A 57,671-nucleotide genomic window follows, 5' to 3' on the forward strand; every position below is an offset into this window, starting at 1 on the left:
CTTGAAGCAGCAGTTCAGTTGGTTAACTTTTTATTGAGAAGCTGAGCGGCCTGTCATGGCTATTATTTGATGGGAAATGGATGCGCTGATGCTTTGGTTGTAATGTTAGCTATGGCAAGTTCCGCCCACTCCACATTTTTAGAAAGAAACCTGAATCGAAAGATTCAGGTTTTTTTTCGTCTATAGGGAATTACTTTAATTCATAGAGACCGGTGTGAAAAATTTGACGTTGCTGTTGGTCACTAATATCTCGGCGACGTGACCGATAGCGTGAAACAAAATAAGTAATACCGACAGAGAAAAGGGCGTAGGCGACCAGAAAGGTAATCGGAGAATGAATAATATTGGCTGAAAATACCCAAATAACACCCGTGACAGTAATTGCCAATTTAGTCAGTACTGCGACCACCAAAAAACTCATTGTATATTGTGGTCGGAGGATGGATTGGTAGGCAATTAAATAGCTACAACTTACAGCGACAATAGCCAATGTAAGTCCAACTGAGAATGAATGAAAATGTTCACTAAATAAAATTGCGATTAAAATCATAGTGATAGCAATGATAGCTTTTTTCATAACAACCCCTTATTACATTATGTAGAAAGTTTTGTTCAACGATATAAGCATGGACCTAAAGCGGGAAGTTGTATGTGAGGTCATCCGTTTTTTAGTGGTTTAGTAGTGAAAAAAGAAGGTTTTGTGAGCAAGCGTTGATTATTATTAATAATGTTAATTACGATTATTAAAATAAAGAAAAGGGTAATCAAATGATTACCCAGTGGCAAAGATCATAATAACTGATCTGCACAATGTAACAGCTATAATGCGTGTTACTAGGACTTAGCAATGAAAATAACTAACTACTTATACGGCAAGAAATTGTTTAAATTGTAGTAAAATAGCTTCTGCTTGCGTTTGATCTTCCATTTCTACAAATAAACGCAGTAATGGCTCTGTGCCAGAGAAACGTGCAATCGCCCAGCCACCATTTTTAAAGTAAACTTTAGCGCCATCGGCATAGCTGACTTTTTCGATTTCGTAATCAAATTCAGGCAGTGATTTTTCGATATAAATTTTATTATAAAGACGATCACGCTCTGCAGCTTTAAAGGTGCAATCACCTTCTGCCGTATAGGCATAGCCAAAGCGAGTATAGATTTCATCTAATAGCTCAGATAACTTTTTACCGGTTGAGCTGATCATTTCAACTAATAAGCTTGATGCAAAAATGCCATCTTTACCCTTGATGTGACCACGAATTGTTAGACCACCAGAGCTTTCACCGCCAAGTAATGAGTCATCGGCCTCCATTTGTGAACTGATGTGCTTAAAGCCAACCGGTACTTCAAATGATTTTTCGCCATAAGCTGCTGCGACTTTATCAAGTAGATGAGTGGTAGCAATATTACGTACCACTGAACCTTTCCAGCCTTTGTATTCTAGTAAGTAGTAATACAGCAGCAATAACACTTCATTAGGATGAATAAAGTTACCTTTTTCATCGATGATACCTAAGCGATCAGCATCACCATCAGTACCAATACCAATGTCATAACCTTCTTGTGCCACTAAGTGTTTAAGGCGATAAAGGGTTGCTGCACTTGGTGATGGCATTAAGCCACCAAAGCCTGGGTTTTCACCATCGTTAATGACATCAACATCACAACGACCGGTAATTAAGACTGTTTGGAGGGCATTTTTTGCAACACCAAACATTGGGTCAATAAGAACGCGTAGGTTAGCTTGTTTAATCGCTTCTAAATCAAGCAAAGCAATAACAGAGTCAACGAACTCGTTCATTGGGTTGATGATTTCAATTAACTTATCATGTTGCGCTTGTTCAAAATCAACATGTTTAACATCGGCTGCGGTTAGTACAGCAACCTGCTGCTCAATCTTTTGGGTAATGATTTCATCAGCATCACGACCACCTTCGATAAAGACTTTAATGCCGTTATAATCCGCTGGGTTATGCGAGGCTGTAATACAAGCTGAGTAAATTGCACCGGTTTGTTTTGCTTTAAACATCACAATCGGTGTTGGCACGAAGCGATTGATAAAACTACATTTAATGTTATTTCCCGCTAAGACTTCAGCAAACCAAGCTGCGGCTTTATCTGATAAAAAGCGACGGTCATAACCGATAATAAATCCTTTATCGGTGACTGATTCTGTGATCATGATGTTAGCAATAGCTTGCGCTACTAAACGTACATTAGCTTGAGTAAACTCTTCACCAATAAAGGCACGCCAACCACCGGTTCCAAATTGAATCATGGAGGAACTCCTATTTCTCTCGCAAAATAAAATGGGGGAGTAAATCTACTCCCCGAAAAGTGATTAGCCCATTACAACAGTAACAGTATTCACAGAACCTTCAGCTTGAGGCACGATTGCACCATCTACTGTCTGACCATTGATCATGATAGATTTGATGCCTTTGCTGACATGATCTGGGTTGGTTACATTAATATTATATGTTGCCCCACGCCATTCACGTGTCACTTCAAATCCAGGCCATTCAGTTGGAATACATGGATTAATGGTTAAGCCATCAAAGCCAGTTTGAATACCTAGAATAAAGTTAGTAACCGCAAAGTAAGCCCAACCCGATGTACCTGTTAACCATGGGTGGTTAGCACGACCATGATCTTGGTGATCACGACCCATGATAAATTGCACGTAAGAATAGGGTTCAGCCATACGTGTTTCAATCATGTCGTTTTGGTTGTATGGGTTCAGTGCATCATAGAATTTCATTGCACGGTCGCCACGACCTAGTTTGGCTTCAGCTACCCATGCCCAAGGGTTTGGATGCGAGAAGATAGCGCCATTTTCTTTAACGCCTTGATATACACGGGTAACAAAACCAATGTCATCGTTAGGGGTTGAGAAAGAAGGAGCGTTAAGGTGCAAACCATAGTCTGAGTAAAGATTTTCATCAACAGCGTCCATTGCTTGCTCACCACGATCTTGTGATGCCATGCCTGATAACACTGCTAGCGTATTTGACTCTAAATGAATTCGACCTTCAGTTTGTTGTGCCGTACCAATCTTGTCGCCATTTTTGGTTAAACCACGAATGTACCAACCGCCTTCGTCATCCCATAAATGGGTTTCACAGGCTTCACGGACATTGGCTGCCATTTCAGTGTATTTTTCAATATCGGCGGTTTTACCCTGGTGTTTAGCCAACTGAATAAACTCTTGTAGCGCCCAGAAATGCAGGAATGAAACCATGGCAGATTCGCCACCGCCTAGGTTTAGACAGTCGTTCCAATCGGCACGTAGACCTTTACAAATACCCGTTTGGCCCACATATTCGGCAGAGAAATCTAGTGCTGCTTTCATGTGATCGTAAACTGTTGCATCGCCACCATCAGCATATGGGATCACTTCATCAAGGAAGCTTTCTTCGCCCGTTTCTGTCACATACTTACAGATAGTAGGGACTAACCATAAGTGATCATCTGAACAGGTGTCATCAATGCCGTGGATCTTATCTGCATCACTTGGGGTTGGCACGACTGTTGGTGATTTTGATGGCTCAACATCTGCCATTTCTGGATCGAACCAATCAGGATCAAACAGGTGCAAACCGTAACCTGCTTTAACTTGACCACGAAGCAGATCAACTAAGCGCTTACGTGTCATAACAGGGTTTGAATGTGGTACTGAGATAGCGTCTTGAGCGGTATCACGGTAGCCCAGACCTGTACGACCGCCAACTTCGATAAATGATGCAAAGCGTGACCATACAACACATGTTTCAGCTTGATACAGTGTCCAAGCGTTAATCATGGTGTCTAAGCCTTCGTTTGGCGAAGTAACCTTGAACTTGTTACAACGGCTTTCCCAATGGTGTTTAATTTCAGCAAATGCAGCATCAACAACAGCACTGTCTTGGTATTTTTGACGTAGACGTTGGCCTTCGTTTTTACCAATACCTAGGATGTAGTTAAAGCGAACTTCTTCACCCGGTTGAAGGGTAAATTGTTTGTGCAGCGAACCACAATGGTTGTAACAGGTTTGAACGTGGTTAGAACAACGTCCGTTTTCAACCGCGATTGGGTTTGACTCATCACGGTATGCACCAATGAAAGTATCACGTTGACCATCATAGCTATCAGGGTCGAAACTTGATGCTAAGTAGTAGTAACCTTCTTTAGTGTTAGTGTTGTAGTAAAGATCGTATTCAATCACACCGTTTTGGTAAGAAGTGCCTGCAGAGTAAAGGCTCATCTGATGGTTTTGGTTATCAGATTGGATATGACTGAAAGAGAATTCAACAAATGAGAACGCACTAATAGTACGCACTTCATCAGTGGTGTTTTTCAGGACCACATCCCAAATCTCAGCATCTTCACCAATCGGTACGAATAAGGTTTTCTGAGCCGAAATACCGTTGTATTCACACGCAAATTTTGAGTATGACAAGCCGTGACGAACTTCATATTTCGCTTCATCAAGACTTTTTGCTACTGGCTGCCATGAGATAGACCAGTAATCGCCTGTCGCATCATCACGTAAATAAACATAGTGTCCTGGGCGATCAAATGTCGCGTTGGGACGGAACTTAGTGACGCGATTATATTCTGGTGACTTATAAAAAGAGTAACCACCCGCATTTTGTGAAATCACCGTACAGAACTTTTCAGTGCCAAGGTAGTTCGTCCATGGTGCTGGGACATCAGGTCGAGTGATAACGTATTCTTTGTTGCCGTTGTCAAAATAACCGTATTTCATTATTTCTAATCCTTAAAATATTCACTTTACTGTGTGCGTGGTTATTCACAGTGGCGGTAATTAATGCCCGCCTTGTCTAGATAGTTAAGTTGACCTTTTAAGCGAGCTTTAAAGTCATCCCAGTTACGATGTTGTGGTTTGCTCCAGCAGATCTCCGATACCGCCAGTAAGCGCGGATAAATCATATATTCAAATCGACTTTGGTTATTTATTAATTCTGACCAAAGTGCGGTTTGAATGCCTAAAATGTGCTGTCGCTCAGAATTTTCATCAGCGATCATGCTAAGTGGGTGATAATTGTAAACTTTATCCAATGGTAATTTACCTGCCCAATCGACACCTGCTTCATCTGCCGAGTAACCTTGGGCAAGATCGAGATAGGTAGATTGCGCGGGTTGCATCACTACATCAAAGCCATTTTTCACACACTCAAGACCAGCTTCTTCACTAAGCCAAGAAAAAATCACGGTGTCTTTGCTGACTTTATTACCATGGGTTGCTTCTTCCCAACCCATCATCCGTTTGCCTTTATCGCGTAATACTTGCTCAGCAAAACGTAATAAATGCCCTTGTAGTTCCATTGGATCGTGGTAATTGTTGTCAGTCATTAACTGTTGGCAAGCAGAACTATCGGTCCATACACCTTTAGGTACTTCATCGGCACCGATATGAACAAACGGTGCTGGAAATAGCTCACACACTTCTTCAAGTACGGTTTTAATAAAGGTATAAGTACCTGCTAATGCCGGGGATAAAATATTGTCAGGGTAATTTTGAATACTGCGATATAGCGAGTGATCATTAGGATCTTTTAATAGCTCAGGCAGTGATAAAATTGCAGCACGACTATGACCTGGAATATCAATTTCAGGAATGATCGTAATCCCACGATCGCTAGCATAAGCAATCACATCACGAATATCTTGCTTGGTATAGAACCCACCATAACGTTGATCAATATGACTAAATTGTGGTGCGATCACTTCATTAGGGCCACGCCATGCGCCAATTTCAGTTAATTGAGGATAGGCATCAATTTCAATTCGCCAACCTTCATCATCGGTTAAATGCCAATGGAAAGTATTAAATTTATAGCGTGCTAGATGATCTAATAGATGCTTAATACGATCGACCGGGTGAAAGTGACGTCCACAATCGAGCATCATGCCGCGGTAGCTATAATGTGGCTGATCGGTAATTTCTACCATTGGTAAACAATAAGCTGCTACTGCATGATGGCTTGGTTTATTGGGTAAGAGTTGTAATAAACTCGATGTTGCATGTACAAAACCGGTTGCTGAACTGGCTTGAATCCAAATGTTATCGCTTTCAATCAGTAACTGGTAACCGTGATCGATAACCTCATCACTCACCTGATAATGAATGTTTCCTTGACAACGAATAGGTATTGCTTCGTTAAAATACTTTTTAAACTCAGCACTTAGCCAGTTTATAGCCCCTTGCGCTAAAGCTGGAGGAGTATTGATCGCGGTGGTTTGATCAAAAACAAATTCACCTTGAAGGCGGATTAAATGGTTTGGTTGCGGAATCAATGCAATATCACAACCAATGCTAGGTAATGGGGTGCAGTAACGCTCGATTGGATCTTTATCCAAATTAATCGCCGTAGTGTGGACTTTTAATGGTTGAATCTGATCTTGATCGTTATCGAGAGCAATAAAAGCTTCATTGATGCCATCGTCATGAAGATTAAACGGCAGTGTTCTCATGGTAAATTCAGTGTAAAAGTGCCCATTCGCCTCTAACGGTGGTAATTGTGATAGGCAACTGTAGCTACCCATTTGGCTGATCGTACCCACAGAGACTGTTGCTGGATCAATGCAGCGGCTAATAAAGAAATACAGTGACCATCCATGGAGTGCTTGGTCGGTTAAATTATGTAAACTTAACGCATAACGGCAATAACCTTCTGCTTTTTCTATTATTGTAAAATCAAGACGATAAGTCATTTATACTTCCTTAACGTACAAATAAGTTATGATTGCCACGCGCCATTGCAATCGCACCATCCATTGCATCACCTTGTGGTGTCGCTAGACGATGTTGCATCGGTGGCGTTAACCACGCAGGAATACGCTCGCCAATACCACCCATTAGGCAAATACTGTTTGCGCCCCGTAATATTAATGCTTGCATCCACATTTCAATATCAGCGGCTGTTTGTTGTAGCAATGACACTGCGAGTGAATCATTGTGTTCAGCAAAGCTAAAAATAGCCGGTGAAAATTGACCATAATCACAAGGCCGAGCGGTTTTAGACCAACTAACAATGGCATCAATATCATGATCGAAATGGGTTAATACATGGTGAGCTAATTCTGTTGTTGGCACGATGCCATCAATACTGAGTAGCACTTGTTGGATCAGGCGTAACCCCATCACAGCACCACTGCCTTGATCTGAAATGGGAAACTCTCGGCCACCGACGACATGTTGTTTGCCTTCGAGTAATAAAATGCCGCAAGAGCCAGTCCCCGAAATTAAAATCGCACCATCTTTACCGCCCCAAGCTCCTAAACAAGCACCGTAAGCATCAGTATTTAATGTGATTGCGCCATAAGGGTGAGGTTGTTGCATGAATGCATGCCAAGCTTGCTGCTGTTCCGCACCTGCAAGTGCCAAACCGACTGACATGTTTGGATAATCAGCGGTGGTTAATTGTGCTTGTTGAGCTGCAAGGGCTATCGCTTGTTGAATCGATGCCATGGCAATGTCACTACCAAGCAAAATATTGGCGCTGCCAGTTTTAGCTTCACCCAAGATGTTACCCGCTAAATCACAGATGCGGGAACGACAAGAGGTGCCACCGCCATCAATACCAACCAGGTAATGAAAGGGGAAATCAGCCATGGTGACGCTCCTTAAATTGCAGCGTGGTCGCTAATAAGTACCAACCACCATGAGGGATCCATTGTTCACCCCAACGCCAGTTTTGCAGCATGTCATCTTTTTGTCCCGCAGGGTTAAAGGCAATATCTTGCTCATTATCAAAGCCCGAGGTAATACCATTACAAACACCACCTTTTGCATTACTAAAACCAAGTTGGGGGAGGTAATCGGGATTATTGTGACCATGACCATCTAACATGCACATATCAAAAGGATTTAAGCCTAAGATCCAATTCATAAGTTGCTGACCATAGTGCATTAGCTGTTGCTTTAATTCGTTATCAACGAGGTGATCTTGCGCCATAAATGCCATGCTTGCTAAAGAGGCAATTCGAGCGTTTTCACCTTGCCACCAGTAGCCTGATTCATTGTTATGGGCGACAAAGAAAGCGGTTTGTTTATCACCATTAACGGCTTTGGTGTACTGACGTGGATAGCCAAATGGATTATTGACTTCAGTAGTTAACGCTAACTCAAAATTAAGTGCATTCACTAGTATCGGCTGTAATTGTTGCTGCTGTTGAACTTCAGGTTCAGCGGCTAAATATTGCATTAATGCAATCGCAGGTAAGCCAGCTTCTGCTGCATGATAATAAGGGCGACTGCCATCAGCGGTTGCGGCCCAATAATTATTAATCTGCTTATCTGACATTTGACGTTGGCTTAAACGCTGCGCCCAATCACGCATTTCAGTTAAGTAACGATCTTGGTGCGTAGTACGGTAAAGCTCAACCGCGGCTAATAACGCACAGTACTCATCAATAATATTTTCAGTGCCATCATTGAGGTAATTGAGATTATGTTGTTTTAGGTGCCAATAGCCGCGTTCTGCTGCTTGTAGGTAGTGTTCACTTTGGTGATCATCACAATGAGGAATGCGAGTGCAAGAAGGTAACGTTGTTACACGTGCTACAGCCGCTAAAGCAGCAATGGCTACTCCTCCGCCTTGACGGAAGCCAGCTTGATAATCGTCGGTTTTAATACCGTCTTGGGTTGCATAAGAACAGATATCACGTTGTGCTGGCGATTTGCTCCATTTATCAAATACAGTGGTGTAGAAGAACCCATCAGCATGTTGCATACGCATTAAAAAGTCAGCGCCAAATAACGCTTCTTCTAATAAACGTACACGGGTGAAATCAGCCACATCAGTTTGGTCTTCTGCGACTTCATAAGCTTTGAGCATGTTCCATACAATCATCGGTGTTTGTTGAGGATTGAGAAAATTAGCGTAAGAAAGGTGGCTTAAATATTTACTGACATCACCTGATGCATCATACCAACCACCATGAACATCAACGCGGGTATCACTATTGAGTAATCGAGCTTGGCTGTCAGCGTGATCATAAATACCACTACAACGTTGTGATTTGAAATAATGTAAGACATCACTGAAAGTATGTTGCATGAGTAAGCCTTCAGCAATGCTGAAAACTGTTGATTCAATATTGGCGTAACGAATGCGATATTCGCCTGCATCTTGGCAAGCAGAAAAATCAATTTGGTAAATATTGCCTGTATGCCATTGTGCGGTGGTGCCACACGCAACTAATGGCAGCTGCATAATAGTTTGGTTAGTTTGATGGCACACTAATTCGGCTTGACCTGATAGTGTTTGAGAGGTTGTTTGTAATAAAGCCTGCTTTGTATTAAAGCGCTCATAACCAAGGTGATTAATTAACAGCTGCATAAGGTCTCCAATGTCGCTAATAAGTGATGGCTCCTTATGGGAACCATCACTGAATTGCTTGAGCGACAAATAACATGGATATAAGAGTAAAAGTGTTATTAGTGCTTAGTGTTTGTTGCCTAAGTTTTATTGCTTAGTTTTCGTATAAGTAACAACGGACAAAGTGGTTGTCTGCTAGCTGCGTTATTTCAGGTAACTTTTCACGACATTTCTCTGTTGCTTGCATGCAACGACCCGCAAATGGACAACCAAAACTGTCAGGCGTCCATAATGGAATTTCACCTTTATTGCCTTTAAGTTTGGTATGAATCGATTTACTTGGATCGGGTACTGCTGATACTAATAACTGAGTATATGGGTGTTGTGGATTATGGATGATTTGTTCAGTATCGCCCCATTCAACCATATGACCGACATACATAACTGCAAGATCTTCAGCAATGTAACGTGCTGTTGCGATATCATGAGTAATGTAAAGCAGCGCCATTTCACGCTCAAACTTCATCTCTTCCATCAGGTTAAGAACACCTGCACGAATAGAAACATCGAGCATTGAGGTTGGCTCATCTGCCAATACCACTTCAGCGCCAACTGCAATGTTACGGGCTAAGTTGACACGCTGGCGTTGGCCGCCTGAAAGCTGGTGCGGAAATTTTGCCGCGGTGGCTTTTGGTGGGATCAGACCCACTTGCTCAAGCAGGTTATAAACCGTTTCTTCAAGCTCTTTTTTATTGCCTGATGTCACTTTATTGTGGATCAATAATGGACGCGCAATATGGTGAAAAATAGTATGAGTAGGGTTTAATGATCCAAACGGATCTTGCCATACCATTTGTACCCCGCGACGGTATTCCATTAGGTCATCACGGCTAGTGATGGTTTGAATATCACGACCATAATAGTCAATTTGACCGCCACTTGGAGCGTACATTTTAGCGATCATTTTAGCGGTAGTTGATTTACCTGAGCCTGATTCGCCAACCACAGCTAAGCCACGGCTTTTGTACATTTTGAAAGATACATCGTTAATCGCACGCATCTTTGATTTTTTAAGTGAGTTACTGTTTACCGAAAAATCTTTAATTAGATTTTTACCTTCGATAATCGGTGTTCCGACAGGCTTGCTCATAGTGTCTCCTAAATACTGCCTATAAATGCGGTGTGTTGCTGCTAGTTACCCGTATTGGTAAATAGGTGGCAGTTTGATAAACGTCCTGGTTCAATCTGGCTTAACTGGGTTGGAGTGCTAAAACACGCTGGGTGGGTTTTACCGCAGCGAGATTGGAAGCGACAACCTTGTGGTATCTCAAGTAAATTTAATGGATTACCTGGGATACCTGTTAAGCGTGTTTTAGGTCCTGTCAGTGGTGGGAATGAACTTCCCAAACCTTCGGTGTACGGGTGGAACGGTGTTTCAAGAATTTGCTTTGATGGTGCAACTTCAATTAACTCACCTGAGTACATGATGCCGATACGATCTGAGAACTCGACCATCAGTGATAAATCATGAGTGATAAATAAAATTGAGAAGCCAAATTCTTCTTTTAGTGCATAAATCTTTTGTAGAATTTCACGTTGTACCACTACGTCCAATGCGGTTGTTGGCTCATCCATGATGATCATCTTTGGATTAAGCGCTAGTGCAATAGCGATAACTAAACGTTGACGCATACCGCCTGAGAACTGGTGTGGATAATCGCGTAAACGGCTTGGGTGAATATCAACAATTTCCAATAAACCTTCAGCACGACGAATCGCTTGTTTACGAGTCATGTTGGTGTGACGCATGATCACATCACAAAATTGATCTTCCATGGTTAAAACAGGATTTAAAGCGTTCATCGCACTTTGGAATACCATTGACATTTCACTCCAACGGAAGGCTGACATTGCCATCTCCGATTTCTTTAAAATGTCACCATGACCGTCAAAAATCACCTCACCACCAGTAATGAATGCTGGTGGCTTATGTAAGCGCATTAGCGAGAATGCAACGGTTGATTTACCACAGCCTGATTCACCAGCCAGACCAAAAATTTCACCTTTACCAATGTCAAAACTGACATTATTAACCGCACGGACATCGCCAGCGTCAGTAATGTAATCAACACATAAATTACGAATTGAGATTTGTGGATCGGTCATTATTTAGTCCCGCCTTCTAGTGCTGGTTGAGGAATAATATCAACCTGTTGTTCTTGTTTTGCTGTTTCTTTTGCAAGGTTTTTCCAGCGACGCATGCCTTTATGTGAGCGTAACTGTGGGTTGGCAATTTCATCAACCGCAAAGTTAAGCATAGCCAGACCAATTGCAATAAATATCAATGCGATACACGGTGCTAATACTTCCCACCATGCGCCAATTAACATTGACGATGAAGTTTGTACGTTGTACAGCATTACACCCCAGCTAATGCCATTTGGATCACCAAGGCCTAGGAATGAAAGGGTTGCTTCAACGTTAATCGCATACATCACTGAACCGATGAAGCTCGCACCTACAATAGAGATAAGGTTAGGTAGAATTTCAACGAAGATAATACGGCTTGATGATTCACCTAGTACTTCAGCCGCTTTTACAAACTCTTTCTCTCTAATCGATAAGGTTTGTGCACGGACAACACGTGCGCCCCATGCCCAGGAGGTGACCGCAATAACGATCGCAATGGTCAGTGGTCCGGCTTGGCCAACGAAGGCTGCGATAACAAAGAGAATCGGTAGTTGTGGCATTACCAGCATGATGTTCATACATGCTGTGAGAATTTCATCGACTTTACCGCCGAAGTAACCCGCTGAGATACCAATGATAGTTGCTAAGAAACACACTAATACACCAGCACCAAAGCCAACGGCTAGTGAAGTACGTGCGCCATAAACAAGTTGAGACCAGATATCACGTCCCATGCGCGACGTACCTAATACGTGATCGGCATCTTTTGACATCAATAACGTACGTTTGTTAGTCGCTAAGTTTTTAGCAATCCAACCATCGGGATTATCTTGTGCTGCTTTTACAACAAAAGCAGGGTATTCATGTGGATTACCGGTTCTTTTGCCTGGTTCATATTGAGTAATTAAAGGTGCAAATACAGCCGCTAGAATAAAGACAATAATAATTCCGAGACCAAACATTGCCTTAGGGTTGCTAGATAGCAATTTAAATAAGCCTTTCATGATTACTTGCCTCCTTTACGTAGACGAGGATCTAGCGCAACGATTAGGATGTCGGCCATAAAGTTAAAGAACAACATAAACATCGTCATAATCAGTAACTGACCTTGTAGTACTTGGTAATCACGCGAATGAATTGCGTTTAGCATTACCGTACCAAGACCTGGGTAGTTGAAAATCATTTCGATAATCAGCTGACCACCAATAGCCATACCTAGCGCCATTGATAATGCTGTTACACTAGGTAACATTGCGTTACGTGCTGCATAGTTGAATACCACTCGGTTTTCACTCAGGCCTTTGCCTTTTGCCATGGTGATGTAGTCTTCATTTAGCAGGTTAATCATATTGTTACGCATACCTATTAAGAAGCCGCCAATTTGAATAATAGTGGCGCAGAAAAGAGGTAGGGCGGCGTGATAGAGCACGTCTTTATAGAATGCTAAACTGCTCCAATCGGGAACCAGCCCAGCGGTATATGCGTTACCTGTTGGGAACCACTTTAAACCAATCGCAAAGGTAAACATCACCAGCATCGCGATTACAACCGGTGGAACAGCTTGAATAACTAACATGCCTGGAGAGATGAAGGTATCGTAACTACTGCCACGCTTCCACGCCGCAAAAATACCAAACACTGAACCAATACAGAATGAAAGAATTACAGCAGTACCGGCTAAAAATAGTGACCAGCCAATTGCACCTGCTAATAAATCATTTACTGATAATGGGTAAAATTTAATTGAAGTACCAAGGTTCCACGTAAATACGTTAGCTATATACGTGTAGTATTGCTCGTACCAAGGGCCATCAACAAAACCTAATAGTTTCTGCATAGCAGCGATACGCTCAGGGGTTACCTGTGCGGTTGCGTTTGCAAACATCATGGTAACTGGGTCACCAGGCATTGCTCGCGGAAGAATAAAGTTTAGCGTTGCCGCGAAAATTAGCGCGATAAAATAAAACGATAAACGACGTAAAAAGAATCCCATAACTCACACCTTACACATCCAGCTTGCCTTCCTGAGCTGAATTCAGGACGTAAAACCCCCTGACGCTAGCGTCATACCTTTGATTGCAAAAGGACAGAGGGAAGAGGCGGTGCACAAGGCGTGCACCGCAAATTTAAGCAGAAATTATGCTTTTGGTTTTAGGTCTAGTACTTGAAGTAGACGCTCTTGAACACCAGCCCATACCATTGGACGGCCTTTAGGGTTCTTCTCGTTCCACCAACCAGTGAAGCGACCTTCATTGTATTGGAAGTTGTTAGCACCAGAAATTAGAGGAATCGTGATTTGATTCTCAGCAATGATTTTCTGAATACCATGAGCAATCTTGATTTGCTCACCCTTATCAGCTGTTTTGTAGAAGCTGTCTAGTAACGTATCTAACTGTGCATTTTTAAAGTAGTGCATAGCGAAACGTGGCATACCATCACCGTTCTGTAGACGTGAGTTGTACGCACTGTCCCAGTATAGGTGTGGATCTGCACCGTGGAAGTAGTTAGTAAACGCTACATCGTAAGTGCCTTCTAGCATTGCTTGGTTGTAAACAGCGAAGTCAGGAGTACGTGCTTTTGCATTGATACCTGCTTCTTGAAGCTGCTCAACACCTAGCTGTACTGTGTTGTTGAAGTCAGTCCAACCGTTTGGTGATTGAACTTCAAGCTCGATTTTCTCACCTTTTGGTGATTCAACAAATCCGTCACCATCAAGGTCTTTAAAGCCTGCTTTAGTCAGTAGGTCTTTAGCGGCTTTGACGTTGTAAGTGTTGTAAGCTTTGTACTTATTATGTACTGCTTCATCAGACCATGCTTTAAAGCTATCACCTAGACCAGATGCGTAATCGTTCGGAGTACCCGCACCGTAGAACGCGATGTCGATGATTGTTTGACGGTCAATTGCCATTGAGAATGCACGACGGAAGTCAACATTGTTGATTGCTTCGTTGTTACCCGCTTTTGGCGACTTGTAGTTCAACATGAATGACATTGTACCAGCAGCAGGGTACCAGTATTTGTGGTTAGGATTTGCTGCAGCGTAAGTACTGTCAATATCAGGAATGAACGATGACGTCCAATCTAACTCAGAGCTGATGATCTTAGTCAGTAGTTGGTCGTTGTTTGCGATTTGAGGAACACGTAAACAATCAACTTCTAAGTTCGCGTTATCCCAGTAATTAGGGTTACGACATTGAACGTAAAGTTGAGGAGTAAAGGTATCGATCTCAGTAAATGGACCAGTACCTACAGGGTTCTCGTTAGTGAACGTTGTTGGGTTCTTCACTTTGCTCCAAATGTGCTTAGGAACAACGGGCACTTTAGAGATTTCAAACGGTACATTTGAGTTAGCAGCAGTAAGTTCGAAGATAACTTTGTTACCGTCTTGCTTAACTGATTTAACCCACTTGTTGATACCAATTTGGTCAAGCTCAGGCTTCTCTTTAACTAGGTTAAAAGAGTAAACAACATCTTCAGCTGTGAACGCTTTACCGTCTGACCATTTTACGCCATCACGAATATCAAATGTGACTTTCATTAGGTCGTCAGACATGTAGTAGTCTTTCGCCAAACGCATAACAGGCTCGTTACCATGCATTTGGTTAAAGATAACCAATGGCTCGTAAACGAATTCAGTAGTGGTACGAAGGTTTGTTGCTAAAAACGGGTTAAAGTTACGTACCATTGTAGGGTAAAAATCGGGTACGATTGTTAGCTGGCTTTTTTCTGATGCAGTCGCAACGGGTGCTGTAAAAGCGGTTGCTGCAGCAACAACTGCAAGTGCTAACTTAGTTTTGTTAATATTGGCAAGCATAGCTGTTCCTTACTCTTAGCTCTGTTTCACTAAATGGAAATAAAAATTAGCTCCGTCATTGGAGCGCCTCAAACCTACTTCATTGGAACTGAGTAACGCTGAACCACTGAATGGCCTTGTAGGTTGTCAGTGGCTTCAATATTGGCTGGATTGGCCTAATCGTCAACATGGCCGCCCGTCAAAAACGTCAAAAAGACTATATTTACCGTCAAAAACGTTAATTTCGTTGTTTTACGTGATTGAGCAGTTAGTAAATAGCGTGGTTAGCATCACAAATGAAAACCGTTGTTACATTAGTTACGTTAGTGCTTACTACTGCTGTGTTTCTTTATTTATTGGTTGTTTTTTCTTTAAGATGATAGGTGTGATGTAACGCATAGGCTTTTTTATGGTTATTTTTATGCGGAAAATTTACGGGGTCGGTTTGTTGTGATTCGGTTCTCATAAACCAAAAGAATTTATTTCGACACTTTAAAATGGTGTTTTTTGATAGATATGATTTAATTTTAACCACTAATGATAGTGTGATATTGATCATTTATACGGATTTAACTGTGATTATTTGAAGGGTTAAAAAAGTAATTCTGGGTGGCTGTTATCACGGATTACTGATGGAACAGTACTTGAGTATGGTGTAAAGAGTGGTGATATTAGGTGGTGTGATAATGGTTGGTGAGGCGATATTATTGGTAATAAAAAAGGCCCTTAGAGGGCCTTTGTTGAAATGATGCTACGTTAGTCGTTTGGTTAGTTATGGCTAATAATATGATGTAATTTATCGCGCATAATGACCAGTTCTTGACGGGCACTATTGGATTGTTGGCAGCGTTCCAATACATAATCAATGGTATTTATCACCGTACGCCAACGGGGTGTCTTCGGCAGTGTTTCAAGCTGAAGGTATTTATCTAACGTGCGAGTTTGGAGCGTACTACGGTCTAGATAGACACGCCAGAGACCACTTTCTTCGGCTAATTCAAATTTGTTTTTATTGGATTCTGCCTCCCAAAATACCAATGTTGCTCTCATGGCATCGACTAATAATTGGCGAATGATTTCGGTTTTATTATGTTCGCCATCACCTAATTTATCTGCTAAACGGGTAAACTCTCCGCCTAATTCGCGTAATTGCTGGAGGTTGTTTTTATCGCCATTAAAAGCAAATTCAGACAAGACATCAATCGCATTTTCAAGCAGATTAATGCGATGATCGGCTGATGGTCCTTGGTTATCAAAAACAAACATTTGTTTAAGTCCAGATTCTGCGGGTAAATTGATTACATCAGTCATTAATTGTTGTTGCTGGTCAGCGATATAATAATTTAAATGGCCATTAAAATGGTGATTATCAGTGGTTGCTATTGGTAGCGGTGTTACTAAAATATCATCAATGTTATGGCGCTCTAGCAATTCAGGTGTTCGTTTAAACAGCTTACCAGCGGCACTGTTAGCATAGCGAATTCGACCTTCTTGTTGGACGCAGATAATTGCCTCACTGGTTGAATCTAATAACCCAAGCAAGCGACTTTGGGTTTCAATCAGTCCAATTTCAACTTGTTCACGGCGGTGGATCTCTTGCTCTAATGCGTGATTTTTCTGGCGTTCAATTTCGGTTTTACCTGCTTGAAGGTAAGCACGAATACGCGCAATTAACTCTTCTTTATTAAATGGTTTGGTTAAGTAGTCATTGGCGCCACACTCAAAACCTTTTAAGCGATCTTGTACTTGACCAAGGGCTGATAACATAATGATGGGTAAAGCTAGCATCGAGTGATCTTTGCGTAAGATAGTACATACTTCATAGCCACTCATTTCTGGCATCATAATATCAAGTAATACCAGATCAGGTTGTTGTGCGGTGATCAATGCTAATGCTTGCGGGCCACTTTCAGCGGTTTGTACACGATAACCACCAAGACGTAAGAAGTTGGTTAAGATTTGTAGATTTACCGGTTCATCGTCAACAATCAGTAATAATTCACCGTCTGGGTTCTCTGGTAAATCAGACGGATCGTAGTTAGTTGTATGTAGTAATGGTGCTTTAAAGTGATTGTTATTAGGGCTAGCCGCCATTGCTGCAATTTGGTTAGCATTGGCGAGGTTGAGAGTGAAGCTAAAGGTCGTACCGACCATTTGTTGGCTACTGACATATAACCGCCCTCCCATTAGTTCAATCAATTGGCGACTGATCGATAACCCAAGCCCTGCGCCTTGACGGTAATTTGCCGACCCAGTATTGGCTTGGATTAACGGCTCAAAAATATGTTCTAGTTGTTCACTTGGAATACCTTGTCCGGTATCAACCACTTGAATCCGTAATTGATGCTCTAATACCGTTGCCGATAAAATGATTTTACCTTCAGAGGTATATTTAATCGCATTACCGACTAAGTTATATAGCACTTGCTCTAAACGTTGCTCATCAGCATCAACTAGAGGCAGATCTGCTGGAATTTGGTTAATAATACGAATCGGTTTATTACCCAATAAATGACTAGATAACTCCAACACTAATCGAATCGCGACTGACATATCAACCGCTTGATGGTGAATATCAAGATCGCCATAACGCATTTTGTGGTAATCAAGCAGATCATCAACCAGTGTGGTTAAGCGTTGACCACTGCTGATGATCATTTCTAATTGACGTCGTTGTGATTGATGTAATGCACCGTTAGCGCCTGCTAATAAAGATTCAGCGATACCCACCATGCCATGGAGTGGGGTGCGTAATTCGTGCGATGTTGTTGCCAGAAACTCATCTTTCATTTTATCTGCGGTTTGAAGTTCATTGTTTTGCTGGCGAATGATGGTCAGGTTATGTTCTAACTCTTTATTTTGCTCGCGAATAAGTCCCATTTTTTCACGGATAGATCGTTGCATACGAGCAAAACTGATCGCTAAGCGGCCGATTTCATCTCGGCGTTCAGTACCATCAATTTTTTGTTCTAAATCACCACCAGAGGCTTTTTCTGCCGCCCACGTTAAGCGTAATAACGGTGCAGTGATCGAGTTAGAGAGCCAATGCGAAGTAATGATCACTAAAATAATTGCAGATACCATTGCGGCAACAAATATTTTCTCTAATTCAAATATACGTGAAAATGCCTCTTTTTCAGGAAATTCAACTACTAATGCCCAGTGATGACCTAAAATTTCCAAAGGAGAAAAAGCACCTAATACCGGAATATTATCGTAGTTGATAAAACTCCCGATCCCCGATTTCCCCGCTAACGCTTGATCAATACTTTGGCTTTGTAATTGTGGTGGTAATTGATGATTAGATTCAAACCGCAGTTGGTGATCACTACCGACTAAGAGTGTTTGAATATGCTTGGTATTATCTTGAATTAACTCCGCCACTTTTTTATTACTCAGTTCCATAAACACATAACTGTGTAGGTAACCTTGCTGAATAATCGGGGCGGCAAACCAAGCGGTAGTATCGGTATTATGATTGTTAGCGCTAAAGTCAGTAAACACTACCGGTACTTGTTCTTGGCTATTTTGGCTTTGTTCGGTTTTCGTCTTAATGGCTTTAAATGTTTGCTGTAATGCAAGGTGTGAGGTGTCGGTTAATAAATTAACCCCAAAAAGATCATGATTTTTCACTGAGTAGACGATATCCCCCGAGATATCGACCAACATAATATCTTTGAAATCAGAGCGTTTAAGGTACTCGTTATACACGGCGTTATAACGCTTAAACATTAATCGATACCGTTCGTGACCAATATATCCTCGGTCGGAATTTTGATTACTTTTGGTGGTTAAGGTTAAATTAAAATAGTTGGCGCGACCTTGTGCATCAAGTTGTGAATCAATATTACCGAGCTGGTGGAATGCTCCGACTAAACCATAAAAGCGGCCGCCACTATTATTGGATAATTCTGAGCGAGCAAAGCTCTTAACTTCTGATTCTTTGGCCGTAAAAAAGCTGTGGAGTTGCTTTTGTTTATTGTCACGTAATGAAGCCAGATGATTAATACTCTGCTCGGCTAAATCTTTGGTATGTGAATTAAGAAAATAGAGTGCTGACAATATCAATGGGGTGATACTGAGCACTAAAAATGCCAGCATAAGTGTGTGCTGAAGACGTTTGAAGCGTTTAGTATTCTGCATTCCGGTGCCCGAATAATATATTGGTATTTACGGTTTTAACGGCAACTGTCGTTACGTTAAAATAGGCATTAAGATATTAACGATTGTCCTAATTGTTAATATCTTAATGTGATGAATAGTAGTGTTTATACTGGATTTCTATTATGAATCAAGTTACTAAAAAGGGAATCGTGCCAAGAGACACAAAAGTAACAAATTTAACGGAATAAAAAAGGGCAATAGTGACTGCCCTTTTATAAAATCAGAATGGTAATGATAAGGTGTTGCTAATTATTTGTTAGCAGTATAAACATTGAATTTATTGGTATGAGAACTGATCTCACACTGACCAAGACTGGCTTCAATCAATGGTGGATATTGTAAGAAGCAGTTAGCCACAATCATTAATTGACCACCATGACGTAAATATTGAGGTGCTTGGTTAATGAAGCTTTCAGTCGCAGTATAAAAAGTCTTTAAGCCAGCATGAAATGGCGGGTTACTGATTAAATATTGGTAAGGACCATCAATGTTTTTATAGACATCAGTGGCGATAAAGTTAGCTGTTAGTTGATTAACCTTAAAGGTTTCTTTCGCTGACTCAATGGCTAGAGCGCTAATATCACACAGATCTAGCTCGATCTGTGGATATTTGGCCTTCATTACCGCGCCAATAACCCCCGCACCACAACCAAAGTCGAGTACGCGTCCATTAAGGGTTGGTAAATTATTTAGCAGTAACTCTGAGCCTTTATCAAACTCACCGTGGCTAAATACGCCAGGCAGTGAACGGACAGTCAGGTTTACCCCAGCAATACTGATTGGGTAACTACGGAACCATTTATTGATATCAAATGCAGCGGCAGGGGTATCGCAACGACCCCAATAAAAACTGCAACGTCGCGCTGAGTCATACTTGGTTAATGGGCCGTATTGAGTAAACATTTTTTCTGCGCTTCGAACACCACTGCGGTTTTCACCAACAATACAAATCTCTACGCCAGCCGCAAACTTACTCAATAGCATTGATAATAAATAATCCGCCTCAGCTTTGGCTTTCGGCCAATAAAGCAAGATCATATCAATATCGAGATCAGCATTAAGTTCAGCGCCAAAATGACAGTCAATGGCTTGATGGTGTTCAATGTCACCCAAGTAGCCATAATTGGTGGTGAATACTGTTACTGATTGCGCAGTTGCGAGTAATTCTGAGGCAAAGGTATCGTTTAGTTCACCAGCGATAAGGACTTTACGATTTTCAAAAAATTCAGATTGACGAGCAACCACTTGGCTCGCAGGGGAATAAGACATTTAACTGGCCTCAAAATAGACATCATGGTTCAGGAGCGCGGATTGTTCCATAAATAGTGACAGATGAAAAGTCACGGCTAAATAGAACCGCTATAACAATAATTCGCCGTTATTATTGTGATTAATAATAACGGCGTGATAGTCAGTGATTAGTGATAGTTAGTTACTATCTTGTTGCTCAAGGAAGGATTGAAATTCAACTTCATACATTTTAAACAAGACTAGAGTTACCCCGAAAATAATAGGGCCGTAGATCATGCCGATTAAGCCAAATAATTGAATACCACCAATGATTGAAAAGAAGATCAATAAAGTATTCATACTTGAGCTGCCTTGCATCAGTAATGGACGCACGATGTTGTCGATAGAGCCGACGACAATTACGCCCCAACAAGCAAGGAATAACGCCCATTGCCAATCGCCAATCAGCAATAAATATAACGAGGCTGGAAGCCAAATTAAGGCGGTACCAACCACTGGAATTAATGAGGCAAAGGCCATCATTGAGCCCCAGAATATGCCCGGGAAGCCACATAACCACATGGCGAAGCCGCCGGCCAAACCTTGTGCTAATGCGGTAAGAAAAGAACCGAGTACTGCAGATCTTGCAACTTGTTCAACCTCATTAATGATGGTGTCTTCTTGACTGCGAGACAGTGGAATAACATGGCGAATTGCTGAGATCATTTTGTCGTTATCGCGCAATAGAAAAAACAGCACAAATAACATCATCATAAAGTTAACTAATAAACTCGTCGCATCACCTAATATCTTTGCGCTGATATTCAGTGCTTGTGAACCCACTTGAGAGGCTGTCGTCGCCAATTTTTGAATGATCACTTGAGGATCAAAATCATGGAACGGCGAATATTTGTCGATCAGTGCTAGTGCTTTTTGAGCATAAGGGTGAGCAAATAACTCTTTAGGCCCACCGGTTGTTAGCCAAGTGTAGCTTTCTTTAGAAACGGTGGTTCCTTGGTGCACGATCGATGAAAACACCACTAAAATAGGAATAACGATAATCACGGTCAGGATAAAGCATGACAGCATTGCCGCGGTATTTTCACGGCTTGGCATCTTAGATAATAGACGTTTATGCAATGGGGCGAATAATAGGGAAATAATAAACGCTAATACAATTGGACCAAGGTAAGGTTCGATTAATTTATAACTGGCGAACGCGGCGACAAAGAGTGCCGCAATTAGCATCCAGTGGCGAGGTTCTACCTTAAAGGGTTGAGACACTGTATTTATCCTTTTAAAATCGACCGATAAGAGTCATTCTCACTGTAATTGATAAAGATTATCATTATAATCACCGTTATTGTTTGATGATTATAGCCCTTATCGAGGAGATAGCTTATGGGATGTTGTAATTGTGGTTGTGATGACAAAAAAAAACGTAAGCCACCGTTAGTACTAATTATTTTAGTACTTGTTATCGGGGTTGCGGTTTATTTTTGGCAGTAAATAATCACCAATATAATGCATTATTTATTGGTTATATGATTAACGTAATGATAAACGACTCTCATAAAAAAAGGCCACAATGAGTGACCTTTTTGCATCATAGCATTAATAAAATAATGTTTTTAATAACATTGTATTATTTATTTTAAATGATGCTATTTTGCTTCAGCAGCGAGGGTCGCAAATGCAAAATCAGCCGCTTCTAGGGTTGCATCGATTTCTTTATCGTTATGCGCAAGGGAAGTAAAGCAAGCTTCATAAGCTGAAGGTGCTAAGTAAACCCCTTTATCAAGCATTAAATTAAAGAAACGCTTAAAACGTTCAATGTCACACTTAGTCACATCGTCATAGCAAGTCACAGTATCTTGATCGATAAAGAAGAAACCAAACATGGCACCTACTTGGTTTACCGCTAATGGAATACCATGCTTGTCAGCAAGTGCTTTAAAGCCATCCGCTAAACGTTTAGTGGTATTCGCTAAGCGCTTTTCATTACCTTTTTCGATCAGTACGTTTAAGCATGCATGACCTGCTGCCATTGCCACAGGGTTACCTGATAGGGTACCTGCTTGATACACAGGGCCTGTCGGTGCGATAAATTCCATTACATCACGACGACCACCAAAAGCACCCACAGGCATGCCGCCACCGATGATTTTTCCTAACGTTGTGATATCAGGTTTAACATTGTAATACGCTTGAGCACCACCTTGCGCCACGCGGAAGCCTGTCATTACCTCATCTAAAATTAACAGCGCGCCAAATTCATCACAAATTTCACGTAAGCCTTGAAGGAAACCAGGTACTGGAGGAATACAGTTCATATTACCAGCAACAGGTTCAACGATAATACAAGCGATTTGATCAGGCTGTGCCATAAATGCTTCGCGCACAGAATCAAGATCGTTGTAAGTTGCCGTTAGAGTATGTTTGGCAAAATCAGCGGGAACACCCGGAGAGCTTGGTTGGCCAAGTGTTAATGCACCTGAACCTGCTTTTACCAAAAGGCAATCAGCATGACCGTGGTAACAGCCTTCAAATTTAAGAATTTTATCACGGCCGGTGAAGCCACGAGCTAGACGAATCGCACTCATAGTTGCTTCTGTACCTGAACTTACCATACGGACCATTTCCATCGACGGTACAAGTTCTGATACTAATTCAGCCATGGTGATTTCCATTGCTGTTGGCGCGCCAAAGCTTAGCCCTTGTTGGGCTGCTTTGATCACGGCATCACGAATAGCTGCATGATTATGGCCTAAAATCATTGGTCCCCATGAACCGACGTAATCGATATAGGCATTACCATCAGCATCAAAGATATAGGCGCCATCGGCACGCTCAATAAATAGTGGCGTGCCACCAACACCGGCAAAAGCACGGACCGGTGAATTGACGCCACCAGGTATTTTTTGTTGTGCTTTAGCAAATAAATCAGCTGACTTGTTCGTTTTGCTCATGTGAGATCCTATAAAAAAGTAAGACGTTGGTTCAATCCACAGAATTATCTGTCCTAATCAATCATAGGCGAGAGAAGTGTGGGGAGTGAAACTGTCTTATTGTACCTAAAGTGACGCTGAAGCGAGAGTCATTTTACTGCATAAAATGAAGCCTAATCTAAAATGGAAACCCTATATTTTGGGAAACAAGTCACAGTTGCAAAGCTATTTTTCAACATTAGCAGTGTAAATCATAACCACATTGGATTAGGCTGTAGTATCAAATCGATCTTCATCCTCTACGCTAGAATAGCGTTATCTTTATATAATACGGCTCTCTAATGACTGAAAAATCGCGCGGTCTTCATATGCCTTTCCATCTCCAACCTAGTGGGTTGGTGAGGCGTTTCTTGACCCAAGATAAAACACCTGTTTCTGTTCTATTTCTTTCGGCTCTTGTTGGTACTCTTGCTGGCTTGGTTGGTACGCTATTTGAAATTGGTGTGCGGTGGGTTAGTGAGCAGCGTACTGTCTGGTTACGTGACGAAATTACCAACGTGCTGCCATTATGGTTAGCGGCATTTCTTGTTAGTGGCATACTCGCTTTTATTGGTTACTTTTTAGTATGCCGCTTTGCTCCTGAAGCCGGAGGTTCTGGTATACCAGAAATTGAAGGTGCGATGGATGAAATGCGTCCGGTTCGTTGGTGGCGAGTTATTCCGGTTAAGTTCTTCGGTGGTTTAGGCGCGTTAGGTTCAGGTATGGTCTTGGGCCGTGAAGGCCCGACGGTACAAATGGGCGGTAATATCGGTCGTATGATTTCAGATATTTTCCGTTTAAAAGATAAAGAAGGTCGTCACTCGTTATTGGCCGCTGGTGCTGCTGGTGGTTTAGCGGCAGCATTTAATGCCCCAATGGCGGGTATTATGTTTGTTATAGAAGAGATGCGGCCACAATTTCGTTACAGTTTAATCTCGGTTAAATGTGTAATGATTTCAGCCATGATGTCGACGATCGTGTTTCGATTTATCTCTGGCCAAAGTGCGGTTATTACCATGCCGCAATATGATGCGCCTGCGCTAACGTCGTTATGGCTATTCTTGGTACTAGGGTTACTATTTGGTGGTTTTGGGGTTCTTTTTAACCGCTTAATTATTTTTACATTAGATTGGTTTGTTAATATTCACCATAATAATCGCACTCGCTATTTAATTACGGGCGGATTATTAGGGGGCTGTTTTGGTCTATTATTACTTTACTTCCCAGAGCTAACTGGCGGTGGTGTGTTTCTTATTCCACCTGCAACTAATGGCGATTACAGCTTAAATATGTTGTTACTGTTGTTTTTTGCTCGCGTAGTGACAACATTATTATGTTTTGGCTCTGGTGCTCCCGGTGGTATTTTTGCACCGATGTTGGCGTTAGGTACTTTATTTGGTACGTTTTTTGGTACTGTAGCACTCGATATTTATCCTCACTTAGGCATTGCTCCGGGTCTATTTGCTATCGCAGGTATGGGAGCGTTGTTTGCAGCAACAGTGCGTGCACCGATTACGGGTATTTTGTTAGTTATCGAAATGACTAATAACTATCACCTTATTTTACCGTTAGTGGTAACAACATTGGGTGCGACTATGATGGCTCAAATGTTAGGTGGTCAGCCGATTTACTCCCAATTGCTTCACCGTACCATTAAAAAAGAAAAATTAGGCCACGATTCACCACATGATGCCCCAGTTGAGACGGCTAATACTTGAACACAATAGTCAGGTATTAGATAATCAGCTTTAATTAATGGAAGTGTTTGAGAGGTTTTGTAATGAGCGATGTTAATTTGCCGCTGACTTTTTCTGATGTGGCTGCGAATAAAGTGAAAACGCTGATCGCTGAAGAAGAAAACCCAGAGTTAAAACTGCGTGTATATATTACAGGTGGCGGTTGTAGTGGGTTTCAATATGGCTTCACGTTTGACGAGAAAGTTAATGATGGCGATATGACCATTGAAAATAATGGCGTAACGCTAGTTGTCGATCCGATGAGCTTACAATACTTAATTGGTGGTATCGTTGATTATACTGAAGGCTTAGAAGGGTCACGCTTTTTTGTGAATAACCCTAATGCAACCACAACATGTGGCTGTGGAGCATCATTTAGCGTTTAATGCGATGATCTTCTTTGTCATAAAAAAAGCCGTCTATTTGACGGCTTTTTTGTTTTTTACTCAAGTAAAGTATTAACTTTGAGGTAATAAAATAGCATTTTTAGCTAATAAATGACTGTAATTGTTAACTTGTTTAAGTTGCTTACTTGCTTGTTGCTTAAACACGGTTTGCGCTGATCCTGAAAGCGAATGTGCTTGGGGTAAATCTACTGTACGTGGGTTTTGATGCTGACCATTGACCAAGAATTCATAATGTAGATGAGGTCCTGTCACTCGTCCTGTTCCGCCTAACGTACCAATAGTTTGTCCCTGCTTAATGCGTTGCCCGTTTTTAACCATTCGTTTAGTCATGTGTAAATACTTAGTAACGTAATTACCATTATGACGAATAAACACATAGTTACCGTTAAATTGGTTGTAACCTGACTCCATCACGACACCATCACCCGCTGCCCATATTGGCGTACCTACTGGAGCGACATAATCGGTACCACGATGTGCTTTCACTTGTTTAGTAACCGGGTGTAGACGGCGGGGGTTAAAGTTTGAACTGACATAACGGAAGTTAATTGGTGAGCGTAAAAAGGCTTTACGCATCGCTTGACCATTTTTGTCGTAATATTTACCGTCTTGATGACGCACAGCCGTAAACGTTTGTCCCATATTGGTAAAGGTTGCCGCAAGAATATTGCCGTGATCAATCGGATTACCATCGAGATAGTGTTGTTCAAACAGTACCTCAAATTTATCACCCGCTCTAATATCAAGTGCAAAATCAATATCCCAGCCAAACAGTGCCGCTATTTCCATGATTTGATTGGCGGTTAAGCCTGCTTTGTCGGCAGCATTCCAAAAACTGGATTCAATCGTTGCTTGGGCATAATTTGTTTGGGTTTCAAGTTGTTGTTTATCTATCGTGGCTGTAAAATCATTGCTATTACGTTTACGTTTTACCACTAAGGTTTCAATATTATTTAGTGGCTGGTGTAATTCGATGAGATTTCCTGCATCATCAAAGCCAAAATTCAAATTATCCCCAGGGCGTAACGAAACCAATTTTTTGGTTTTATTACTGGTCGCAACTATTTGGTGTAGCAGTCCGCTATCTAAACCAACATTATCAAATGCTACCGCTAAGCTTTCACCACTTTTGATGGTATGCGTTTTCCATGCTAGCGGTGAGTATGGCGTAGGTTCGGTTGTTTTCGCTGATATTAGCGGTAAAACTAACGGATAATGTTGACCTAATTGATATGTAGGCTCAGTGTTTGTGGGTGGCTCTGCATAAATGTCAGGGGCCACAATCAGAGCCATAACCGCACTTGCGATTATTCCGATCAGTATTTTATTTATTCTTGGCATACGAGGTGAGGAGCTTCCATTCATGACGGTATTAAATAAATAATATTAAGTGTAGCGGCTTTCAATATAAGCGGCTATTGAAGTCCAAATATTCAATATTGTTTTTTTGAAATTTGTCGGAGTGACCACAAAAGGTCATATTTACAGCAGGGTTAAACACCATTAAGCATGCTGCACGATAAATTCTTACCTACTGAGAGCCGTTTTTTTAGTATAAGTTCATTTTAGTAAGCTTACTTTTTGGCTTTGATCGTTAGAGTCTCTGCCAAATTCAGTCTATCATCACAAATTAATGTTCATTTTTCTGACATAGACTGGCCATGGAATCGATTCAACATATTATTACTGAACTCACGCCATTGCTGCAGCAATATGGCTATTATATTTTAGCGCTCGCGATTGCGGTTGAAGGCATGGGGATCCCTGCGCCTGGACAGTCATTATTAGTCGTGGCAAGTTTATTAGCGGCATCCGGAAAAATGTCACTACCCGCCGTACTGATGGTTGGCTGGGGAGCTAGCTTTATTGGTAATAGCATCGGCTACTTTATTGGACGCCAATTTGGACACGTGCTAACCCGTAAACAATGGATTAAACCTAAAACATTAACCAAATTGCATGGTTTTATTGATCGCTATGGCATGTTAGGGCTGCTTATCAGTCGTTTTGTTGAAGGTATTAAACAATTTATGTGTATTGGTTGTGGTATAGCTGCCATGCCCGCGAAATTGTTTTTTACAGGTAACTTTTTAGCTGTGACAGTATGGTTACTGGTGTTTGGTGTTGCACCTGCTTATTTACGTGATGAAATTGCGCCTATTTTAGCGTTTTATCATAAATACCAAACGCAATGCTGGGTGGTGGTCGCCGTTATCGTAGTTGCGATTATATGGTTGGTTTACCGTCGTTTTCAACGTAGCCGAGTTGTGATTGAAAAATAAGAGTCTGCTCTTTGAATGAAAAAACCGCCACTGTTTAACTCGAAAGAGTAGACATGGCGGTTTTTTATTATGCGCAGTGCTATGGCGGTTTATTTAATTGCGTAGAGCAAATGTGGGTAAGGAAAGGTTCCAACGAATAGCCGCTAAGCGAATAGATAAAGTGGTGATAATACCCATAATTGCCGCCATCGACGGTAATACTCCCAGTGATAAACTCAGAGTATGGACTCCGCCACCTACAATACACGCTGTTGCGTACACTTCAGTACGGAAGATCATCGGTACTTCACGGCCTAATACATCACGAATAACCCCGCCACCACAACCGGTGATAACCCCCATAATGACCGCCACTAATGGTGATGCACCATAACGTAATGATTTCTCAACCCCGATAGCAACGAACACTGCCAGTCCAATCGCATCGGCTACAGGTAAGAAATACCATGGCATTCGTCGAGGACGTTGAGTCGCAAGCATGGTGATGACACAGGTAATAAAAATCACCCATAAATAGTTAGTATCGTGAATCCAAAATACCGGTGTTGCCCCCAATGCCATATCACGAATCGTACCGCCACCAATGGCGGTAACACTTGCAAGTACGACTACACCAAACGGATCCATTCGTAACCGTCCAGCCATGAGTACACCCGATGCGGCAAAAATTGCAGTGCCAAACATATCGAGAAAATAAATGAGCATCTCTGTACCTACAAGAATAATAAAGTTGAGTTAAAGCGGCTGAGATTGTACGAATAAATTCGCAACGCACAACAGCAATTAAGTGCTTTGTGAGGTTATTCACAGGTTTTATCACAATAGTGTGATTAACGTTGGTCTCGTACTTGATTGAATAAAGCGCAGACTTGTTTAATGGCCAATAACGTCCGTGGTGTGGGTCGGTTTAACCAATTAGCGTTTAATTGATAAATATGATGTTGCTTAACCGCGATTAATTGATGTTGCCAGTGTGACCACAGCTGTTGGGTGGCATTGATCGGTTGGGTGCTAAATATTACTTGGGGCTGGCGGACAACGACTTGTTCTTGGTTGACCTGTGGGTAGGCAGCGCGGCTGTTAGCAAAAATATTGTCACCGCCACAAAAACTAAATATTTGGCTCGGCCAGCCACTATCAGCTACCGTCATTAACGGGGTTGAGCCTAGTTGGTAAAAATAACGTATTTTAGGTTGATTGTGATTGGCTATTTTTAATTGCTGTAATTGGCGCTTAAATTCGGCTGCCGCTTGCTGTGCGGTTTGGGGTGAATCGGCATATTGGCCCAATTGTTCTAATGTCTTGGGAATATCGGCTAATGTTTTCGGGTTTGAATAAATGATGTTGATACCGAGTTGCTCTAAACGAGCAAGTTCACGGCTAGGGTTACCACCTTGCCAAGCTAAAATTAAGTCAGGCTTTAAGGCTAAAATACGTTCCATTTTAAGCCCGCGATAATTAGCGACCCGTTCAAGTTTTTTGGCGGCTGGTGGATAATCACTATAGGCACTAGCGGCAATGAGTTTATTACCTAATCCAGCGGCATAGGCCATTTCAGTGGTGTGGGGGGATAAGCTAATAATACGTTGGGTTTGTTGGGATAACGTTGCAGCAACGCTCGGCGCAATGGTGCTGATAACCACTATGACTAAGAACAAAAATCGCACTATAAAACTCCACAGAAAAAGTATAACAATACGCTTTCAACTGCGACCCACACATAAAGTCGCTGCGTTATTAGTTGTTGTATTTGTGCGATATGCAGCGCCGAAGGGGTTATTCTGCCACCAAGGCGTGGGCGTTCCATTTTGATGTTATTGTAAATAGCAGGACCACCGAGTGATAATGCCAGTTTGTGCCCAGTGGCGACTAATAGCCAGCCAGGACCTGGTAAATGCCAGTGTTCTCCTTGCTGGCGTAAACCTTGAAGTGCGGTGCGACTATTACGACCACAACTAATTAATAATGCCAACAAGCGTAGCGGCACAATATCCAGTATTGCGGCAATGCGAATGGCGGGATAACCAAACACGGCATACTGAGCACGTGTCGGTGACCACGCGCGGGCAAGACCAATAGCTAAGCGATATAAAATAGCGGCAATACCTCCGCCGATAGCATACCAAAATAAGACTCCAACCACATGGCGACCGTAGCTTAAGATAATGGTTTCAGCGCCCGCTTTACCTAAACCGAGCAGTGATAAAACATCAGTATTACGATTAATATGCGGTGCCAGTAATTGGCGGCATTGATCTTTATTATTACAGCTATAGGCATGATTAAACTGCTGGCTAAGATGAGCCGTATGATGCCAATCGAGGGCGAGCCATAATAGTGTTAGTTGCAATAACATCGGATACCAGACTAATTGGCTGATAGCGAGTAATAGCACGAATGCTGTTAGCCACATTAACGCCCATGCGAGATAACCGGCAAGTGATCGTTGTGAGTAGTTTTCATGCGGATGGTTGACGCGGGTAGCGACCAATAATGCAACTTGATGCCAGATACGTAATGGATGCAGTTGATAGGGGATGGGTAATAATCGATGCAGTAATAAGGCTCCCCACAAAGCAAGCAGGGAGCTATTGGTTGTCAATGAGGCGATAAATGCCGAAGTTGTCATCAGTAGTTATCATCTCATTGATGTTATTAGTTTAACAATTCAACCATTTTAGCGACCATTACGGAAGAACTCTGTGCTGCAAGTGGCAGGAACTCATCAAAGCTCATTGGTGATTCTTTGTCGGCAACATCAGAAATTGCGCGTACAACCACAAATGGCACCTTAAATTGGTGACAAGCTTGCGCAATAGCAGCGGCTTCCATTTCAACCGCAACCACGGTTGGGAAATGGGTACGGATGAAGTTTTGTTTCTCAGCTGAACATACAAAAGCATCGCCAGTACAAATCAAACCACGAACCGCGTGTGGTGGTTGCAGCAATGCTGCTAGTGCTTGTTCTGCAACAGACATTAATTTTTCATCAGAGAGGAAAGCGGCAGGTTGTTGTGCCATTTGACCAATTTCGTAACCAAATGCAGTTACATCAGCATCGTGGTAACGTACTTCTGTTGAAATAACTACGTCACCCACGTTTAAGCTTGATTCGAAACCGCCAGCAGAACCGGTATTGATAACAACATCAGGCTTAAAGCTTTCAAGTAAAACGGTTGTACCTACTGCGGCAGATACTTTACCAATACCTGATTGCAGTAACGCCACATCTGCACCGTTAAGTTTGCCAGTGTAGATAGTACAACCTGCTGTATTATGGGTTTCACAGTCAGTAAGTTGATCTTTAAGGATGGCAACTTCTTGTTCCATCGCGCCAATAATGCCGATTTTCATGAATGGTATCTCTTTTTGATGGTGTGCACTCGCAGTGCTGATATGGCTAAGATTGTAGCATGAGCCATAATCATTATTCCAAAACTCTCGTCTAAACACTTTTAACCGTTGTAACAATACAGCAGTTGCAAAGGGCAACTGCTGTATTGATAACTCATTAATGTTAATGGCTCTGGTATTTTACAATTCTAAATAATCGAGGATACCATCAGCAGCTTTACGGCCTTCATCAATCGCAGTGACCACTAAATCTGAACCACGGACGGCATCGCCACCGGCAAAGATCTTCGGGTTTGAGGTCTGAAAAGCAAATGCAGTGTCAGCAGCTTTAACTCGACCCCATTGATCAAGCTCGACATCATAAGGTGCCAGCCAAGGCATTGCATGAGGCTGAAAACCAAATGCCATAATGACCGCATCGGCGGCTAATCGATGTTCGCTACCTGCAACAGGTTCAGGACGACGGCGACCAGCGGCGTCAGCTTCACCTAAGGCGGTCTTCACCACATCAACCCCAATCACATTACCATTATCGTCAACTGCAATCGCTAATGGTTGTAGATTAAAGGCAAAGTTAACCCCTTCTTCACGGGCATTTTTCACTTCACGTTTAGAGCCTGGCATATTGGCTTCATCACGACGATAAGCACAGGTTACTTTGGCTGCGCCTTGACGAATCGAGGTGCGAACACAATCCATTGCAGTATCACCACCGCCAAGGACGACAACTTGTTTACCTTGCATATCAATAAATGGCAGTGGCTGTTCAAGTTCCATCACACGATAGGTATTTGAGACTAAGAACGGCAACGCATCGTAAACTCCGGTGGCATTTTCGTTATCTAGCCCTGCGCGCATATTTTTATAGGTGCCGACCCCTAAGAAAACCGCGTCATAATCAGCGAGTAGGGTTTCAATACTGATATCTTTACCGACCTCAGTGTTGAGTTGGAATTCAACCCCCATTTCAGTGAAGACACGACGGCGATTGACCATGATATCTTTTTCTAATTTGAACGAAGGAATACCAAAGGTCAGTAAGCCGCCAATTTCAGGGTAACGATCAAACACCACCGGTTTAACTCCGTTACGTACCAGCACATCAGCACATGACAGCCCTGCTGGACCTGCGCCAATGATGGCAACTTTTTTATCTGTCCATTCAACGTTGGACATGTCTGGCTTCCACCCCATTTCAAACGCTTTATCAGTAATGTATTTTTCGACATTACCGATAGTCACTGCGCCAAAATCGTCATTAAGGGTACACGCGCCTTCACATAAGCGATCTTGAGGGCAAACGCGACCACACACTTCTGGCAGGGTATTCGTTTGGTGAGATAACTCGACCGCTTCAATAATACGGCCTTCATTGGCGAGCTTTAACCATTGTGGAATGTAGTTGTGTACCGGACATTTCCATTCACAATAAGGGTTACCACAATCTAGGCAACGGTCTGCTTGTGCCCCTGCTTGCTGCTCAGTAAAGGGTTCATAAATTTCGACAAACTCTATTTTTCGAATTTGAATCGCTTTTTTAGGTGGGTCGATACGCTCGACATCAATAAATTGGTAAACATTCTGGCTCATTTGGTTTCCCTTCCTTATTGTGCCTGAAGACGCAGTTCAGATTCTGAACGACTTTGATGGCCTAACAGGGTATTGATATCCGCCGATTTTGGCTTAGCAAGATAGAATTTTGGTATCCATTGTTCAAAGTTAGCCAAAATTTCATTAGCACGGTCCGATCCTGTTTCTTGTAGATGACGGTCAATTAAACCGCGCAAATGTTCTTGATGGATTTTTAATTGATCAAGTGCCACCGCTTCAATTAACTCTGGATTTACGCGACCTGCGAAATCACCGTCTTCATCTAAGATATAAGCAAAGCCGCCTGTCATACCTGCGCCGAAGTTCACCCCAGTTTTACCTAAAATAGCCACGATACCGCCGGTCATGTATTCACAGGCGTTATCACCAGCCCCTTCTACTACCGCAATCGTACCTGAGTTACGCACCGCAAAACGCTCGCCTGCTTTACCTGCGGCAAATAACTTGCCGCCTGTTGCACCGTATAAACAAGTGTTACCGATAATGGTGGCATCACTGGATTTAAACGCTGAGCCAAGTGGTGGACGAATCGCAATCTTTCCACCTGCCATGCCTTTACCAACATAATCGTTAGCATCACCGGTTAAATTAAGGTTTAAACCGCCCGCATTCCAGACCCCAAATGATTGCCCCGCCGTACCGATAAAGTGGAGCGTGATCGGTGTTGAAGCCATGCCTTGGTTACCATAACGAAGGGCGATTTCACCCGATAAACGCGCACCAATTGAACGGTCAGTATTACAAATAGGGAAGTGATAATCACCACCACCACGGTTTTCGATGGCACTCAGCGTATGTTCTAGTAACTGTTGGCTTAACTGTGCGTCATCAAACGGACTATTGGTTTCACTGCAATACACCGTTTTGCCCGTGTGCGGTGTCGGTGCAACCAATAAAGGACTTAAATCCAGTTTTGATTGCTTGGCAGTAAAGCCCTCAAGTTGTTGTAATAGATCTGTGCGACCGATTAAGTCTATTAGTTGTTTAACCCCAAGCTGGGCTAATAATTGCCGTACTTCTTCACCAACACCGATAAAGTAATTCATTACCTGTTCTGGCAAGCCTTTAAAGAAATCACGGCGCAGTTTTTCATCTTGAGTCGCAACGCCTGTCGCACAGTTGTTTAGATGACAAATACGCAGATATTTACACCCAAGCGCCACCATTGGCGCAGTACCAAAACCAAAGCTTTCTGCACCTAAAATAGTGGCTTTAACGACATCGAGCCCTGTTTTTAAGCCGCCATCCACTTGCAGGCGGATCTTGTGGCGCAGACCATTGGTAACCAATGCTTGTTGAGTTTCGGCTAATCCAAGCTCCCACGGGCTACCTGCATATTTGACTGATGTCAGCGGGCTTGCACCAGTACCACCGTCATAACCTGAAATAGTAATTAAATCGGCATAAGCTTTGGCCACACCGGTCGCGATAGTGCCGACCCCTGGCTCAGACACCAGTTTGACTGACACTAACGCTTTGGGATTGACTTGTTTGAGATCGAAGATCAGTTGCGCCAGATCTTCAATCGAATAAATATCGTGATGCGGTGGCGGTGAAATTAATGTCACCCCAGGTACGGCAAAGCGTAACTTGGCAATTTCAGTAGTGACTTTATGGCCGGGTAGTTGACCGCCTTCACCGGGTTTTGCCCCTTGCGCGACTTTAATTTGGATCACATCGGCATTGACTAAATAATGCGGGGTAACGCCAAAGCGACCAGAAGCCACTTGCTTAATGCGTGAGTTACGCTCGGTGCCAAAACGACGTGGATCTTCACCGCCTTCACCTGAGTTGGAACAGCCGCCTAAACGGTTCATGGCAATTGCTAATGCTTCATGGGCTTCTGGGCTAAGTGCACCAATTGACATTGCAGCAGAGTCAAAGCGCTTATACAGTTCCGTTGCTGCTTCTACGTCTTCAATCGCAATCGGATCGTGGTTATCCGTTAAGGCTAATAAGTCACGAATCGCGGCCACTGGGCGATGATTTACTTGCTCGGAAAAAGCAAGGTAATCTTGATAATCGCCAGATTTTACTGCTTTTTGTAACGTTGAAACCACATCAGGGTTATAGGCGTGAAATTCGCCACCGTGAACATATTTGAGTAACCCACCGTGATCGATAGGTTTACGTTTTAACCATGCGATACGCGCAAGGTTGTGCAAGTCTTGTTGAATATCACTAAAGTCAGCCCCTGCAATACGACTGGAAACGCCTTTGAAACACAGTTCAATAATGTCATTACCTAAACCAATCGCTTCAAATAACATTGAACAACGGTAAGAGGAAATGGTTGAGATACCCATTTTGGACATGATCTTAAACAGGCCTTTATTGATACCATCGCGATAATTGGTCATCACCTCGCGGTATGGTTTATCAATCACCTTACTATCAATCATTTTTGACAGAGATTCATAGGCAAGGTAGGGATAAACCGCTGTCGCGCCAAAGCCAAACAGCACTGCAAATTGATGCGGATCGCGTGCGGTGGCGGTTTCAACCACAATATTAGTATCACAACGTAAATTGTTATCGACTAATCGGCGTTGGACAGCACCCACTGCCATCGCGGCTGGAATGGGGAGGGTATCTTTACTGATGGTGCGATCGGATAACACAATCAGTACCGCACCTTGTTCGACTAACTGCTGTGCTTTATCACAGAGGCTAATAATGGCTTGCTCAAGATCCGTTTGTTGTGGATCAAAATTAATATCGAGCTGATTACTGGCATAGTATTGCTGATCAAGATCGAGTAACTGTTTAAAATCAGAATAGAGCAAGACTGGGGATTTAAATGCCACTCGCTGAGCATGACTATCGGTTTCGCAGAACACATTAATCTCACGACCAATACAGCTGGCAAGTGACATTACATGCTTTTCACGCAGAGGATCGATAGGCGGATTGGTGACTTGCGCAAACATTTGACGGAAATAATCGGTAATGGGACGTTGCAGTGATGACAATACCGCCATTGGCGCGTCATCACCCATAGAACCTGTGGCTTCTTGACCATTTTCGCCAATAACCCGCAGCACTTGATCGAGTTCTTCACGACTGACATTAAATTGTTTGTGATAAGTATTAAGCTGATTGTCATCCAAACTGCGTTGGCTTATATGGCTATCATCTAACTGTTCAAACGGCACTAAATGTTGAACATGAGTATCCATCCATTGCTTATACGGATGGCGGCTCATGAGCTCATTGTCAATATCTTGTGAATGCCAGATTTTGGCAAATTTAGTATCGATAACTAATAGTTCACCGGGACCAACACGGCCTTTTTCTGCCACTTCATCGGGAGTGTAATCCCAAATTCCAACCTCAGAGGCAATGGTGATCAGTTTATCTTTGGTGATCACATAACGCGCAGGGCGTAAACCATTACGATCAAGGTTACAGGCTGCATAACGACCGTCTGACATTACAATGCCTGCTGGGCCATCCCACGGTTCCATGTGCTTAGAGTTAAAGTCATAAAAAGCACGTAATGCAGGATCCATATCAGGGTGGTTTTGCCATGCTGGTGGCACTAGCATCCGCATCGCGCGGAATAAGTCCATGCCGCCAGCTAAAAATAGCTCCAGCATATTATCAAGGCTTGATGAATCCGAACCAGTTTCGTTAACAAACGGTGCTGCTGTTTTTAAATCGGGCAACAGTGGCGAGCTAAATTTATAAGCACGTGCACGCGCCCATTGGCGGTTACCAGTAATGGTATTAATTTCACCATTGTGGGCTAAATAACGGAACGGTTGCGCTAATGGCCATCGTGGTTGAGTGTTGGTTGAAAAGCGTTGATGGAATAAACAGATTGATGATTCTAAACGAATATCCCCTAAATCTAGATAAAACTTAGGCAGATCGGCGGGCATAAATAGCCCTTTGTAGACGGTCACTTGGGTTGAAAGGCTACAAATATAAAAATCTTTATCTTCAGTAATACGTTTTTCAATACGACGCCGAGCAATATAAAGTCGACGTTCAATATCTCGTGGTTTCCAGCCTGCAGGGGCATTGATAAACACTTGTTCAATCGTTGGCAATGATTGTTGAGCGATAGGACCGAGAACACTAGCGTTAATCGGTACTTCACGCCAACCTGCAATAGATAAGGTTTCAGTGATTAATTCTTGATTAATAATTTCACGGGCTTGTTGTGCGAGCACTGGATCTTGGCTGAGAAAGATCATCCCTACCGCAAATTCACGCGATAAGTTCCACTGCTTTTCTGTGGCGATAATACGATAAAAGTTATCAGGTTTTTTGATTAATAAACCACAGCCATCGCCAGTTTTTCCATCCGCAGCGATACCTCCTCGGTGGGTCATACGATCGAGGGCAGATATCGCAGTACGAACAAGTTTATGACTGGTTTCGCCTTCAATGTGGGCGATAAGACCGAAGCCACAGTTATCTTTTTCTAGTGATGGGTTATACAGTGACATTGCAATTCTCCGTTGCTCCTGTTTGGTGTAAACAGTTTTACTGCAAAATAAAAATCAAGATTGATCTCTTATTTTGCCTCCTACGATATTTCAAACTAACGATAATTTACAAAAAGGTCAAATATTGCTAACAAATGATATTTATGACTGAGGAGGGGTTTATATTCACTTTAACTGTCTGAAATAAAGTTATATTCGTTACAGCTGTAAGTTTTTTATTGGTTGTACCTAAGAGGTAGTAACTACATTTTTCGGTTAAAAAAGCACTAGGTTTGGTAGGTTGTGGCGGTAAATGTAATAAAAGTGTGTAATGAAATAATCATCTGCACTGTAAGCAATAAAAAAGCCAGCTACGATAAGCTGGCTTGAGGTTTTTAAGTCAATTGAGTAATAATAAAGTTTAAGAAAGCATTAATGAATCTGCTTTTGCTTCAAGATTAGAATTACCCATTAGGTAGTTATCAATTGCTCGTGCTGATTCACGGCCTTCGTTAATACAACGAACCACTAATGATTGTCCGGTTCGCATATCACCTGCGGCAAATACACCAGCTTGGCTGGTAGCGAAATCTTGAGTGGCAACATTACCGCGATCATCGAGTTTAATATCCAACTGTGCTAATACGCCCGTTGGCTCTGGGTGTAAAAATCCCATCGCTAAAAATGCCATATCACAGGCTATGACGCGTTCAGTTCCGGCAATCTCTTCAAAGTTAGGTCTTTCACCAGGTTTGGCATCTTGCCATGCAATATCAGCGATCCGTAGCCCTTTGACATTACCGTTACCATCATCAATAAATTCTTTGGTCAGAATATTCCAATAGCGATCACAGCCTTCTTCATGAGAGCTCGATGTTTTCATGATCATTGGGTATGACGGCCACGGTTGATTAGCTGGACGTTGCTCGGGTGGTAGTGGCATGATTTCAACTTGAGTAATACTTGCCGCGCCATGGCGGTTTGATGTACCGACACAGTCAGAACCTGTATCGCCACCACCAATCACCACGACATGTTTATCTTGAGCATGAACTTCTACCGTTTTGAGATCCATATCATTAGCACGACGGTTATTTTGAGCTAAAAATTCCATCGCAAAATGAACCCCATTAAGTTCACGACCAGAAATTGGCAGGTTACGCGGTACAGTAGAGCCGCCGGTTAGCAAAATAACATCGAACTCTTGACGCAGTTGTTGGGCGTTAATCTCAACCCCAACATGGGCATTGACTTCAAATTTGACTCCGGCTTGTGCCATTAAGTCGATTTTGCGATCAATAATATCCATCCCGAGTTTAAAATCAGGAATACCAAAGCGCAGTAAGCCGCCAACTTTTTCATCACGCTCAAACACTGTCACGGTATGACCAGCGCTGTTTAATTGCTCTGCGGCAGATAATCCAGCAGGGCCTGAACCAATAACTGCAATGGTTTTACCTGTGCGTGATCGTGGAATTTTTGGTTTGGCATAACCTTCACGGTATGCAGTTTCAACAATGGTTTTTTCAATATTACAGATAGTGATTGGATCTTGGTTAATGCCAAGTACACAGCCACTTTCACAAGGAGCTGGGCATACACGACCGGTAAATTCAGGAAAATTATTGGTTGAACTTAAAATGTTCCACGCTTCTTCCCAGCTATCACGATAAACCGCATCATTAAATTCAGGAATAATATTACCAATCGGACATGCGTTATGACAGAACGGTACTCCGCAATCCATGCAACGTGATGATTGTTCTTGAATTTTGTCACCAAATTCTTCGTTAAGAACAAATTCTTTGTTGTCTTGAATACGAACACTTGGATCTAACTTACTTGGCAGTTCGCGGCCAAATTCTAAAAATCCCGTAGGCTTACCCATTGATGGCCTCCAACGTTTCCTTGTTGTGAGCGGCAGCTTGACGCTGTTGTAATACGGTTTTGTAATCCCTTGGCATCACTTTCATCATCTGCTTGAGGTTAGCCTCAAAGTTAGACAAGAACAGTTCTGCAACCGTACTACCCGTTAATTCAATATGTTTGGTTAACATATCGAGCAGTAGTGCTTTATCTTCAGTTTCTAATGGATCGAGGTCGACTAATTCCGCGTTGAGCTTGGTTTCAAAGTCACCAAATTGATCCCACACATAAGCGACACCGCCACTCATGCCGGCAGCAAAGTTACGCCCAGTTTGACCGAGAATAATGGCTACACCTCCGGTCATGTATTCACAACCATGATCGCCGATGCCTTCTACTACAACTTTAGCGCCAGAGTTTCGAACACAGAAACGCTCACCAGCAAGGCCGCGAATATAAGACTCACCTGAAGTGGCACCGTAGAAACACACATTACCGACCACGATATTATCTTCGGCAATAATGTCAGATTGACGATCAGGGTAGAGCACTAATGTGCCGCCTGAAAGTCCCTTACCCCAGTAATCATTGGCATCACCCTCAACAGTAAAGTGGGCACCTTTGGCAAGAAAAGCACCAAAGCTTTGGCCTGCTGAACCGTTAAATTTAACCGTCATGGGCAGTGGTAAGCCGTGGTCTTTATACACTTTAGATATTTCATTGGATAACATCGTACCGACACTACGATCGGTGTTGATGATCGGCAGTTGTGCCGTTACTGCTTCACCGTTGGTCAGTGCGGGTTGTGCTAGTCTAATCAAGGTGCGGTCAAGGACGTTTTCTAAGCCATGATCTTGCTGGCGTTGGTTATAAATACCATCTTCAGCACGTGGCGGTTGAATATGCAGTACTGGGCTAAGATCAAGGTTCTTGTATTTCCAGTGACCAATATCATCGCGTAATTTAAGTTTATGCGCTTGGCCGACCATTTCATCAATGGTACGGAAACCCAGTTCAGCCATGACTTCACGTAACCCTTCTGCCATGTATTGGAAGAAAGTCACCACATCTTCTACGCGACCATCAAAGCGCTCACGTAAGGTTTTATTTTGGGTTGCGATCCCCACAGGGCAGGTGTTTTTGTGACACTTACGCATCATAATACAGCCTTCAACAACCAAAGCGGCGGTTGCAACACCCCATTCTTCTGCACCGAGTAAGGTCGCAATCGCAAGGTCACGCGGGGTTTTCATCTGGCCGTCAGACTGCACAACGATACGGTTACGTAAGCCGTTTTTCAGCAAGGTTTGGTGGGTTTCAGCCAAGCCAAGTTCCCATGGTAAACCGGTATGGCGAATCGATGACATCGGTGATGCACCAGTACCGCCATCAAAACCAGCAATAAGCACTACATCGGCTTTGGCTTTGGCAACACCTGAGGCAATGGTACCGACACCCGCTTCTGAAACTAACTTGACGTTAACACGACCGGCACGGTTAGCATTTTTTAAATCGTAGATCAGCTGGGCTAAATCTTCGATTGAATAAATATCGTGGTGAGGAGGAGGTGAAATTAAGCCAACTCCTGGGGTTGAGTGACGGGTGGCACCGATCCAATCATCGACTTTATCACCGGGTAGTTGACCACCTTCTCCCGGTTTTGCACCCTGCGCCATTTTAATTTGCAGTTCAGCGGCGTTGGTTAGGTAGTATGAGGTAACACCAAAACGACCTGATGCGACTTGTTTGATTGCTGAACGTTCCCAATCACCATTGTCTTTTTTATCAAAACGAATCGGATCTTCACCGCCTTCGCCGGAGTTAGACTTAGCGCCAATACGGTTCATGGCAACGGCTAAGGTTGAGTGAGCTTCATAAGAAATTGAACCAAAGCTCATGGCACCGGTTGCGAAACGCTTGAGAATATTTTCAAGCGGCTCGACGTCATCAAGTGCAATGGCACCTGCGGGGTTGCTCACAAAATCAAGTTGGCTACGCAGTGTGGCAGCATTATCACCTTGGTCATCGACGGCTTTTGCATATTGCTTAAACTGAACATAATCTTTTTCACGCGTCGATTGTTGCAGTAATGAAATCGTTTCAGGGTTAAACAGGTGTTTTTCACCACGTTGTTTCCACTGATAGACACCACCAACATCAAGAATTTGTACAGGAATTTCACGGGTCGGGTAGCCAACACGGTGACGTATTAAGACTTCTTGAGCAATATCATCGATAGTTAGACCTTGAATACGGGTCACTGTGCCGGTGAAGTATTTATCAACCACCGCTTTACTGATACCGAGCGCTTCAAAAATTTGGGCACCATGGTAAGACTGTAAGGTTGAAATTCCCATTTTGGAGAAAATCTTTAGCAGTCCGCCGTTAACGCCTTTACGGTAGTTATTAAATAAGGTGTCTGTTGGTAATTCTGGATCAAGCTTACGTTTATATTGCAGGTCAACCAGTGTTTCAGTGACTAAATAAGGGTTAATCGCATTGGCACCGTAACCGATCAGGGTGGCAAAGTGATGAGTTTCACGGGCATCACCGGTTTCAACCACAATGTCACACTTAGCACGTAGGCCTTTACGGATCAGGTGGTGATGAACGGCACCGACAGCTAACATCGCCGGAATAGCTGCATGGTTAGAGTTAACTGCGCGGTCAGTCAGAATAATGATTGAGTAACCATCAACCACCGCATCTTCTGAATACTGACAAATACGTTTCAATGCACGATCAAGTTTGCCTTGTTCACCACTGGCACGGAACACAATATCTAAGGTCTTTGATTGTAAATGTTCGTTATCAATCGCGCGAATTTTTTCTAACTCAGCATTAGAAAGTACCGGAGATTCAAGCTCAACTTTATGGCAATGCTCAGGTGTTTCTGTGAGCAGGTTTTGGTCTTTACCCAAGTAGGTATTGAGTGACATTACCATTCGTTCACGGATCGGATCGATTGGCGGGTTAGTTACTTGCGCAAATAACTGCTTAAAGTAATTGGATAAATGTTGAGACTGGTGGGATAACACCGCTAACGGCCAATCAGCACCCATTGCACTAAGAGGTTCATAACCAGTGGTGGCTAACGGTACGATAATATCGTTAACTTCTTCTGAGCTAACACCAAAGGCTTGTTGATGATGTAACAAGCGTTCAGGGGTTGGCTGGTGGTACATGTTGTCAGCATCAGGCAGTGTTTTAAGTGTCAGTAGATTATCTTTGATCCATTGTTCATATGGCTGCGATGTGGCAATGCCATCTTTGACTTCTTCATCAGAGATGATACGGCCTTGTTCAAGGTCAGCAACAAAGATACGCCCTGGTTGTAAACGGCCACGAAACTGCACATTTTCAGGTTCAATTTTTACCACACCAGATTCTGATGCCATGATCAGAAAATCATCTTTAGTTACCGTATAGCGTGATGGACGTAAACCGTTACGGTCAAGGGTTGCACCGACTTGAACACCATCGGTAAAACAGACTGATGCAGGACCATCCCACGGTTCCATAATATTGGCATGGTATTGGTAGAAAGCACGACGCTTAGGATCCATGCTGGTATTTTCTTGCCATGCTTCAGGGATCAGCATCATTAGTGCATGGGGTAAGCTACGACCAGAAAGGACTAATAACTCCAGTGCCATATCGAAATTTGATGAGTCTGAACTGCCTTCCTGACAAATAGGCAATAGCATATCGAGTTCTTGTTGACTGAATAAATCAGATTCAAGAATGGCTTCACGTGCTTTCATCCAATTAAGGTTGCCTCGTACGGTATTAATTTCACCGTTGTGGGCGATATAACGGAACGGTTGCGCTAAGCGCCAACGTGGAAAAGTGTTGGTTGAAAAACGTGAATGGACTAATGCTAATGCGGTTACCATGGCAGGATTTTGTAAATCAAGGAAGTACTGTGGTACTTGTGCCGTGGTGAGCTGGCCTTTATAAACTAATGTTTTATATGACAATGAGTTGATGTAGAAATCATCACCAATATTAGACACGCTTTCTAAACAGACGCGCACTGTATAGTTACGTAAGACATACAGTTTACGTTCTAATACTGCAGGTTCTAAATTGGCGCCACCAGTAATGAAAACATGTTCAAATTGAGGTTCGGTGCTAAGAGGATCTTCACCAATCATTGAATTATCGACGGGTAGTACACGGTAGCCAATAACTTCTAGATCGAGACGTTTAGCATTACGTTCAAGAATATCACGACATTGTTGACGTTTATGCTCATCTTTTGGAAATAAGACTACCCCGACACCGTATTGGGTAAAAGTGGGCAGTTTAATGCCGAGTTTAACGGTTTCTTCTAATAAAAATTCGTGGGGCTTTTGCAGTAAAATTCCGGCACCATCACCACTGCTAGGATCGCAACCTTGACCGCCTCGGTGCTCCATACGTGCCAGCATATCGAGAGCCTGAGTAACAATCTGATGAGATTTACGGTTTTTAAGGTGGGCAACAAAGCCGATACCACAGGCATCGTGCTCTAATTCAGGCACATAAAGTCCCTGAGCGTTAAGCTCTTGAGCTGTCATAGATACATCCTTCCAGTTACATCAAGTCATATTCCTAAGACTTGGTTATCCCTAATTTATTATCACTACCAACTAGCATTGAAATGGACTCCTGTCCTGCATCATTGGTGGTGTGTTTATGATGATGACACCCGCCATTCACAAACTTAATTCTGCTGTATTACGATTAATAGTTACAAAACACGTTATTAATGACTAAAAAGCCATATAAATCACGCCAAAAAAATGGCATTGCAGGGCTTTTTTTGTTTATAAATTGCGCACAAGTGTAACCATCCTACAATTTTGATACATTAATTACCAATAAAAATTAACAAAGTTAATGTATGAATAAAGCAGATAGAGATGCAAATATTCGGTTCAATTAAGCGCTATTAAAGTAATGTCAAATCACGATAGAGACGGGATTTTTTGTTTTAGCACAATCTTCATGAGGGGGATTGATGTTATGTTGCGGCTCTTTTTGATATTGGTCTACACCGATGTAGATTATTCATTGTTTTAAACGCTAGGTAATACCATGCAATTGCATCAACTCGTCAATACTTTTGGGCAAGATCTTCAACATCGTTATGGTGAAAAAGTCCATAAACTAACGTTACACGGTGGCTTTAGTTGTCCTAATCGAGATGGCACTATTGGCCGTGGTGGCTGTACATTTTGTAATGTTGCTTCATTTGCTGACGAAAAGAATCAGTTCGTGCCGATTCAACAACAATTAGCTGCTCGTGCTGGAGAGGTGCATCGCGCTAAGCGTTATTTTGCGTATTTTCAGGCATATACTAGTACTTATGCTGAAGTTCAAACGCTAAAAAAAATGTACGAGCAAGCACTAACAACAGCAGATATTGTTGGTCTTTGTGTTGGTACTCGCCCTGATTGTGTACCAGATGCGGTATTAGATTTACTGGCTGGGTATGTTGAGCAAGGCTATGAAATTTGGTTAGAATTAGGCTTACAAACCGCTAATGATAAAACCCTCAAGCGGATTAATCGTGGTCATGATTTTGCCTGTTATGCTGAGATCACCCAACGTGCTCGAGCATTAGGCATTAAGATTTGTACTCACTTAATAGTAGGGCTGCCAGGCGATAGTAAGGCTGATAATCTGCAAACTTTAAATAAAGTAGTCGCAGTCGGCGTTGATGGAATTAAATTGCATCCGTTGCATATTGTTGAAGGCAGTAAAATGGGACAGGCTTTTAAAGCTGGACGATTAGAGGCTATTAGTCTGGAAACTTATGCGGATATCGCCAGTGAAATGATTCAATTAACACCGCCTGAGGTGGTGTATCATCGCGTTGCTGCAAGTGCTCGCCGACCAACGTTATTGGCACCAATGTGGTGTGAAAATCGCTGGTTAGCGATGACTGAAATTGGACGAACTTTAGATAAACAGGGTGCGCAAGGCAGTGCGTTAGGTGATCCATTTATTTATCAATTACCGATATTAAATCGTCAAGCATAAATGAAGCCTACGTGAAGTAGGCTTTTTTGTGCGCCGCAATAAAACTTTACAGCTTTAGTTTAGGCACTAGCCACGAGAGCGATTATGATAAGCAGTAGTGTTCGCCATAGTGGCGAGGTGGTTTTTTTTCTTGGTATTCATTGATGAAACAAATCAAAATTTTAGCCCAATTCTATGTCGATCTTTTAGTTAAATTAGGTATTTTCCGTTTTAGCTTATTAGTGGCATTAGCATTAGTTGCATTAGCTATGGTGGTACAAATCAGTGTCACTATATTGCTTCAAGGCACCATGCGTGATGTTGAGATCATTCGTTCTGTTACTTTTGGATTATTCATTACTCCTTGGGCAGTGTATTTTCTGTCAGTCGTAGTTGATCAGTTAGAAGATTCTCGTCAACGACTATCAAAGTTAGTCACCAAGCTGGAACAAATGCGTTCGCGTGACATGGAGTTAAATCAACAGTTACAAGCGAATATCTCACGTCTAAATTCTGAAATTGAAGAGCGCAAAAAAGCTGAAGAAGCCCGTGAAGAGGCAATGCAAGATTTAGAGAATGAAGTTTACCAACGAGAGAATGCTCAGTTAGCCGTTGCCGAGCAAAGTGCATTGTTAAAATCGTTTTTAGACGCATCGCCAGATTTAATCTATTACCGAAATGAAAAAAATCAATTCTCAGGCTGTAATCGTGCCATGGCTGAATTGGTGGGGAAAAGTGAAAAAGAGTTAGTTGGATTAACACCATGGGATGTTTATCCTGCAGAGGTGGCTAAACGTATTATCAAAACGGATCAAGAATTATTTGATGATAATACCGCGATGACAGATGAGCAGTGGCTTGATTATCCTAATGGTAAAAAAGCATTATTTGAATTACGTAAAGTGCCATTTTATCGACGTAATGGTAAACGTTTGGGATTAATGGGCTTTGGTCGTGATATTACCGAGCGTAAAAAATATGAAGATGCATTAGAGAAAGCCAGCCGAGATAAAACCGCTTTTATTGCGACCATTAGTCATGAGTTACGAACACCTCTAAATGGTATTGTTGGCTTAAGTCGTATGCTGTTAGAAACCGAACTTACTGATGAGCAACGTGGTTACCTAAGAACGGTCCATGTTAGTGCGATCACTTTAGGTAATATTTTTAATGATATTATTGATTTAGATAAGTCAGATCGGCGTCGGTTAGAGTTACTGCCTCAGCCATTAGATCTTCATGGTTTTATTGATGAGATTGGTAATATCTCACAATTAATGGCTGAACAAAAAGGGCTGCGGTTTGATTTAGAATGCTTAACTGAATTACCTCAAAATATAAAGGTAGATAGCACACGTTTACGTCAAGTATTGTGGAATTTGATTGGCAATGCGACCAAATTCACTAAACAAGGTGGAGTGGTGTTATCGGTGAGTAGTGATATTCATGAACACGATGCTGATATTATTTTTGAAGTTGAAGACAGTGGCATTGGTATTCCTAAAGCTGAAATTGAGAATATCTTTGCGATGTATTATCAAGTCCAACAAGGTGATGATAATTTACATGCCGTAGGCACTGGGATTGGTTTGGCCGTGTCACAGCAATTAATTCAGTTAATGGGCGGTGATATTAGTGTTGATTCTGAAGTCGGGGCAGGCAGTACCTTTACCGTTAAAATTAAAGTGCCATTGGTTGAAACGGTAGTCGAAGAGCATGAGGTGACTGATGTTCACCCCGAAATGACGGGTTTAAGTATTTTCATGGTAGAAGATATTGAACTGAATGTTGTGGTGGCGAAATCATTACTTGAACGTTTAGGGCACGAGGTCACGGTCGCAATGCGTGGTGATCAAGCGTTAGCGATGTTTAAGCCTGAAGATTATGATCTGGTGTTATTGGATATTCAGTTACCTGATATGACAGGATTTGATATTGCGCAGCAATTACGTCAGCAGTATCAAGATCTCCCTGCTTTAGTCGCGTTAACCGCCAATGTTGTTAACGATAAAACTGAGTATTTAGCCAAAGGTATGGATGAAGTATTAAATAAGCCATTGAGTGTTAAAGCCATTACCAGTGTGATTGAAAACCTGGTATTAAGTTGTAGTGATGAAGTCCAAGCCACTGAATTTAATGACGATGTGGCTGATAATAATCATCTTACCCATGGCAGTGTGATTGATACATTATTAGATCTAGAAATGTTAACCTCATATGTTGAGATCGTCGGTACAGAGCCGGTATACACCAGTATTGAGATGTTTGAGAAAATGATGCCTGATTATTTGGCTATTTTAGACTCGAATATGATAGCGAAAGATCAAGACGGGATAAAATTTGAAGCACATAAGATCAAAGGTGCTGCGGGTTCTATTGGTCTTAAACATATCCAACAAATCGCACAGAAAGCCCAATCGCCTGAGTTACCTGCGTGGTGGGAGAATATTAATGACTGGGTTGATGAAATCAAATATAGCTATCAGGATGATATCAATGTGCTGAAAACGTGGTTAAAACAGCAGTAATCAGCAACAAAAAAGGCGACCATGGTCGCCTTTTTTATTTGAAAATTTATTTAGCAAAGAGATTACTCTTCGCCTAAATCACCACAAAAGCGGTAACCTTCACCGTGAATCGTTGCGATGATCTCTGGAGTATCAGCAACAGATTCAAAGTGCTTACGGATGCGACGGATAGTTACATCAACAGTACGATCATGTGGCTTAAGTTCACGGCCAGTCATTTTCTTTAATAAATCAGCACGCGTTTGAATCTTACCTGGGTTCTCACAGAAGTGCAGTAATGCACGGAACTCAGAGCGTGGTAACTTGAATTGCTCGCCACTTGGGCTAACTAAAGAACGGCTGTTAATTTCTAACGACCAACCATTAAACTCGTAACGCTCAACCAATTTCTTATCTTCAGTTGGAAGACCTTGGTTCATAGCGCGAGTTAATAGATTACGTGCACGGATAGTTAATTCACGTGGGTTGAATGGTTTTGTGATGTAATCATCAGCACCAATTTCAAGACCTAAAATCTTATCAACTTCGTTATCACGACCGGTCAAGAACATCAGTGCCATATCACCTTGTTCGCGAAGTTCACGAGCAAGTAACAGACCATTCTTACCTGGAAGGTTAATATCCATAATAACGAGATGCACAGGGTTTTCAGAAAGCATCTGGTGCATTTCTGCGCCATCGTTTGCTTCGAATACAGTATAACCCTCTGCTTCAAAAATACTTTTTAGAGTGTTACGTGTTACGTGCTCGTCTTCTACAATCAGAATGTGAGGGGTTTGCATTTTGGCAGTACCTAATATCAGAAACTAAATCTGGTTAACCACAGAATAGTTAAATTCTATAAAAAAAATTCACGTATAGGCAAAATGTTATTAATAAACACTTTATTGTAAAACCTATGTGGTACACCATCCTTTCATTCAACATGTATTAGATGCTGAAATCCCCCATAAAACTTGGGGTGCTGGCTACAATCTCCCTGATAATGCGACAATTGTATTCACTTAACAGCTCGCTAACAATGTAGTGAGCTTATTTGATGCCGATTATTTATATCTTTGTTGATTTATATCAAACAGTGAGAAGAACGGGTGTTATGTTTCCGAGTTTAGTTAACTTTTATATCTGAGTAGATAAAAAGTGTCATGGTAGTAATCATAATATACAAAACCCAATACCATTGACTAATATTTAAGCTTAACGAGGATAAAAAACACAACATATGGTTCATCTTTCTCTAAATATTGTAACAGTATCAATTAGGGTTGGCACTCATTAAGGTTGGTAGATTGAAGTAAAAAAGATCTCATAAATTAATCGAGTGGACATTGTTAATAAATACGGTCAATTTTGTCTGTTTTTGTTTGTTTTATAGTGATAGGTAAAGGCTAATGAAGGATTTATTACCAGACATCTGTGATTACTACGCGCAGGATATTCGTTTTTTACCGTTAACCTTATTTGATTATGGTTGTCATTCGCCATTTTGGGGGCAAATAGTGACACTTCGCTGTTTTGAAGATAACAGTTTAGTACGTAATATATTATCTACGGCAGGTGATGGTAAGGTGCTGTTTATTGATGGTCATGGAAGTTGCCGACGTGCCTTACTAGGTGATCAATTGGCTTTATTAGCCATTAAAAATAATTGGCAAGGTGTCATCGTTAATGGTGCTATTCGAGATGTCGCAACATTGGCTCAATTACCATTAGGTATTAAAGCATTAGCAGCATGTCCGATCAAAACGGATAAGCGTCAAATGGGGGAAAAGAATGTCGTTTTAAATATTTCCGAAACGCTCATTTATCCAAATGATTATCTTTATGCAGATTTAAATGGGATTATTTTTGCCAGCACAGCGCTGGATTTGAGTGCATTAAAAACTGAATCCTAGCCCTAATTCAATAATTTTCTCAAGTTCTGCATAATCGACGGTTGCGCGGACATTCACTTTTTGTGATACATCATATTGACTACTGAACTCTAATCCTAGCGTTGTTTCATTATTGATAGTTTCGGATGTGATGGCGCTATTAATGCTTATTTTAGGTGATAGCGTATATTTCACCCCAGAGGCTAAGCCGGAAGTTGCAGGTTGATGTTCGGTGCTAGTTGTTAGATGGGTACTGACATAAAGCTGAGTGTTATCAGTCATAGAGTAAGCATAACCACTGTCTATCTGCCACACATCAAAACGTTGTTGATGACGCGATTGTGATGATAAAAACCATCCAGAGGTTAATTTCTGCCCACCATTATATGTCAAATTCGTTTTGATGGTTGCTGCTGCTTGTGTTGTTGCCGGTAAGGTTAAAAAAGTAAGTAATGCCACAATGCTTAAATAATATTTGATCATACTCACTCCCATCTGCTCGACATTATTCTAAAGAGTAGGCCATATTGGGTTGAGAGTAAGTGTTATAAATAATAAATACTCACTCAGATGCGTATAATATGATCGTTATATCAATTTAACTGTAATATTACAAAGCATTACAATCTTTATGAAAATGACTCCCCTTTTGTATTAATATGTAATCGGTGATGATTTTGATAAGGGAAAACATCAGGGTACAGTTCTTGGCTAATATTGGCCTGTAAATGTTGCCAATAACTGGCTTCAAACAAATCCTGATGTAATTCATTAAACAAGGTTCTTACTTTAGGATTGATCAATAAAAAGGTACGGAATTCTTCTGGGAATACATCATTAACCCCAACGCTATACCAAGGTTCAGCAGCCATTTCATCTTCAGGATAACGCGCTGCAGGAATCGTACGAAAATTCATTTCACTCATATAAGTAATTTCATCGTAATCATAAAATACCACTCGCTTGTGGCGTGTTACGCCAAAGTTTTTAAAGAGCATGTCGCCTGGGAATATATTAGCAGCAGCTAATTGTTTAATGGCGTTACCATATTCATTCACTGCGTAGCGTAAGTCGGTGTCATTAGCCGTTTCAATATAAATATTAAACGGGATCATCCGACGTTCCATATAAAGGTGTTCAATAATCACCTCATCAGTAGTAACGGAAACAATGGAAGGTGCAATAGTCAGTAGTTCATTAATGAGCTCATCGCTAAAGCGGTGGCGTGGAAAACTAAAATGGCGATATTCTTGGGTGTCAGCCATTCGGCCGACGCGATCATGCTCTTTTACCAGTTGATATTTTTGTTTAACAGTTTGATGACTAATGTCTTTTTGGGGGGCAAATTTATCTTTAATTATTTTAAAAACAAAATCATAGGAAGGTAGGGTGAACACTGACATCACCATACCTTTGATGCCAGGTGCAATAATAAATTTATCGTCTGAGTTATCTAAGTGATCTAAAAATTGGCGATAAAATTCAGTCTTACCGTGTTTTTGACAACCGATAGCAGTATAGAGCTCGGCCAAATTTTTATTGGGTAGTAGCTGTGCTAAAAAGCGTACTAGAGCCGCAGGTGCAGGGCTGTAAACCATGAAATAAGAGCGCGCAAAACCAAAAATAACACTGACATCATTAACGTTACAGATACCCGCATCCAGTAAGAGTTCACCATGATGATTAAGTATTGGCAGCACTAAAGGTAATGATTCACCATTTGAAAAAGTCAGTTTTCCAACCAGATAAGCGGCTTTATTACGGTAAAAAGGTTCGCGAATTTGCTCTAAGGTCAGTTGTTGATCAATCTTATCTCCCAATTCGGCCTCTAAATGAGTAATCAACAATTGAATATCACGCTGCTTATCATTCCAATCGAGAGTAAAGGATTGATCATCGAGCATTCTTTCTATCATTGCCGCCACGGTAGTTTGAATACGATAATGACGGGTTAAGCTGCTAGGATAGGTAGGGATACGATGTTGTTGTGAACTGTGAACAAAAATATTGTCGCGGTTAATATTACGATGCTTAAAGATACGGCAATAGACCGAGTTAAAAAAACTTTCTGCAATATCATAGCGTGGGTAATCAACCAATAAATTCTGATAAGCCTGTTTTACTGCGGTGAGACAGACTTGATTAGCATAACGCCCCCCAAGCATAATTTGAATTTGGTTGGTGACTAATTCAACATGATGGTCATAAAAACTGATTCGAGTTTTTAATGCTTGATGAACCAGCGTCCATTGTTGGTGCTCAAATCGTTGTTGCGCTTCGGCTGTTACGTCAAGAAACCGGCCAAACATCGCATCAGAGCCTTGTAAAATAGTATGTGCTATTAGTGACTCCATGGCTGCACTCATCAGTTTATCCTTAATGATGACAATTTCATTTTCTATTATTTACTATGCAATGCTCTGTAGCTGACTGCAAATATTATTGTTTTTTTTTAATCGTTAAAAGAGGTTGTATTGGCTCGTAATAGTGCGTAGCTATTATGTGATAATTGTAAAAACTTTATTGACTCTATATTGCGATTCATGTAATCGTAAGGTAACAGCGTGTAAAGAGAAATTGCAGTTATGGCAAATGTATCCCGTATCACTATCATCACAACCATGATTATTACCATTAACATTACCGGTGTTGGTGCGGGCTGATATGCGCAAGAATTACAACAAGCCCGCAACTCATAAAGAGCTGCGGGCTTTTTTTTCAATTTAAATTTATCAGTGTTGAGTAATATTTGCTTACGGCAAGTAGTTCAGGATAGTCACTCGGGAGTAGGGAATGCGAGTATTTAAATTTGGCGGTTCGTCATTATCAGATGCAGAACGATTTTTAAGAGCGGCAGATATTATTGCCAGTAATGCCAAACAAGGCGAGGTTGCAGTAGTGTTGTCAGCGCCGGGTAAGGTGACCAATAATTTGGTTGCCGTTATCGAGAGCGCGGTAACTACAGGCTCTGCTACCCAGCAAATATCGACTCTAGAAACGGTATTTAGTGATTTGTTTAAGGGGCTTAAAACGCTAGAGCCAGGGTTTGATCAGCAGACATTAACCGCCAAACTAGCAACAACCATTGAACAGTTACAACAATATGTCCATGGGATCCGCTTATTAGGATTATGCCCTGATAACGTGTATGCCAAGGTGATCAGCAAAGGTGAGCGGTTATCGATTGCCACAATGCAGTCGTTATTAGAAGCTAAAGGGCAGCCAGCAAGCTTGATTGATCCGGTACAGTATTTGTATGCCGAGGGTAATTATCTGGAAGCGCATGTTGACATTGAAATTTCAACGCAACATTTTCGAAATAATCCATTACCTGCTGGGCATGTTTGTATCATGCCGGGGTTTACCGCGGGTAATGCTCAAGGTGAGTTAGTTACTTTAGGTCGTAATGGTTCTGACTATTCAGCGGCAGTGTTAGCGGCTTGTTTACGGGCTGACTGTTGTGAAATCTGGACTGATGTTGATGGTGTTTATAGTTGTGATCCACGTTTAGTCCCAGATGCAAGGTTACTGAAATCATTAAGTTATCAAGAAGCGATGGAATTATCTTATTTTGGGGCATCGGTATTGCATCCAAAAACTATTGCACCTATTGCTCAATTCCACATTCCTTGTTTAATTAAAAATAGTTTTAACCCACAAGGTGCAGGAACCTTAATTGGTCAAGATACTGGTGAAGATCAGCTTGATATTAAAGGTATTACGACCTTAAAAGATTTGACCATGGTTAACGTTTCCGGACCGGGAATGAAGGGGATGGTCGGCATGGCAGCACGCGTGTTTGGTGCAATGTCAACTGCAGGGGTGTCGGTGGTTTTGATTACGCAATCATCATCGGAATACAGTATTAGTTTCTGTATTGAAACTGCCGATAAGGTAGCGGCTAAAAAAGCGTTAATTGCTAATTTTGAACTTGAATTAAAAGAAGGTTTATTAGAGCCCGTTGAGTTCAGTGATGATTTATCGATTGTTACTTTAGTCGGTGATGGAATGCGAACCTCACACGGTGTGGCATCACGATTCTTTACAGCACTGGCTGAAGTTGACGTTAATATTGTGGCGATTGCACAAGGCTCTTCTGAACGCGCTATTTCAGCGGTTATTCCACAAAATAAAGTCTCGGAAGCGGTTAAAGCGTGTCATGAGAATTTATTTAATAGCCAGCATACATTAGATGTGTTCGTGGTCGGTGTCGGTGGTGTTGGTGGTGAACTGATCGACCAAATTCATCGTCAACAGCAAAAATTAGCCCAAAAAGGGATTGTGATCCGTGTTTGCGGGTTAGCAAACAGTAAAGGTTTATTGCTTGAGAGTAATGGCTTTGCACTGGATAGTTGGCGTGATCTGATGGGGGCGGTGAGTGAGCCATTACAGCTACAACGGATGGTTGAATTAGTACGCCATAACCATATTATTAACCCGGTTATTATTGATTGTACTTCTGATCAAACCATTGCAGAGCAATATGCTGATTACTTAGCTGCGGGTTTCCATGTTATTACACCGAATAAAAAAGCCAATACTGCCAGCATGGCGTACTACCAACAATTGCGCCAAGCTGCGCGAGTCGGTCACCGTAAATTTATGTATGACACCACGGTAGGTGCTGGTTTACCTGTTATTGAAAACTTACAAAATTTGCTCGCAGCAGGTGATGAATTAGTCCGTTTTTCTGGCATTTTATCGGGTTCTCTTTCTTATATTTTCGGTAAGTTAGATGACGGCATGAGTTTCAGTGAGGCGACCACTGTTGCACGTAATAATGGTTTTACTGAGCCGGATGCACGTGATGATCTTTCGGGCATGGATGTTGCGCGTAAGTTACTTATTTTAGCCCGTGAAGCGGGGTTAGAACTAGAACTTGATGATGTAGTGGTAGAACAAGCCTTGCCACCAGGTTTTGATGCCTCGGGTTCGGTGGATGAGTTTATGGCACGGTTACCACAAGCAGATGCTTATTTTTCTGACTTAGCCGCAGCGGCTGCAAAAGAAGATAAAGTCTTACGTTATGTCGGTGAGATTGAGAATGGCAAATGTAATGTCAAAATCGTTGCAGTTAATCCTGATGATCCGATGTTTAAAATCAAAGACGGTGAAAACGCATTAGCCTTTTATAGTCGTTATTATCAACCAATCCCATTGGTATTAAGGGGTTATGGTGCAGGTACTGAAGTGACAGCGGCCGGTGTGTTTGCTGATCTAATGCGTACCTTAGGTTGGAAGCGGGGTATATAAAATGAGTGTTGTTGTTTATGCACCAGCGTCGATTGGTAATGTGAGTGTCGGTTTTGATGTATTAGGTGCGGCGGTTTCTCCTATTGATGGCTCTTTATTAGGGGATCGGGTTGAAGTTGCTGCTGGCACGACGGCATTTAGTCTGCAATGTGTCGGTGCTTTCGTGGATAAGTTACCGCAACAAGCCGAAGACAATATTGTTTATCGCTGTTGGCAAGTGTTTGCGCGTGAACTGGATCATAAAGGGATTACTTTATTACCCGTTGCGGTCACGTTGGAGAAAAACATGCCGATTGGTTCCGGTTTAGGATCCAGTGCCTGTTCTATTGTGGCAGCCCTTGATGCTCTAAATCAATATCATCAACAGCCGTTAACCAGCAATGAACTGCTGACCTTAATGGGTGAGATGGAAGGCGAAGTCTCTGGCAGTATTCATTACGATAATGTCGCTCCCTGTTTTCTTGGCGGACTACAATTTATGGTCCAAGAAATGGACATTATCAGCCAAGAGATTCCGTGTTTTGATGATTGGTATTGGGTCATGGCGTATCCGGGGATTAAAGTACCGACCGCTGAAGCGCGGGCAATTTTACCGGCTCAATATCGTCGCCAAGATGTGATTGCTCATGGGCGTTACCTCGGGGGATTTATTCATGCTTGTTATTCAAAACAACCATTACTCGCCGCTAAAATGATTCATGATGTTGTGGCGGAGCCTTATCGCGAAAAGTTATTACCTAAATTTAGCCAAGCGCGAAAATATGCGTTAGAAGCGGGTGCGATTGCGAGTGGTATTTCTGGCTCGGGGCCAACGATGTTTAGTATTTGTACCAATTTAGACGTCGCGCAGCGGTTAGCAAAATGGCTAACTGATAATTATGTCCAAAATGATCAAGGATTTGTGCACGTTTGTCAGCTCGATAAGCAAGGTGCAAAAGTCACAGGGAGTGAGTTATAACCATGAAGTTGTATAATCTTAAAGAGCACCAACAGCAAGTCTCATTTGGCCAAGCGGTACGCCAAGGTTTAGGCCGTCAGCAAGGCTTGTTTTTCCCTGCACAATTACCACAATTGGGTGATATAGATGCGTTGCTAGCAATGGATTTTGTTAGCCGCAGCAGCAAGATTTTATCGGCCTTTATTGGTGAAGAACTCAGCACTGATACCGTAACCCAAATGGTTGATAGCGCTTTTCAGTTTCCAGCGCCAATTAAACAGCTTAAATCAGGTGTGTATGCATTAGAGTTGTTTCATGGACCGACGTTAGCCTTTAAAGATTTTGGTGGCCGTTTTATGGCACAATCTTTAGCAGCGGTAACTGAGACTGACGGTAACATTACTATTCTAACGGCAACATCAGGAGATACTGGGGCTGCAGTAGCCCATGCTTTTTATGGCATGGATAATATTCAAGTGGTGATTTTGTACCCTAAAGGCAAAATTAGCCCACTGCAAGAAAAGCTATTTTGTACCTTAGGTAAGAACATTACCACTGTAGCTGTAAATGGTACTTTTGATGATTGTCAGGCATTGGTAAAACAAGCTTTTGATGATGGAGCTTTGCGTGAGGACATTGGTCTAAATTCAGCAAACTCAATTAATATCAGTCGTTTAATGGCGCAGATTTGTTATTACTTTGAGGCGGTATCCCAATTATCAAAAGTGGAACGTGAGCAATTAGTCATTTCAGTACCGAGTGGTAATTTTGGTAATTTAACCGCAGGGTTATTGGCTAAATCATTAGGCTTACCCGTTAAACGTTTTATTGCGGCGACTAATGTTAATGATACCGTTCCGCGCTATTTACAAACTGGAGAGTGGACACCAAAGGCAACGGTTGCCACCATTTCTAATGCGATGGATGTCAGCCAGCCAAATAACTGGCCGCGTATCGAAGAATTATGTCAGCTTAAAGGTTGGGGCTTAAATGAGCTAGGCTATGGTGCGGTGGATGATCAGCAAACTGCGGTAACATTAAAGCAAATGTATGCCGATGGTTATTTGTGTGAACCACATGGCGCGATTGCTTATAACGTGCTTGAGCAACAATTAGCGGCCGGTGAAACGGGGTTATTCTTATGTACCGCGCATCCAGCTAAGTTTAAAGACGTTGTCGATGACATTTTAGATACTGATCTGCCATTACCTGCGCCGCTCGCGAAACATAATGCAATGCCGCTATTATCCTTAGAGGCAGAGAATGATTTTGCTGCGATTAAGGCTATTTTGTACTCCGCGCAGCCATTATTATAATGGGATTGACGTAAAAAAATGACACAAAAAAGGAGCCTCAGGGCTCCTTTTCTATTACAGCATCTTGCTCAAATCAAGACACTTACACTAGGCCAAAAATTATAGGCTGCTAGTGAAAGTACGAGCGATAACGTCTTGCTGTTGTTCTGTTGTTAGCGAGTTAAAACGTACAGCGTAACCCGATACACGGATTGTTAGCTGTGGGTACTTCTCTGGGTGTGCAGCAGCGTCTTGCAGTGTTTCACGCTTAAGAACGTTAACGTTTAAGTGTTGACCACCTTCGATTTTAGCTGGTGCTTCGATAGCTAGTTCACGGTACTCAATGTCACCAAGATCTGCTTGTGCAATAACTTGGTCAGCATCGTAGCTGCC

Annotated in this window: 37 protein-coding genes and 1 other annotated feature (1 of these 38 running past the window's edge); of the genes, 9 read left to right on the forward strand and 28 right to left on the reverse strand. The window is 42.1% G+C overall.

What is annotated here, in order from left to right:
* Positions 1–190: 190 nt before the first annotated feature.
* The 15 genes from BTO21_RS00005 to hemL form a co-directional block, all read right to left on the reverse strand.
* Positions 191–577, reverse strand: coding sequence for a hypothetical protein (locus tag BTO21_RS00005; protein ID WP_045027445.1), 387 nt, complete (start codon positions 575–577; stop codon positions 191–193).
* A 288-nt stretch (positions 578–865) separates the two neighbouring features.
* The gene (locus BTO21_RS00010; RefSeq protein ID WP_045027446.1) at positions 866–2,278 is read right to left on the reverse strand and encodes a phosphoglucomutase/phosphomannomutase family protein; all 1,413 of its coding nucleotides are present in this window, start codon (positions 2,276–2,278) and stop codon (positions 866–868) included.
* A gap of 63 nt (positions 2,279–2,341) precedes the next feature.
* Entirely contained in the window at positions 2,342–4,747 is a 2,406-nt protein-coding gene (locus tag BTO21_RS00015) for a glycoside hydrolase family 94 protein (protein ID WP_045027448.1), read from the reverse strand.
* Positions 4,748–4,788: 41 nt separating this feature from the next.
* Positions 4,789–6,717: a beta-N-acetylhexosaminidase gene (locus BTO21_RS00020; RefSeq protein ID WP_045027449.1), complete on the reverse strand. Its 1,929-nt coding sequence runs from the start codon at positions 6,715–6,717 to the stop codon at positions 4,789–4,791.
* Positions 6,718–6,727: 10 nt separating this feature from the next.
* Entirely contained in the window at positions 6,728–7,618 is an 891-nt protein-coding gene (locus BTO21_RS00025; RefSeq protein ID WP_045027451.1) for a glucosamine kinase nucleotide-binding domain-containing protein, read from the reverse strand.
* Entirely contained in the window at positions 7,611–9,347 is a 1,737-nt protein-coding gene (locus tag BTO21_RS00030) for a glycoside hydrolase family 9 protein (RefSeq protein ID WP_045027453.1), read from the reverse strand. The genes BTO21_RS00025 and BTO21_RS00030 overlap by 8 nt, the downstream gene beginning before the upstream one ends.
* 133 nt (positions 9,348–9,480) lie before the next feature.
* The gene (locus BTO21_RS00035) at positions 9,481–10,476 is read right to left on the reverse strand and encodes an ABC transporter ATP-binding protein (RefSeq protein ID WP_045027454.1); all 996 of its coding nucleotides are present in this window, start codon (positions 10,474–10,476) and stop codon (positions 9,481–9,483) included.
* A 41-nt stretch (positions 10,477–10,517) separates the two neighbouring features.
* Positions 10,518–11,492 carry an ABC transporter ATP-binding protein gene (locus BTO21_RS00040; RefSeq protein WP_045027456.1) on the reverse strand — a complete coding sequence of 325 codons (975 nt, stop codon included), beginning with the start codon at positions 11,490–11,492 and terminating at the stop codon, positions 10,518–10,520.
* A complete protein-coding gene (locus BTO21_RS00045; protein ID WP_045027457.1) occupies positions 11,492–12,520 on the reverse strand; it encodes an ABC transporter permease in 1,029 nt (342 codons plus the stop codon). Before BTO21_RS00045 ends, BTO21_RS00040 begins: the two co-directional genes overlap by 1 nt.
* 2 nt (positions 12,521–12,522) lie before the next feature.
* Entirely contained in the window at positions 12,523–13,509 is a 987-nt protein-coding gene (locus BTO21_RS00050; RefSeq protein WP_045027459.1) for an ABC transporter permease, read from the reverse strand.
* 144 nt (positions 13,510–13,653) lie between these two features.
* Positions 13,654–15,330 (reverse strand): ABC transporter substrate-binding protein, encoded by a 1,677-nt coding sequence (locus BTO21_RS00055; RefSeq protein ID WP_045027460.1) that lies wholly within the window; start codon positions 15,328–15,330, stop codon positions 13,654–13,656.
* Between the two features lie 747 nt (positions 15,331–16,077).
* Positions 16,078–19,452, reverse strand: coding sequence for a response regulator (locus tag BTO21_RS00065; RefSeq protein ID WP_045027463.1), 3,375 nt, complete (start codon positions 19,450–19,452; stop codon positions 16,078–16,080).
* A 270-nt stretch (positions 19,453–19,722) separates the two neighbouring features.
* Positions 19,723–20,742, reverse strand: a complete 1,020-nt coding sequence (gene rsmC, locus BTO21_RS00070; protein WP_105026645.1) for a 16S rRNA (guanine(1207)-N(2))-methyltransferase RsmC — start codon at positions 20,740–20,742, stop codon at positions 19,723–19,725.
* A gap of 159 nt (positions 20,743–20,901) precedes the next feature.
* Positions 20,902–21,987 (reverse strand): AI-2E family transporter, encoded by a 1,086-nt coding sequence (locus tag BTO21_RS00075; RefSeq protein WP_045027465.1) that lies wholly within the window; start codon positions 21,985–21,987, stop codon positions 20,902–20,904.
* A gap of 380 nt (positions 21,988–22,367) precedes the next feature.
* Positions 22,368–23,672: a glutamate-1-semialdehyde 2,1-aminomutase gene (gene hemL / locus BTO21_RS00080; protein ID WP_045027466.1), complete on the reverse strand. Its 1,305-nt coding sequence runs from the start codon at positions 23,670–23,672 to the stop codon at positions 22,368–22,370.
* 347 nt (positions 23,673–24,019) lie between these two features.
* Here hemL and clcA point away from each other — a divergent pair, with 347 nt between their 5' ends.
* Positions 24,020–25,408: a H(+)/Cl(-) exchange transporter ClcA gene (clcA, locus tag BTO21_RS00085; protein ID WP_373455481.1), complete on the forward strand. Its 1,389-nt coding sequence runs from the start codon at positions 24,020–24,022 to the stop codon at positions 25,406–25,408.
* A gap of 62 nt (positions 25,409–25,470) precedes the next feature.
* Entirely contained in the window at positions 25,471–25,812 is a 342-nt protein-coding gene (gene erpA, locus BTO21_RS00090; protein ID WP_045027470.1) for an iron-sulfur cluster insertion protein ErpA, read from the forward strand.
* A 72-nt stretch (positions 25,813–25,884) separates the two neighbouring features.
* On the opposite strand, the gene BTO21_RS00095 is transcribed toward erpA, so the two are convergent.
* A complete protein-coding gene (locus BTO21_RS00095; protein ID WP_239993789.1) occupies positions 25,885–27,126 on the reverse strand; it encodes a peptidoglycan DD-metalloendopeptidase family protein in 1,242 nt (413 codons plus the stop codon).
* 368 nt (positions 27,127–27,494) lie between these two features.
* On the opposite strand from BTO21_RS00095, the gene BTO21_RS00100 reads away from it, so the two are divergent.
* Positions 27,495–28,115, forward strand: coding sequence for a DedA family protein (locus BTO21_RS00100; protein ID WP_045027473.1), 621 nt, complete (start codon positions 27,495–27,497; stop codon positions 28,113–28,115).
* 93 nt (positions 28,116–28,208) lie between these two features.
* Here the strand turns inward: BTO21_RS00100 and BTO21_RS00105 are convergent, their stop codons facing one another.
* The 8 genes from BTO21_RS00105 to gltB (BTO21_RS00140) form a co-directional block, all read right to left on the reverse strand.
* Positions 28,209–28,820 carry a trimeric intracellular cation channel family protein gene (locus tag BTO21_RS00105; RefSeq protein ID WP_045027475.1) on the reverse strand — a complete coding sequence of 204 codons (612 nt, stop codon included), beginning with the start codon at positions 28,818–28,820 and terminating at the stop codon, positions 28,209–28,211.
* 125 nt (positions 28,821–28,945) lie between these two features.
* Positions 28,946–29,782: a vitamin B12 ABC transporter substrate-binding protein BtuF gene (gene btuF, locus BTO21_RS00110; protein ID WP_045027476.1), complete on the reverse strand. Its 837-nt coding sequence runs from the start codon at positions 29,780–29,782 to the stop codon at positions 28,946–28,948.
* Complete coding sequence (locus BTO21_RS00115) at positions 29,782–30,744, reverse strand: cobalamin biosynthesis family protein (RefSeq protein ID WP_045027478.1); 963 nt, start codon at positions 30,742–30,744, stop codon at positions 29,782–29,784. Before BTO21_RS00115 ends, btuF begins: the two co-directional genes overlap by 1 nt.
* 26 nt (positions 30,745–30,770) lie before the next feature.
* A complete protein-coding gene (mtnN, locus tag BTO21_RS00120) occupies positions 30,771–31,469 on the reverse strand; it encodes a 5'-methylthioadenosine/S-adenosylhomocysteine nucleosidase (RefSeq protein ID WP_045027480.1) in 699 nt (232 codons plus the stop codon).
* Between the two features lie 180 nt (positions 31,470–31,649).
* Positions 31,650–33,059 (reverse strand): FAD-dependent oxidoreductase, encoded by a 1,410-nt coding sequence (locus BTO21_RS00125; RefSeq protein WP_045027481.1) that lies wholly within the window; start codon positions 33,057–33,059, stop codon positions 31,650–31,652.
* Between the two features lie 14 nt (positions 33,060–33,073).
* Complete coding sequence (gene gltB, locus BTO21_RS00130; protein ID WP_045027483.1) at positions 33,074–37,537, reverse strand: glutamate synthase large subunit; 4,464 nt, start codon at positions 37,535–37,537, stop codon at positions 33,074–33,076.
* 400 nt (positions 37,538–37,937) lie between these two features.
* Entirely contained in the window at positions 37,938–39,404 is a 1,467-nt protein-coding gene (locus BTO21_RS00135) for a glutamate synthase subunit beta (protein WP_045027485.1), read from the reverse strand.
* A complete protein-coding gene (gene gltB / locus BTO21_RS00140; RefSeq protein ID WP_105026646.1) occupies positions 39,397–43,944 on the reverse strand; it encodes a glutamate synthase large subunit in 4,548 nt (1,515 codons plus the stop codon). The genes BTO21_RS00135 and gltB (BTO21_RS00140) overlap by 8 nt, the downstream gene beginning before the upstream one ends.
* Before the next feature lie 520 nt (positions 43,945–44,464).
* Here gltB (BTO21_RS00140) and mnmL point away from each other — a divergent pair.
* Positions 44,465–45,412, forward strand: a complete 948-nt coding sequence (mnmL, locus tag BTO21_RS00145) for a tRNA modification radical SAM protein MnmL/YtqA (RefSeq protein ID WP_045027487.1) — start codon at positions 44,465–44,467, stop codon at positions 45,410–45,412.
* A 143-nt stretch (positions 45,413–45,555) separates the two neighbouring features.
* Positions 45,556–47,919 (forward strand): aerobic respiration two-component sensor histidine kinase ArcB, encoded by a 2,364-nt coding sequence (gene arcB / locus BTO21_RS00150; protein ID WP_045027488.1) that lies wholly within the window; start codon positions 45,556–45,558, stop codon positions 47,917–47,919.
* Between the two features lie 62 nt (positions 47,920–47,981).
* Here the strand turns inward: arcB and arcA are convergent, their stop codons facing one another.
* Complete coding sequence (gene arcA / locus BTO21_RS00155) at positions 47,982–48,701, reverse strand: two-component system response regulator ArcA (protein WP_036796042.1); 720 nt, start codon at positions 48,699–48,701, stop codon at positions 47,982–47,984.
* Positions 48,702–49,310: 609 nt separating this feature from the next.
* On the opposite strand from arcA, the gene BTO21_RS00160 reads away from it, so the two are divergent.
* Positions 49,311–49,814, forward strand: coding sequence for a putative 4-hydroxy-4-methyl-2-oxoglutarate aldolase (locus BTO21_RS00160; RefSeq protein ID WP_045027491.1), 504 nt, complete (start codon positions 49,311–49,313; stop codon positions 49,812–49,814).
* Here the strand turns inward: BTO21_RS00160 and BTO21_RS00165 are convergent.
* The gene (locus tag BTO21_RS00165) at positions 49,797–50,276 is read right to left on the reverse strand and encodes a hypothetical protein (protein ID WP_082056788.1); all 480 of its coding nucleotides are present in this window, start codon (positions 50,274–50,276) and stop codon (positions 49,797–49,799) included. The genes BTO21_RS00160 and BTO21_RS00165 overlap by 18 nt on opposite strands.
* A gap of 146 nt (positions 50,277–50,422) precedes the next feature.
* Positions 50,423–52,159: a bifunctional isocitrate dehydrogenase kinase/phosphatase gene (aceK, locus tag BTO21_RS00170; protein ID WP_045027493.1), complete on the reverse strand. Its 1,737-nt coding sequence runs from the start codon at positions 52,157–52,159 to the stop codon at positions 50,423–50,425.
* 235 nt (positions 52,160–52,394) lie between these two features.
* Positions 52,395–52,513: a sequence feature (Thr leader region), on the forward strand.
* 73 nt (positions 52,514–52,586) lie between these two features.
* Here aceK and thrA point away from each other — a divergent pair.
* From thrA to thrC, 3 genes are read left to right on the forward strand one after another with little or no spacing between them, the layout of a single operon-like run.
* A complete protein-coding gene (gene thrA, locus BTO21_RS00175; RefSeq protein ID WP_045027494.1) occupies positions 52,587–55,046 on the forward strand; it encodes a bifunctional aspartate kinase/homoserine dehydrogenase I in 2,460 nt (819 codons plus the stop codon).
* A gap of 1 nt (position 55,047) precedes the next feature.
* Positions 55,048–56,004 carry a homoserine kinase gene (thrB, locus tag BTO21_RS00180; RefSeq protein ID WP_045027496.1) on the forward strand — a complete coding sequence of 319 codons (957 nt, stop codon included), beginning with the start codon at positions 55,048–55,050 and terminating at the stop codon, positions 56,002–56,004.
* Between the two features lie 2 nt (positions 56,005–56,006).
* Positions 56,007–57,299, forward strand: a complete 1,293-nt coding sequence (gene thrC, locus BTO21_RS00185) for a threonine synthase (RefSeq protein ID WP_045027497.1) — start codon at positions 56,007–56,009, stop codon at positions 57,297–57,299.
* 99 nt (positions 57,300–57,398) lie between these two features.
* Here thrC and grcA read toward each other — a convergent pair whose 3' ends face one another.
* On the reverse strand, positions 57,399–57,671 hold the 3' portion of the coding sequence (gene grcA, locus BTO21_RS00190; RefSeq protein WP_045027499.1) for an autonomous glycyl radical cofactor GrcA. 105 nt of this gene lie beyond the right edge of the window; 273 of the gene's 378 nt are visible here — the last part of the coding sequence; the start codon falls outside the window, past its right edge; it ends in the stop codon at positions 57,399–57,401.

It is taken from the genome of Photobacterium phosphoreum (assembly GCF_002954725.1).
GTDB lineage: Bacteria > Pseudomonadota > Gammaproteobacteria > Enterobacterales > Vibrionaceae > Photobacterium > Photobacterium phosphoreum.

What these genes read in the sequence shown, in the direction of transcription:
- thrB (WP_045027496.1), top strand. Translation starts at nt 55,048, where the DNA reads ATGAGTGTTGTTGTTTATGCACCAGCGTCGATTGGTAATGTGAGTGTC.
- hemL (WP_045027466.1), bottom strand. Translation starts at nt 23,672, where the DNA reads ATGAGCAAAACGAACAAGTCAGCTGATTTATTTGCTAAAGCACAACAA.
- gltB (WP_105026646.1), bottom strand. Translation starts at nt 43,944, where the DNA reads ATGACAGCTCAAGAGCTTAACGCTCAGGGACTTTATGTGCCTGAATTA.
- mtnN (WP_045027480.1), bottom strand. Translation starts at nt 31,469, where the DNA reads ATGAAAATCGGCATTATTGGCGCGATGGAACAAGAAGTTGCCATCCTT.
- rsmC (WP_105026645.1), bottom strand. Translation starts at nt 20,742, where the DNA reads ATGTCTTATTCCCCTGCGAGCCAAGTGGTTGCTCGTCAATCTGAATTT.
- BTO21_RS00015 (WP_045027448.1), bottom strand. Translation starts at nt 4,747, where the DNA reads ATGAAATACGGTTATTTTGACAACGGCAACAAAGAATACGTTATCACT.
- arcA (WP_036796042.1), bottom strand. Translation starts at nt 48,701, where the DNA reads ATGCAAACCCCTCACATTCTGATTGTAGAAGACGAGCACGTAACACGT.
- BTO21_RS00025 (WP_045027451.1), bottom strand. Translation starts at nt 7,618, where the DNA reads ATGGCTGATTTCCCCTTTCATTACCTGGTTGGTATTGATGGCGGTGGC.
- thrA (WP_045027494.1), top strand. Translation starts at nt 52,587, where the DNA reads ATGCGAGTATTTAAATTTGGCGGTTCGTCATTATCAGATGCAGAACGA.
- mnmL (WP_045027487.1), top strand. Translation starts at nt 44,465, where the DNA reads ATGCAATTGCATCAACTCGTCAATACTTTTGGGCAAGATCTTCAACAT.
- arcB (WP_045027488.1), top strand. Translation starts at nt 45,556, where the DNA reads ATGAAACAAATCAAAATTTTAGCCCAATTCTATGTCGATCTTTTAGTT.
- BTO21_RS00010 (WP_045027446.1), bottom strand. Translation starts at nt 2,278, where the DNA reads ATGATTCAATTTGGAACCGGTGGTTGGCGTGCCTTTATTGGTGAAGAG.
- BTO21_RS00135 (WP_045027485.1), bottom strand. Translation starts at nt 39,404, where the DNA reads ATGGGTAAGCCTACGGGATTTTTAGAATTTGGCCGCGAACTGCCAAGT.
- BTO21_RS00045 (WP_045027457.1), bottom strand. Translation starts at nt 12,520, where the DNA reads ATGAAAGGCTTATTTAAATTGCTATCTAGCAACCCTAAGGCAATGTTT.
- BTO21_RS00100 (WP_045027473.1), top strand. Translation starts at nt 27,495, where the DNA reads ATGGAATCGATTCAACATATTATTACTGAACTCACGCCATTGCTGCAG.
- BTO21_RS00040 (WP_045027456.1), bottom strand. Translation starts at nt 11,492, where the DNA reads ATGACCGATCCACAAATCTCAATTCGTAATTTATGTGTTGATTACATT.
- BTO21_RS00065 (WP_045027463.1), bottom strand. Translation starts at nt 19,452, where the DNA reads ATGCAGAATACTAAACGCTTCAAACGTCTTCAGCACACACTTATGCTG.
- thrC (WP_045027497.1), top strand. Translation starts at nt 56,007, where the DNA reads ATGAAGTTGTATAATCTTAAAGAGCACCAACAGCAAGTCTCATTTGGC.
- BTO21_RS00050 (WP_045027459.1), bottom strand. Translation starts at nt 13,509, where the DNA reads ATGGGATTCTTTTTACGTCGTTTATCGTTTTATTTTATCGCGCTAATT.
- aceK (WP_045027493.1), bottom strand. Translation starts at nt 52,159, where the DNA reads ATGAGTGCAGCCATGGAGTCACTAATAGCACATACTATTTTACAAGGC.
- BTO21_RS00165 (WP_082056788.1), bottom strand. Translation starts at nt 50,276, where the DNA reads ATGATCAAATATTATTTAAGCATTGTGGCATTACTTACTTTTTTAACC.
- BTO21_RS00115 (WP_045027478.1), bottom strand. Translation starts at nt 30,744, where the DNA reads ATGACAACTTCGGCATTTATCGCCTCATTGACAACCAATAGCTCCCTG.
- BTO21_RS00095 (WP_239993789.1), bottom strand. Translation starts at nt 27,126, where the DNA reads ATGGCTCTGATTGTGGCCCCTGACATTTATGCAGAGCCACCCACAAAC.
- BTO21_RS00160 (WP_045027491.1), top strand. Translation starts at nt 49,311, where the DNA reads ATGAAGGATTTATTACCAGACATCTGTGATTACTACGCGCAGGATATT.
- BTO21_RS00105 (WP_045027475.1), bottom strand. Translation starts at nt 28,820, where the DNA reads ATGCTCATTTATTTTCTCGATATGTTTGGCACTGCAATTTTTGCCGCA.
- BTO21_RS00030 (WP_045027453.1), bottom strand. Translation starts at nt 9,347, where the DNA reads ATGCAGCTGTTAATTAATCACCTTGGTTATGAGCGCTTTAATACAAAG.
- clcA (WP_373455481.1), top strand. Translation starts at nt 24,020, where the DNA reads ATGCCTTTCCATCTCCAACCTAGTGGGTTGGTGAGGCGTTTCTTGACC.
- BTO21_RS00020 (WP_045027449.1), bottom strand. Translation starts at nt 6,717, where the DNA reads ATGACTTATCGTCTTGATTTTACAATAATAGAAAAAGCAGAAGGTTAT.
- BTO21_RS00035 (WP_045027454.1), bottom strand. Translation starts at nt 10,476, where the DNA reads ATGAGCAAGCCTGTCGGAACACCGATTATCGAAGGTAAAAATCTAATT.
- BTO21_RS00055 (WP_045027460.1), bottom strand. Translation starts at nt 15,330, where the DNA reads ATGCTTGCCAATATTAACAAAACTAAGTTAGCACTTGCAGTTGTTGCT.
- erpA (WP_045027470.1), top strand. Translation starts at nt 25,471, where the DNA reads ATGAGCGATGTTAATTTGCCGCTGACTTTTTCTGATGTGGCTGCGAAT.
- BTO21_RS00005 (WP_045027445.1), bottom strand. Translation starts at nt 577, where the DNA reads ATGAAAAAAGCTATCATTGCTATCACTATGATTTTAATCGCAATTTTA.
- BTO21_RS00125 (WP_045027481.1), bottom strand. Translation starts at nt 33,059, where the DNA reads ATGAGCCAGAATGTTTACCAATTTATTGATGTCGAGCGTATCGACCCA.
- gltB (WP_045027483.1), bottom strand. Translation starts at nt 37,537, where the DNA reads ATGTCACTGTATAACCCATCACTAGAAAAAGATAACTGTGGCTTCGGT.